Origin of the sequence: Bradyrhizobium erythrophlei (genome assembly GCF_900129505.1) — a bacterium.
Classification (GTDB): domain Bacteria; phylum Pseudomonadota; class Alphaproteobacteria; order Rhizobiales; family Xanthobacteraceae; genus Bradyrhizobium; species Bradyrhizobium erythrophlei_D.
The window spans coordinates 2169252-2224711 of the sequence record NZ_LT670818.1; the positions used below are offsets into that span (position 1 = coordinate 2169252).

Annotated in this window: 56 protein-coding genes, 2 tRNA genes and 1 pseudogene (2 of these 59 cut by a window edge); 32 read left to right on the plus strand and 27 right to left on the minus strand. The window is 64.1% G+C overall.

Annotation, left to right across the window (positions count from 1 at the left end; all coding sequences use genetic code 11):
- Nucleotides 1–233: the final stretch of a DNA topoisomerase IB gene (locus B5525_RS10200; RefSeq protein WP_079565894.1), read on the plus strand. Its footprint begins 919 nt before the window's first position; the window shows 233 of its 1152 coding nt (coding positions 920–1152); its start codon lies off the left edge, out of view; its stop codon occupies nt 231–233.
- Nucleotides 234–324: 91 nt separating this feature from the next.
- Here the strand turns inward: B5525_RS10200 and B5525_RS10205 are convergent, their stop codons facing one another.
- The 3 genes from B5525_RS10205 to tsaD all read right to left on the minus strand — a co-directional run bounded on the left by B5525_RS10205 (nt 325) and on the right by tsaD (nt 3031).
- A complete protein-coding gene (locus B5525_RS10205; protein ID WP_079565895.1) occupies nt 325–738 on the minus strand; it encodes an EVE domain-containing protein in 414 nt (137 codons plus the stop codon).
- Between the two features lie 2 nt (nt 739–740).
- Complete coding sequence (locus B5525_RS10210) at nt 741–1721, minus strand: NAD(P)H-dependent glycerol-3-phosphate dehydrogenase (RefSeq protein WP_079565896.1); 981 nt, start codon at nt 1719–1721, stop codon at nt 741–743.
- Between the two features lie 236 nt (nt 1722–1957).
- Nucleotides 1958–3031 carry a tRNA (adenosine(37)-N6)-threonylcarbamoyltransferase complex transferase subunit TsaD gene (gene tsaD / locus B5525_RS10215; RefSeq protein WP_079565897.1) on the minus strand — a complete coding sequence of 358 codons (1074 nt, stop codon included), beginning with the start codon at nt 3029–3031 and terminating at the stop codon, nt 1958–1960.
- Nucleotides 3032–3330: 299 nt separating this feature from the next.
- Here tsaD and B5525_RS10220 point away from each other — a divergent pair, with 299 nt between their 5' ends.
- From B5525_RS10220 to B5525_RS10240, 5 genes are all read left to right on the plus strand, one after another.
- Complete coding sequence (locus tag B5525_RS10220; protein ID WP_079565898.1) at nt 3331–4077, plus strand: uroporphyrinogen-III synthase; 747 nt, start codon at nt 3331–3333, stop codon at nt 4075–4077.
- A gap of 41 nt (nt 4078–4118) precedes the next feature.
- Nucleotides 4119–5279, plus strand: a complete 1161-nt coding sequence (locus B5525_RS10225; RefSeq protein WP_079565899.1) for a COG4223 family protein — start codon at nt 4119–4121, stop codon at nt 5277–5279.
- Nucleotides 5280–5286: 7 nt separating this feature from the next.
- On the plus strand, nt 5287–7044 hold the full coding sequence (locus B5525_RS10230) for a heme biosynthesis protein HemY (protein ID WP_079565900.1): 1758 nt from the start codon (nt 5287–5289) through the stop codon (nt 7042–7044).
- Nucleotides 7045–7185: 141 nt separating this feature from the next.
- Nucleotides 7186–7261, plus strand: a tRNA-Thr gene (locus B5525_RS10235).
- Between the two features lie 127 nt (nt 7262–7388).
- Entirely contained in the window at nt 7389–8087 is a 699-nt protein-coding gene (locus tag B5525_RS10240; RefSeq protein ID WP_154073144.1) for a hypothetical protein, read from the plus strand.
- 948 nt (nt 8088–9035) lie between these two features.
- On the opposite strand, the gene B5525_RS10245 is transcribed toward B5525_RS10240, so the two are convergent.
- Complete coding sequence (locus B5525_RS10245) at nt 9036–9326, minus strand: hypothetical protein (protein WP_079565902.1); 291 nt, start codon at nt 9324–9326, stop codon at nt 9036–9038.
- A gap of 333 nt (nt 9327–9659) precedes the next feature.
- Nucleotides 9660–10910 carry a tyrosine-type recombinase/integrase gene (locus B5525_RS10250; protein WP_079565903.1) on the minus strand — a complete coding sequence of 417 codons (1251 nt, stop codon included), beginning with the start codon at nt 10908–10910 and terminating at the stop codon, nt 9660–9662.
- Between the two features lie 369 nt (nt 10911–11279).
- Here B5525_RS10250 and B5525_RS10260 point away from each other — a divergent pair, with 369 nt between their 5' ends.
- Nucleotides 11280–11729 (plus strand): hypothetical protein, encoded by a 450-nt coding sequence (locus B5525_RS10260; protein ID WP_154073145.1) that lies wholly within the window; start codon nt 11280–11282, stop codon nt 11727–11729.
- Between the two features lie 794 nt (nt 11730–12523).
- Here the strand turns inward: B5525_RS10260 and B5525_RS10265 are convergent.
- Genes B5525_RS10265 through B5525_RS10275 form a run of 3 tightly spaced genes read right to left on the minus strand, consistent with a single transcriptional unit; the run spans nt 12524 to nt 14303 of the window.
- Nucleotides 12524–13270, minus strand: a complete 747-nt coding sequence (locus B5525_RS10265) for a di-trans,poly-cis-decaprenylcistransferase (protein ID WP_079565905.1) — start codon at nt 13268–13270, stop codon at nt 12524–12526.
- 33 nt (nt 13271–13303) lie between these two features.
- A complete protein-coding gene (locus B5525_RS10270; RefSeq protein WP_079565906.1) occupies nt 13304–13684 on the minus strand; it encodes a transcriptional regulator in 381 nt (126 codons plus the stop codon).
- Nucleotide 13685: 1 nt separating this feature from the next.
- Nucleotides 13686–14303, minus strand: a complete 618-nt coding sequence (locus tag B5525_RS10275) for a hypothetical protein (protein ID WP_079573168.1) — start codon at nt 14301–14303, stop codon at nt 13686–13688.
- 160 nt (nt 14304–14463) lie between these two features.
- Here B5525_RS10275 and B5525_RS10280 point away from each other — a divergent pair, with 160 nt between their 5' ends.
- On the plus strand, nt 14464–14835 hold the full coding sequence (locus B5525_RS10280) for a hypothetical protein (RefSeq protein ID WP_079565907.1): 372 nt from the start codon (nt 14464–14466) through the stop codon (nt 14833–14835).
- A gap of 146 nt (nt 14836–14981) precedes the next feature.
- Nucleotides 14982–15230 (plus strand): hypothetical protein, encoded by a 249-nt coding sequence (locus tag B5525_RS10285; RefSeq protein ID WP_079565908.1) that lies wholly within the window; start codon nt 14982–14984, stop codon nt 15228–15230.
- Nucleotides 15231–15249: 19 nt separating this feature from the next.
- Here B5525_RS10285 and B5525_RS10290 read toward each other — a convergent pair whose 3' ends face one another.
- On the minus strand, nt 15250–16281 hold the full coding sequence (locus B5525_RS10290; protein ID WP_079565909.1) for a polysaccharide deacetylase family protein: 1032 nt from the start codon (nt 16279–16281) through the stop codon (nt 15250–15252).
- A 213-nt stretch (nt 16282–16494) separates the two neighbouring features.
- On the opposite strand from B5525_RS10290, the gene B5525_RS10295 reads away from it, so the two are divergent.
- The gene (locus B5525_RS10295) at nt 16495–16773 is read left to right on the plus strand and encodes a hypothetical protein (protein WP_079573170.1); all 279 of its coding nucleotides are present in this window, start codon (nt 16495–16497) and stop codon (nt 16771–16773) included.
- 138 nt (nt 16774–16911) lie between these two features.
- On the plus strand, nt 16912–17124 hold the full coding sequence (locus B5525_RS10300; RefSeq protein WP_079565910.1) for a cysteine rich repeat-containing protein: 213 nt from the start codon (nt 16912–16914) through the stop codon (nt 17122–17124).
- A gap of 6 nt (nt 17125–17130) precedes the next feature.
- Here B5525_RS10300 and B5525_RS10305 read toward each other — a convergent pair whose 3' ends face one another.
- Nucleotides 17131–18816, minus strand: a complete 1686-nt coding sequence (locus B5525_RS10305; RefSeq protein ID WP_079565911.1) for an MFS transporter — start codon at nt 18814–18816, stop codon at nt 17131–17133.
- 153 nt (nt 18817–18969) lie between these two features.
- Between B5525_RS10305 and B5525_RS10310 the strand changes: the two genes are divergently transcribed.
- The 7 genes from B5525_RS10310 (at nt 18970) to B5525_RS10340 (ending at nt 26958) form a co-directional block, all read left to right on the plus strand.
- The gene (locus B5525_RS10310) at nt 18970–20343 is read left to right on the plus strand and encodes a hydrolase (RefSeq protein WP_079565912.1); all 1374 of its coding nucleotides are present in this window, start codon (nt 18970–18972) and stop codon (nt 20341–20343) included.
- 122 nt (nt 20344–20465) lie between these two features.
- Complete coding sequence (locus tag B5525_RS10315) at nt 20466–21884, plus strand: cytochrome P450 (RefSeq protein WP_079565913.1); 1419 nt, start codon at nt 20466–20468, stop codon at nt 21882–21884.
- Complete coding sequence (locus B5525_RS10320) at nt 21877–23289, plus strand: adenylate/guanylate cyclase domain-containing protein (RefSeq protein ID WP_079565914.1); 1413 nt, start codon at nt 21877–21879, stop codon at nt 23287–23289. Before B5525_RS10315 ends, B5525_RS10320 begins: the two co-directional genes overlap by 8 nt.
- 179 nt (nt 23290–23468) lie before the next feature.
- Nucleotides 23469–23948, plus strand: a complete 480-nt coding sequence (locus B5525_RS10325; RefSeq protein WP_079573172.1) for a TerB family tellurite resistance protein — start codon at nt 23469–23471, stop codon at nt 23946–23948.
- Nucleotides 23949–24207: 259 nt separating this feature from the next.
- Nucleotides 24208–24990: an SDR family NAD(P)-dependent oxidoreductase gene (locus B5525_RS10330; protein WP_079565915.1), complete on the plus strand. Its 783-nt coding sequence runs from the start codon at nt 24208–24210 to the stop codon at nt 24988–24990.
- A 131-nt stretch (nt 24991–25121) separates the two neighbouring features.
- Nucleotides 25122–25934 (plus strand): glutamine amidotransferase, encoded by an 813-nt coding sequence (locus tag B5525_RS10335; RefSeq protein ID WP_079565916.1) that lies wholly within the window; start codon nt 25122–25124, stop codon nt 25932–25934.
- A gap of 211 nt (nt 25935–26145) precedes the next feature.
- A complete protein-coding gene (locus tag B5525_RS10340) occupies nt 26146–26958 on the plus strand; it encodes an enoyl-CoA hydratase (RefSeq protein ID WP_079573174.1) in 813 nt (270 codons plus the stop codon).
- Nucleotides 26959–27200: 242 nt separating this feature from the next.
- Here the strand turns inward: B5525_RS10340 and B5525_RS10345 are convergent.
- Nucleotides 27201–27276: transfer RNA gene (locus B5525_RS10345), tRNA-Ala, on the minus strand.
- A gap of 200 nt (nt 27277–27476) precedes the next feature.
- Between B5525_RS10345 and B5525_RS10350 the strand changes: the two genes are divergently transcribed.
- From B5525_RS10350 to folD, 3 genes are read left to right on the plus strand one after another with little or no spacing between them, the layout of a single operon-like run.
- The gene (locus tag B5525_RS10350; RefSeq protein ID WP_079565917.1) at nt 27477–27767 is read left to right on the plus strand and encodes a YggT family protein; all 291 of its coding nucleotides are present in this window, start codon (nt 27477–27479) and stop codon (nt 27765–27767) included.
- Nucleotides 27768–27776: 9 nt separating this feature from the next.
- Nucleotides 27777–28121 (plus strand): DUF167 domain-containing protein, encoded by a 345-nt coding sequence (locus tag B5525_RS10355; protein ID WP_079565918.1) that lies wholly within the window; start codon nt 27777–27779, stop codon nt 28119–28121.
- Complete coding sequence (gene folD, locus B5525_RS10360) at nt 28118–29002, plus strand: bifunctional methylenetetrahydrofolate dehydrogenase/methenyltetrahydrofolate cyclohydrolase FolD (RefSeq protein WP_079565919.1); 885 nt, start codon at nt 28118–28120, stop codon at nt 29000–29002. Before B5525_RS10355 ends, folD begins: the two co-directional genes overlap by 4 nt.
- A 15-nt stretch (nt 29003–29017) precedes the next feature.
- Here folD and ppa read toward each other — a convergent pair whose 3' ends face one another.
- Nucleotides 29018–29551: an inorganic diphosphatase gene (gene ppa, locus B5525_RS10365; protein WP_079565920.1), complete on the minus strand. Its 534-nt coding sequence runs from the start codon at nt 29549–29551 to the stop codon at nt 29018–29020.
- Between the two features lie 90 nt (nt 29552–29641).
- Entirely contained in the window at nt 29642–30151 is a 510-nt protein-coding gene (locus tag B5525_RS10370; RefSeq protein WP_079565921.1) for a GNAT family N-acetyltransferase, read from the minus strand.
- 279 nt (nt 30152–30430) lie between these two features.
- Here B5525_RS10370 and B5525_RS10375 point away from each other — a divergent pair, with 279 nt between their 5' ends.
- Both B5525_RS10375 and B5525_RS10380 read left to right on the plus strand, forming a co-directional pair.
- Nucleotides 30431–31330 (plus strand): dienelactone hydrolase family protein, encoded by a 900-nt coding sequence (locus B5525_RS10375; protein ID WP_079573176.1) that lies wholly within the window; start codon nt 30431–30433, stop codon nt 31328–31330.
- Nucleotides 31327–31749 (plus strand): thiol-disulfide oxidoreductase DCC family protein, encoded by a 423-nt coding sequence (locus B5525_RS10380; RefSeq protein WP_079565922.1) that lies wholly within the window; start codon nt 31327–31329, stop codon nt 31747–31749. Before B5525_RS10375 ends, B5525_RS10380 begins: the two co-directional genes overlap by 4 nt.
- A gap of 118 nt (nt 31750–31867) precedes the next feature.
- Here B5525_RS10380 and B5525_RS10385 read toward each other — a convergent pair whose 3' ends face one another.
- The 4 genes from B5525_RS10385 to B5525_RS10400 form a co-directional block, all read right to left on the minus strand.
- On the minus strand, nt 31868–33112 hold the full coding sequence (locus tag B5525_RS10385; protein ID WP_079573178.1) for a flavin monoamine oxidase family protein: 1245 nt from the start codon (nt 33110–33112) through the stop codon (nt 31868–31870).
- Nucleotides 33113–33162: 50 nt separating this feature from the next.
- A protein-coding gene (locus B5525_RS10390) for an IS630 family transposase (RefSeq protein WP_197687849.1) occupies nt 33163–34229 on the minus strand; the annotation gives its coding sequence in 2 pieces (ribosomal slippage) (nt 33163–33740 and nt 33740–34229; 1068 coding nt in all).
- A 152-nt stretch (nt 34230–34381) separates the two neighbouring features.
- Entirely contained in the window at nt 34382–36208 is a 1827-nt protein-coding gene (gene typA / locus B5525_RS10395; protein WP_079565923.1) for a translational GTPase TypA, read from the minus strand.
- A gap of 308 nt (nt 36209–36516) precedes the next feature.
- Nucleotides 36517–37284 carry a Crp/Fnr family transcriptional regulator gene (locus tag B5525_RS10400; RefSeq protein WP_079565924.1) on the minus strand — a complete coding sequence of 256 codons (768 nt, stop codon included), beginning with the start codon at nt 37282–37284 and terminating at the stop codon, nt 36517–36519.
- A 192-nt stretch (nt 37285–37476) separates the two neighbouring features.
- Between B5525_RS10400 and B5525_RS10405 the strand changes: the two genes are divergently transcribed.
- Nucleotides 37477–37854 (plus strand): response regulator, encoded by a 378-nt coding sequence (locus B5525_RS10405; protein ID WP_079565925.1) that lies wholly within the window; start codon nt 37477–37479, stop codon nt 37852–37854.
- A 34-nt stretch (nt 37855–37888) separates the two neighbouring features.
- Here B5525_RS10405 and B5525_RS10410 read toward each other — a convergent pair whose 3' ends face one another.
- Both B5525_RS10410 and B5525_RS10415 read right to left on the minus strand, forming a co-directional pair.
- Nucleotides 37889–39472: an alkaline phosphatase D family protein gene (locus B5525_RS10410; RefSeq protein ID WP_079565926.1), complete on the minus strand. Its 1584-nt coding sequence runs from the start codon at nt 39470–39472 to the stop codon at nt 37889–37891.
- An 88-nt stretch (nt 39473–39560) separates the two neighbouring features.
- The gene (locus B5525_RS10415; protein ID WP_425305299.1) at nt 39561–40910 is read right to left on the minus strand and encodes a TAXI family TRAP transporter solute-binding subunit; all 1350 of its coding nucleotides are present in this window, start codon (nt 40908–40910) and stop codon (nt 39561–39563) included.
- A gap of 278 nt (nt 40911–41188) precedes the next feature.
- On the opposite strand from B5525_RS10415, the gene B5525_RS10420 reads away from it, so the two are divergent.
- The gene (locus tag B5525_RS10420) at nt 41189–41494 is read left to right on the plus strand and encodes a 4a-hydroxytetrahydrobiopterin dehydratase (protein WP_079565928.1); all 306 of its coding nucleotides are present in this window, start codon (nt 41189–41191) and stop codon (nt 41492–41494) included.
- A 96-nt stretch (nt 41495–41590) separates the two neighbouring features.
- Nucleotides 41591–41980 (plus strand): YkvA family protein, encoded by a 390-nt coding sequence (locus tag B5525_RS10425; protein WP_079565929.1) that lies wholly within the window; start codon nt 41591–41593, stop codon nt 41978–41980.
- A gap of 3 nt (nt 41981–41983) precedes the next feature.
- Here B5525_RS10425 and B5525_RS10430 read toward each other — a convergent pair whose 3' ends face one another.
- The 3 genes from B5525_RS10430 to B5525_RS10440 all read right to left on the minus strand — a co-directional run bounded on the left by B5525_RS10430 (nt 41984) and on the right by B5525_RS10440 (nt 45462).
- Nucleotides 41984–43171, minus strand: a complete 1188-nt coding sequence (locus B5525_RS10430; protein ID WP_079565930.1) for a TAXI family TRAP transporter solute-binding subunit — start codon at nt 43169–43171, stop codon at nt 41984–41986.
- A gap of 25 nt (nt 43172–43196) precedes the next feature.
- Complete coding sequence (locus B5525_RS10435) at nt 43197–44087, minus strand: hypothetical protein (protein ID WP_079565931.1); 891 nt, start codon at nt 44085–44087, stop codon at nt 43197–43199.
- A gap of 400 nt (nt 44088–44487) precedes the next feature.
- Nucleotides 44488–45462 carry an NADPH:quinone oxidoreductase family protein gene (locus B5525_RS10440; protein WP_079573180.1) on the minus strand — a complete coding sequence of 325 codons (975 nt, stop codon included), beginning with the start codon at nt 45460–45462 and terminating at the stop codon, nt 44488–44490.
- A gap of 253 nt (nt 45463–45715) precedes the next feature.
- Here B5525_RS10440 and B5525_RS10445 point away from each other — a divergent pair, with 253 nt between their 5' ends.
- The 6 genes from B5525_RS10445 (at nt 45716) to argG (ending at nt 51495) form a co-directional block, all read left to right on the plus strand.
- Entirely contained in the window at nt 45716–46555 is an 840-nt protein-coding gene (locus tag B5525_RS10445; protein ID WP_079573182.1) for an SDR family oxidoreductase, read from the plus strand.
- A gap of 176 nt (nt 46556–46731) precedes the next feature.
- Nucleotides 46732–47346, plus strand: coding sequence for an invasion associated locus B family protein (locus B5525_RS10450; protein ID WP_244568021.1), 615 nt, complete (start codon nt 46732–46734; stop codon nt 47344–47346).
- Nucleotides 47347–47430: 84 nt separating this feature from the next.
- The gene (rlmN, locus tag B5525_RS10455; RefSeq protein WP_079573184.1) at nt 47431–48645 is read left to right on the plus strand and encodes a 23S rRNA (adenine(2503)-C(2))-methyltransferase RlmN; all 1215 of its coding nucleotides are present in this window, start codon (nt 47431–47433) and stop codon (nt 48643–48645) included.
- A 67-nt stretch (nt 48646–48712) separates the two neighbouring features.
- Nucleotides 48713–49210 carry a hypothetical protein gene (locus B5525_RS10460; protein WP_079565933.1) on the plus strand — a complete coding sequence of 166 codons (498 nt, stop codon included), beginning with the start codon at nt 48713–48715 and terminating at the stop codon, nt 49208–49210.
- Nucleotides 49211–49264: 54 nt separating this feature from the next.
- The gene (locus B5525_RS10465) at nt 49265–50074 is read left to right on the plus strand and encodes a phosphatase PAP2 family protein (protein ID WP_079565934.1); all 810 of its coding nucleotides are present in this window, start codon (nt 49265–49267) and stop codon (nt 50072–50074) included.
- A gap of 83 nt (nt 50075–50157) precedes the next feature.
- Nucleotides 50158–51495: an argininosuccinate synthase gene (argG, locus tag B5525_RS10470; protein WP_079565935.1), complete on the plus strand. Its 1338-nt coding sequence runs from the start codon at nt 50158–50160 to the stop codon at nt 51493–51495.
- An 86-nt stretch (nt 51496–51581) separates the two neighbouring features.
- On the opposite strand, the gene B5525_RS10475 is transcribed toward argG, so the two are convergent.
- From B5525_RS10475 to B5525_RS10495, 5 genes and pseudogenes are all read right to left on the minus strand, one after another.
- Entirely contained in the window at nt 51582–53546 is a 1965-nt protein-coding gene (locus B5525_RS10475) for an OmpA family protein (RefSeq protein ID WP_079565936.1), read from the minus strand.
- A gap of 187 nt (nt 53547–53733) precedes the next feature.
- On the minus strand, nt 53734–54024 hold the full coding sequence (locus tag B5525_RS10480) for a hypothetical protein (protein ID WP_079565937.1): 291 nt from the start codon (nt 54022–54024) through the stop codon (nt 53734–53736).
- Between the two features lie 3 nt (nt 54025–54027).
- A pseudogene (locus tag B5525_RS10485) lies at nt 54028–54279 on the minus strand (pyridoxamine 5'-phosphate oxidase family protein); the annotation flags it as partial.
- Between the two features lie 71 nt (nt 54280–54350).
- A complete protein-coding gene (locus tag B5525_RS10490; protein WP_079565938.1) occupies nt 54351–54734 on the minus strand; it encodes a VOC family protein in 384 nt (127 codons plus the stop codon).
- Nucleotides 54735–54808: 74 nt separating this feature from the next.
- Nucleotides 54809–55460 carry the 3' portion of an FkbM family methyltransferase gene (locus B5525_RS10495; protein WP_079573186.1) on the minus strand. The gene runs 176 nt beyond the window's last position, so only the last 652 of its 828 coding nucleotides appear in the window; the start codon falls outside the window, past its right edge; its stop codon occupies nt 54809–54811.

Consider the following 55460-nt stretch of genomic DNA (forward strand, 5'->3'; position numbering starts at 1 on the left):
CGGCGGCCAGCGCCCGCGGCCGCAAGAAGCAGGTGCTGGCTGCCGTCCGCGCCGCGGCGGACGAACTTTCCAACACGCCGGCGATCTGCCGCAAGAGCTATGTGCACGACACCATCGTCACCGCCTTCGAGGACGGTATCCTCGAGCGTTTCGCGGCGACCATGAAGGGCTATCGCTCGCAGTCCAAGCGCGAGGCGCTGCTGGCGCAGGTGGTGGCGGCCGTCGCGGCGTAGCCCCTCAATCGTCATTGCGAGGAGCGCAGGCGACGAAGCAATCCAGTTTGCTGCTTGATGGATTGCTTCGCTTCGCTCGCAATGACGGGCTTCACAATCCGCCCATCTTGCAGACCATCTTCCATTCCTCCGCCGTCACTGGCTGCACCGACAGCCGCGAATATTTCACCAGCGCCATCTCGGCGAGCCGCTTGTCGGCCTTGATCGCCGCCATCGTGACCGGAATCTTCAGCGGCTCGTCCGCCTTGATGTCGACGCAGACGAATTTTCCGGTTTTGTCGGTCGGATCCGGATAGGCTTCCTTGATCACTTCGGCGATGCCGACAATCTCCTTGCCCTCGTTGGAGTGATAGAAGAAGGCGCGGTCGCCCATCTTCATCTTCACGAGGTTTTGGCGCGCGGTGAAATTGCGCACGCCAGTCCAGGCCTCGCCCTTGGCGCCCTTTGCCACCTGCTGGTCCCACGACCAGGCCGAAGGTTCGGATTTCACCAGCCAGTACGCCATTTTCATCCCTCCGCCTTGAACGGGCGCGTCAGCAGGCCTTCGATCGCGTCGTCGATGGTCACCGCGCCACGCAGGATCGCCGCCACCGCATTTGATACCGGCATATCGACATTTTGCGAAGCCGCCAGTTCGATCAGCACGGGTGCGGTGAATTCGCCCTCGGCCAGTTTGTCGCGGGCGGGTGTTTCGCCGCGCCCGAGCGCGATGCCGAGCGCGAGATTGCGCGATTGCGGGCTGGAACAGGTCAGGATCAGATCGCCCAGCCCCGACAGCCCCGCCATGGTCTCGCCGCGCGCGCCGCAGGCGCGGCCGAGCCGCACCAGTTCAGCGAAGCCGCGCGTGGTCAGCGCCGCCTGCGCCGAGGCGCCGAGGTTTCTGCCCATCACGATGCCGGCGGCGATCGCCAGCACGTTTTTCGCTGCCCCGCCGATCTCGACGCCGCGGACATCTGCCGTGTGGTAGGGCCGGAAGGTCGAGGATCCCAGCGCCTGCACCAGCGCGCGCGCGAGCGCTTCGTCCTTTGCCGCCAGCGTCACCGCGGTGGGCAGGCCGCGCGCCACGTCCTCGGCGAAACTCGGCCCGGACAAAATGGCCGGGCTGGCATCGGGGGCGGTCTCCGCGATCACCTCGGTCATGAATTTGTGGCTGCCGCGCTCGATGCCCTTTGCGGTCGCGATCACTGGCGTCGCCCTGGCGAGATGCGGCGCGAGCGCGGCAACAGCCTCGCGCAGATGCTGCGCCGGCGTCGCGATCAGGATGATGTCGGCGGTCGCGGCCCGCGCGATCTCGCAGGTGACGGCAACGCTGGCGTCCAGCCGGACTTGCGGCAATCTCGGATTTATTCGCGTGGTGGCGATTTCTGCCGCGCCGGCCGCGTCGCGCGCGTAAAGCGTGACCTTGCGCCCGGCCCGCGCGGCGACGCCGGCCAGCGCCGTCCCCCACGCGCCGGCACCGATCACGGAGACAGAGTTGAATGACGGCATCGGCGAGACTCAGTGCACTCCCTCGCCCTGCGCTTGCGGGGAGAGGGTTGGGGTGAGGGGCTGCTTCAGCAAATTCCGATGGTGAGGAGTGCGTTGAGAGTCCCCCTCACCCGCCGCGCGAAGTGCGCGGCGACCTCTCCCCGCATCCGCCTTCGCCCGAAGGCGGGCTTCGGCGGACAAGAGCGGGGCGAGGTTAAGATGGCGCGCGTGGCTCGATCTGTTGCCCATCGCAAATCTCAAAATCCCGCCCGGGTATTGGGATATCCCGCCGGCGCGGTGGCGTTGGCGTCAAGCAGCCAGCGGGCGCGGGGCGCGGCGTCCATGGTGTCGACCAGTCCCAGCGCCAGCCGTTCCGCGCCGGCCCAGGCGATCATCGCGCCGTTGTCGGTGCACAGCGCCGGCGGCGGGATGATCAGTGTGGTCTGCGCTTTCGCCGCCACATCCTGCAACGCGCCGCGGATCGCCTGGTTGGCGGCGACGCCGCCGGCGGCGACCAGCGCGCGCGGTGGTCCGAACTGCTCGTGAAACAATTTTAGGCCCACGCTCAATCGGTCCGCCGTCGATTCCAGCACCGCCGCCTGAAAGCTGGCGCAGAGATCGCTGACGTCCTGCGGCTCCATCGGATCGAGCCGCGCGGCTTCGTTGCGCACGGCCGTCTTCAATCCCGACAATGAAAAATTCGCATCCGGGCGTCCCATCATCGGCCGCGGAAACGCAAAGCGTTTTGCGTTGCCGCCGGAGGCCGCGCGCTCGACCTCGGGGCCGCCCGGGTAAGGCAGCCCCAGCATCTTGGCGACCTTGTCGAACGCCTCGCCCATGGCGTCGTCGACGGTGGTGCCGAGCCGAACATAGTTGCCGACGCCGACCACGGCGACGATCTGGGTATGACCGCCGGAGGCGAGAAACAGGCAATAGGGAAACGCCAGCGCGCAGGTCAGCCGCGGCGTCAGCGCGTGCGCCTCCAGATGATTCACCGCGATCAGCGGCGTGTCGTGCACCATCGCGATCGCCTTGGCCGTGGTCAGCCCGACGATCACGCCGCCGATCAGGCCCGGCCCGGCAGCGGCCGCGACCGCCGAAAGCTGCGCATAGCCGACGCCCGCTTCCTTCATGGCGCGGTCGACGATGCCGTCGAGCATTTCGACATGGGCGCGCGCCGCGATCTCCGGCACCACGCCGCCATACCCGGCATGCTCCTCGGTCTGCGAGCGCACGATGTTGGACAGGATCCGCCCCGAACCGTCGCCCTGGCGCTCGACCACGGCGGCCGCGGTTTCATCGCAGGTGGTCTCGATCCCCAGCACCAGCATTGACGTTGTGGTATCCAATTTCAGGCCTTGCATTAGTGCCCCGCTTCCGAAGTTCGTAAAAGCTAGCAGCGTCTTCTGATACGAACTTCGGAAGCATAAGGGGCACTAAAAGCTATATTTTTTCCAGTGCCGCTTTTCGATTTGAAGTTCCTAACCGAACTTGCGACAAGCGCCGCAGGAACTTCAAATCGGCGGCACTGGGCGTCTAAAGCGGCGTTCCGGTATCCCCGGTTACATGGCGAGGTCGCAAAGTGCAATCAACCGTTACCACCGAATTGCCTCGGGCGCAGGCCTGACGCATGGCTGTTCTCGTCACCCGCCCGCATCCGGACGATGAGGCCACGGCGCTAAGCCTGCGTGCGCGGGGTTTCGAGGTGCTGAAGGCGCCGATGCTGCGGTTCGAGCCGCTGCCCCTGCATGACGAGGGCGAAGCGGCCTACGGCGCCGTCATCGTCACCAGCGCCAACGCGCTGCGCGGCATCGCGCCGCAGCTTGCCGGCAGCCCGTTGCTCAAGCTGCCGCTGTTCGCGGTCGGCGAACACACCGCATCCGCCGCGCGCGACGCCGGATTCGAAAACGTGATTTCGGCGAGCGGCGACGCCGGCGCCTTGCGCGATCGCGTGCTCGCCAGCGTGAAGGCAAAGGAGCTGAAGAAGGCAAGCCCCCTGCTTTATCTTGCCGGCGCCGATCTGGCGCGCGATCTCGCCGGTGAACTCGGCGAGCGCGGCTTTACCGTAGTGACGCAAACGACCTACCGGATGACGGCGGTATCGGGCCTGCCGTATGAGGCCAGCGACGCCTTTGCGGCCAACCGCATCGAGGCGGTGCTGCATTACTCGCGGCGCAGCGCGCGGGCCTTCCTGGAGGCCGCGCGCGCCTCCGGCGTCGAAATCTCGGCGCTTTCGATCCCGCAATGCTGCATTTCGGAAGGCGTCGCCTCGGTGGTCCGCGACGCCGGGGCAACGCAGGTCATGGTGGCGGTGTCGCCGGACGAAAATGCCCTGTTCGGGGCGCTGGACCGTGCGTTGCGCCCGGTAACGCGCTAGAACCTTCTCGAATCCTCCCGTAGCAACCAGGGAACCCCTAGATGGCTGAGGACAGGCCCGAAGAGACCGACCCGTCGCCGGATACCGTTCGCGCCAAGCGGGCGCCGCCGACGATCGACCTCGAAGCCACGGAAATATCGAGCGAAACCCGGATCCCCGGCGCCGACACCAGCGCCGCGGCCGATCCCGAGGCGAGCGCCGGCGCTGAACTGGGGCCATCGGTCCAGCGGCGGCCGATGATGTCGTCCGTGGTCACGTCGGCGGTGTCGGGCGCCTGCGCCGCCGCGCTGGTAATCGCGGTCGCCTGGCTGATGGGATGGCCGGGCCAAGAGGCCCCGCCCCCCGCGCCCCCGGTCAATTCCACGGCCATCGATGATCTCGCTGCCCGTATCGCCAGCGTCGAGTCCAAGGCCGATAAGCCCACGGTTCCCGCGCCCGATCCGGCGACGGCCGCGCGCGTCGACGCGCTGGAAAAATCGGTCGCCGCGTTGCGCTCCGACCTCGCTGGCCTGCGCGCGCAGTCGGAAAAACTCGCCTCCACCGTCAATGACGCCAAATCGGCGCCGCAAAATGCCGCCGCGGCGCCGGATTTGTCCGGGATCAACGATCGCATTGCGGGGCTGGAGCGCGCCGCGCGTGCGCAAAGCACCGAGATCGCGCGGGAGAGCGCAAAACCGGCCGATGATCCGGCGCTGCGCCGCATCGTGGCGGCATCCCTGCTCGACGTGCTGGTCCGGATCGGCGATCCCTATCCGGCGGCGCTGACGGCGGCGAAATCGCTGGCGCCGAACCCCGACACGCTGAAGCCGCTCGACGGCTTTGCCGCCTCGGGCGTGCCCAGCCCGGCGGTGCTCAGCCGCGAATTGCTGGCGCTGGTGCCGAAGCTGTCGCCGCCCCCGGCGGAATCGACGAGCGGTTCCGGCCTGGTCGACCGGCTGCGCGCCAACGCCTCCAAACTAGTTCGCATCGAGCGCACCGACGCGATCGGCAACGATCCCGGCAATGTGGTCGCGCGCGTCACCGCGGCGGCCTTGCGCAACGACTACAAGGAAGCACGGCGCGAGCTGTTGACGCTGCCCGCGGCCGACCGCGCCGCCGCGCAAGGCTGGCTCGAAAAAGCCGACGCGCGCGATGCCGCGCTCGCGGTGTCCCGTCAATTCGCGGACGAGGCCATGACGGCGCTCGCCAAGCCGGCGCTGTAGGGTTCCGATGCTCCGGATCATTCTGTTCCTGCTGTTGATTACGCTCGCGGCCGCGGGCGCGGCCTGGGTGGCCGACCAGAGCGGCGATGTGGTGTTGACGTGGGACGGCTGGCGCGCTCACCCCTCGCTGCCGGTATTCGCGCTGCTGCTCGGCATCGTCATCGTCGCGGCGATCGTCGTATGGAGCATCCTGCACGCGCTGTGGCGCACGCCGGAAAGGATCCGTCGCCGCAGGCGTGAAGGGCGCGAGAAGCGCGGCCGCCACGCCATCACCCGCGGACTGCTTGCGATCGGCCACGGCGATGCGGCAGCCGCGCGCGTGCATGCCGATATCGCACGCAAGCACGCCGCGAACGATCCGCTGGCCCTGCTGCTGCACGCGCAATCGGCCCAGCTCAGCGGCGACCGCGCAGGCGCGAGGGCCGCCTTCCACGCCATGGCCGAGCGCGAGGACACGCGCCTATTGGGCCTGCGCGGCCTGTTCATCGAGGCGCAACGATCGGACGATCCGGTCTCCGCGGTGATGATCGCGGAGGAAGCGCTGAAGCTCGCGCCCGCCTCGACGTGGGCCTCGCATGCGGTGCTCGGTTTCCGCTGCGCCAAGGGCGACTGGAGCGGCGCGATGGCGATCCTCGACACCAATTTCAACTCCCATTTGATCGACAAGGCGACGTACCGCCGCCAGCGCGGCGTGCTCTTGACGGCGCGCGCGCTGGAACTGGAAAGGGTCGACCGCGATCTGTCGCGCGACAGCGTGATGGAAGCGGTGAAACTGGCGCCGACCTTGGTGCCGGCCGCCGTGCTCGCCGCCAAATACGAGAGCGAGGCGCATCAGGTGCGCCGCGCAATGCGGATCGTGGAGACGGCGTGGCTCGCGCATCCGCATCCCGATCTCGCCGACGCCTATGCGCATGTGAAGCTCGGGGATTCCGCGCGCCAGCGGCTGGTGCGGGTGGAGACGCTGGCGGCGAAGGCGCCCGGCCATCTCGAAAGCGCGCTGGCGCTGGCGCGCGCCGCGATCGACGGATCCGAATTTGCGCGCGCGCGCGAAGCGCTGGCGCCTTTCATCGCCGCGCCGACGCAGCGGGTAGCGATGCTGATGGCGGAGATCGAGCGCACCGAACACGGCGACAGCGGCCGGGCGCGGGCCTGGACCCTGCGCGCGGTGCGCGCGCTGCACGATCCCGTGTGGACCGCGGACGGCTATGTCTCCGACAAATGGCGGCCGGTGTCACCGGTGTCGGGCCGGCTCGACGCGTTCCAGTGGCAGACCCCGCTAGCGGCATTGCCGTCGGACAAATCCGCCGAGATCGAGGCAAAAGAATTCAACGACGCCATCCTGTCGGCGCCGCGCCGCGTCGAGCCGCCGCGCGAAGCGGCCGTCGAGGTGACACCGTCGACGGCGGCGCAAGATAACGTGCCAGCCAACTCGCCAGCCAGTTCTCCGCTCAAGCCGGTCGTCATCGAAGCGGAGCCGGCGCCCCCGCCCGCCCCGTCCCCGCCGCCGGCCGCATCCGCTACGATGACTGCCGCGCCGCCGGCCGAACCTCCGACCCTGACCGCCGCGCCGCTGTTCCGCGCCCGCACCGATCTCGGCAAATCAAGCCCGTCACCGGTTCCGCCTATCATTCCGATCGTTCGGGCTCCCGACGATCCCGGGACCGATGACGAGCCGGTGCTGAGGGATGAATTCGCGGAACAACTCAGCCCCTCGCAGGGCCAGGCCGGCGGCTGGCGCGGGTTTTTGTCCCGCTGGGGCGGCTGAACACGGCGTTTTCGTCCCATACCCGCTCCGGGTTCGATTCCGGCGCGGCCGGCGGACAAGCGTTTTTCTTGCCAAATCGGGCGCTGCCCGATATCAGGTGCGGGCGTTTTCGGCCCCTCCGCCGACCGCGCCGCATGGTTCGCCGCAATAGCTCAGTTGGTAGAGCACGTCATTCGTAATGACGGGGTCACAGGTTCGAGTCCTGTTTGCGGCACCAAACATTTCAATAGCTTAGTCTGACTAGGCCCGAGATCAACTTCCTCTTAGGTACGCTGTAGGTACTCAGACAAGTACCAATTCGTCCAAGAGCCGCAGCCTGTCATTTACGCAATTGGAGGGAGCCCGTGGAAGCGGCGCGTCCTTGCCAATCAGTTGTGCATCACTTGTGGAATCTGATGAAGGCTGCGCAACCAATGGTAATATGGTCCAGCGCACAGCAACACGCTCGGGTCGAACGCGATATGAGTCTCGAAGATCTGAAGCGCCATGTGCGAGTGCTCGGTTCAAAATATACTGATCGCGAGCAGCGAGCTCGCCGTCTATTCATTGAAGAGCGCGCCGCTTCTCTTCAACAAGAGCGAGACCGCGAGTTCGCGATCAGAACCGAGATTTCAGACTTCTTCAGCATTGCCTATTCCGCCGTCAGCTTCTGCGGATCAGGGCAACTTGGTTTTAGCATCCATAAGGATAAGTTATTTGAGCCGTGCGTCTCCGACCTTGACGTCGCTAGTATTGACGTTGAGCTATTTCAGAGAGCCTGGATAGATGTGGTTTCTACGACGCGCGCGTTTACCGATCTGACCCCGTTTGGAAGACGAAACGCAGAGAACATCAAGTACTTTCAGCAGCGAATCCTGAAGCGAGGTATGATTAGCGTTGGCGAGATGCCGCAGTCAGCCCTCAGCCGGTCGTGGTCTCAATTTCAAGGTCAACTAAGCCGGAAGCATACGTCAATCTTCAGAAACATCAATTTTGCGATCTATATGAACGAGTACGCTTTTTGCTGGAAGCAGGACAGCGCGTTATCTAATCTCACAGGCTGAGCATGCAAAACGATCTAAAATATACCGTGCGATCAAGGGAGATAATTGACCTTGTCGCGGCAATGCATAAACGCCGCCCCATAAATCGATAAACAAGTATAGCACGGGGTTTCCTTGGGGCTGCAATCCCCGCAATGCTGCGCTCAACGGTGGGTCGATTAGCAATCCGCAATCGGCTGATGGTTGGGCCATGTAATCGGTCTGCAGTGGGGGCTTTTTATTCATGTCGGGTTCATTACGGGTTCGTAATGTGAGGCGTCGAAACCGAAGGAGTTTTGATATGGATAATAAAATCACATCGGAAGTGATCTCTCGTCGAAGGGCTCTTTCCCTTTTGGGCATCGCCACATTGGGCCTCACAGTGCCTATCACCGTGCTAACGGTGTCAGATGCTGAGGCCCAGGTGACCGCCCCAGCGACCGCTCCCTCGACGACCCCGCAGACCGGCACAGAGCCGCCTCGGGAGCGGCGCACACGCCGCGGGAGACGACGTCAGCGCCGTGAAGCTCGCAGGAGAGCTCGCGAGGAGCGACGTGAGCGGCGCAAAGGCAGCGAGGAGAAAGGCAGCGAGGAGAAAAAGTAGCTCCGCTGCTCCATGGCATAAGGCAACGCTTTGAGGGGTCACCGACGGGTGACCCCTCAACGTTTTGTGCAGCGAGGCCAAGGCCGCACAGCGCTTGGGGCGGCTTCGCCGGAATTTTGCAAAATTGATAATTTTTACTGAGAGGTCCTATGCTGGGGGTGGCAAGCCAAGTTTTTGGCCCCGCCCCCATCAACACGTGACCATGGCAACAGTTCGATGCAAGCCCAAGCATCGCCATGCCAAGCCCAATGGCCCGACCTTGGCGCGGCGCGAGGCTGGCGAAGCATTGACGGATATCGCCCGAACGTTCGGGGTGAGCCATACAACAATCGGACGGCTTCGCTAGGCGCTGGAAATAAGGCCGTCTAAGTTGGTGGCCTCTTCCGACGACTAACGGCCTTCTTTTTCAACGCTCGCCGCTTTTTGGTTGCGGTCTTGAGTGACCTAAGCGGTTGCAGTTCCGTGTTGAAGGCGATTTTCAGCAATCTCTCGATCCGGTCCTGATCCTCGCGCTCGCTAATCCGATCTTTCTTTTTCATCGCGCACCCCTCCGCAATAAGGGCCTGTTGCGCACTACGCAGCACGAGTAGGAGGATCGCTGCGTAGGCAATGAAGCGCCGCTGGTAATCAAAATTAGCGATCGGTTCAAAATGCAACGCAAGGTTTCATGGTGTGCGGAACACCGGAAATGCACGAGTTGCGACAACGTCGCTGTCTGACTAATACCGCCGGAACCTTGCGGATTTACTCACCGCCCGGAGCCTCCGAGGGCTGTGGGCTAAATTCGCCGGTTGGCTGCCTTAACCACCAGGGCAACGATATCAATCGTCGCTGGGGCCGAATGCGGAATGTATGGCTCCCAGCTTGGCGACCATTGTTCACTCACAATTTCGGGTGCGGTCCAATCCGCACTGCGTGAGCTGAGCGCCCCGCTATCGGTTAGGGTACACTAGAGGACTCACCGAAACGTGATCGATCCCGCCCGGTGATTATGCGGTCGACTCGGCCTCTCGATTGACCCGTCGCAGCGTCACCGAAATGACCCGCCGATGGACGATGAAATCGACCAGCCGCGCGAGCTGCGTAAGTGCCTCGCGCTTCTCATCCAAGTATTCGTAACGGTCGTAGGTTTCGCTGACGCCGCCAATGACGTGACCCAACACCCGCTCAGCATGATCGGTCGGCACCTTGGCCCGGCTCATCAAGCTCCGCGCGGTGCGCCGAAGATCGTGCAGGGTCCAGCGGGGCATTGGCTCACGGCTTTCGGCTTCCCGGCGTTTGGCGATCTCCTTGTCGAGTTCGCGCTTGGCCTTGGAGAAGCCGGAGAAGCCCTTTATGCCGTGGGTCGTCGAGAACACGAACCACGAATTGCCGTTAACACCGTAGGGCTTCTCGCCGATCAACGCGAGGGCCTGCGGCGTCAGCGGGATGACGTGATCCAGCTTCGTCTTGTACCGCTCGCCTGGAATTGTCCAAAGGTCGCCCTCAAGCTCTGACGTGTGCATGTTGGCCCCTTCGTTGCGCCGTGTCGCGGTCAGCAGGAGCATTTTCACAAAAGCCGGGTAGCAGGTCGGCACCTCGGCTGCCGCAAGGCCGGCCCATACGTCCCTGATTTCATCGTCGGCAAGAATGCGTTTGCGAGCGCGTGCCTTCGGCTTGGTTCGGGCCATCCCCCGGACGATCGGGGAGCGGAAGTCGTCGCTTCGGTTGGCGTGCCAATTGAACACGCGCCGCATGAAGGCGAGGGTCTGGTCCGCCATTACGGCTCCGCTTTCATCTTCGATCCGATCAAGGAGCCGGATGATATCCCTGCGCCCAACTTCGTTGATCGACCGATCGCCAAGGGTGGGGTAGGCCAGCCGTTCCAGCGTTGCCTTGCGATCCTCGCCAGTGCGGAGCGCTTTGCCTTCGCGCTCGTACCATTCCTCACATATGGCCTTGAACGTTTCAGGCTTCGCCAGTGCCGTTCGCGGGTCTTTGCCCTTCTCCAGCGCGGCCCGGGCTTGATCGGCAAGGGTGCGGGCTCGGGCGAGCGAGGTTGCGGGATAGGTCCCTAGACCTTGGGTCATTCGGACCCGCTTGCCGCCCCAGGTGAAGTAATAGGTCCAGGACTTCGTGCCAGCCTTGGTCACCCGCAGCGCCAGTCCGGGCCGCTCCTCATCGAAGTAATCCGTTTGCGCCTCGCCGTCGCGGGCTTTGGCATGGGCGCAGAATCGATCGGTGAGGGCTCGTCGCGGCATGCCGGGCTCCGTACCTGGCCGTACCTATCTAGGTACTCGCGCACGCGCTTGGGCGCAATGGGTGGCCCTCGGTCACGGGGGCATGCGTGCCAGAAAGACAAGAAAGTTCAGTATCATATGCAATCCATTGCTACTTGGTGCGCCCGGCTGCATCGCCCCGCAAGCAAGATTAAATTTCATTCGTAATGACGGGGTCACAGGTTCGAGTCCTGTTTGCGGCACCAGCCCTTGGCGCGTCGCCTCCCAGTCTCCAAATGAAATGCGCGGTCCAGTTTCCTGCCTGTCGAAATCCGATGGAGCGGTCGGGACCAGAATCAGACAAACAACGGTGCAATTCCGCTTGGCGTCGTGTCGGAGCAGGGAGATATCGTGGGCTTTTCGATCAACCTGTTCGGGAAACAACAGCCGTCAGTTCTGTGGTGTTTCCCTATCCTGCTTCTGTTGAGCGGCTGTGGCGATGTGGGACCTGACTGCGGCTCTCCGGACGCGCGCAATTCCGTCGTCAAGAGCGTGGCGGACAACAAGAATAATCCGCTCATCAATTTCGCGGTCGAGAATTCCGATTCGGTTGTGGAATTGTTGAGCAAGGCAAAAGCCGACGCGGAGAAATCAGCCATCAGGGAAAAGGCAAAACAGGACGCGGTTTATTCCCTGGATGACACCATCGTCTCGAACTCAAGAACCGCGCGGGCGGCGAGCTGTACCGGGTTGTTGTATGTCAGGATCGGGGATACGACCGCGCAGAAAGAAGTGGAATACAGGGTGGAGCAGACGGCGGATGGCAAGACCTCGGTTTCGGTGAAGCCGTTTCAGTTTTGAGGTTTGAAGTCCGACGAGGCCTTCCGCGCGGCGGCGCCACATTCTCGGTTGTCGTCACCCGCGAAAGCGGGTGATCCAGTACTCCGAGACATCTGCAATTGAATCGAAGGGCCGCGGCGTACTGGATACCCCGCATGCGCGGGGTATGACGATTTTATCGTGGAGCACCGCCGCGCTACGAACTTGCGCGTAAAATCTAATTTCCTTAAGCCGATCAAGCTGATTCTACCTGTCCAGTCCTTTTCGAAAAAATATTCTGATTTTCCGAAGATGCAAATCACCCTATGACTCCCGCTGTCCTGTCCTTCAGAGAGGGGCGTTGGCCATCGTCACGAACGTTGGGACGGGATGCGGTGGACGCAGGGAGTGCTCAAGACTAAAGCGCTTTCTTGCGGACGGAGAAGTCGTGTGGTCCTGACGCCTCGACGCCGGCGTCAAGTTCGTGAGAAGCAAGCTTCTCAGGGATGACGGTGACAAAAAAGCCCGATCACCGGGGAGAGTACGAAGGAAACCGTTAAAACCATTGCGTGCGGGAATGCCGGGTGATCTCGGCGCGACCGTGGTGACTAACGCGCGTGCTATCTACACTACACGCGCGGCTGCGGGTGCGCTGGCACCCGGCATTCCCCACGCCCTCTTGGGGCGGAAACTAAATGCAAACCTCGGGTGCACGGCGCCGCGGGAGTTATAGTCATGTCTGGAAGCCGTCATTGCGAGCGCAGCGAAGCAATCCATTCTTTCTTTGTTGTTGCGCGATGGATTGCTTCGCTGCGCTCGCAATGACGACATTATCCCTACGCACTCAGCGCCGGCTCTTCCCTCGGCTCCATCGCCTCCGGCTGCAGCCCGCCGAACCGCCGCTCGCGGCCGTGGAACGAGATCAGCGCCTCGGCAAGATCATCTTCCCGGAAATCCGGCCACATCTTTTCCGTGAAATGCAGCTCGGCATAGGCGCTTTCCCACAGCATGAAGTCGGACAATCGCTTCTCGCCGCTGGTGCGGATGACGAGGTCGACGTCGCGCAGGCCCGCTTCGCCGGTGACGAGGTCGGAAAAAGCTTCGCGCGTGAGCTGGCCTGCGCTCGCCGCCTTGAGCGCGGCGTTGAGGATCGCGTCGCGCGCGGAATAGTCGACCGCGATGCGCAGGTGCAGAACGTCGCCGCCCGCAGTCGCTGCTTCCGCGCGTCCGATCGCGTCCGCGATGCCGGCGGGCAGACGATCGCGGCGGCCGATCACGGTGAGACGGACGCCGTTGCGCACCAGGCTCTCGACTTCGCTGGCGAGATAAAACCGCAGCAGCGACATCAGCGCGGAGACTTCCGCCTTCGGCCGGCGCCAATTGTCGCTGGAGAACGCGTACAGCGTCAGCGTGCCCAGGCCTTGCTTCGGGGCGGCTTCCACCACACGACGGATCGCCTCGACGCCGGCCTCGTGGCCGCGCAGCCGCGACATCCGCCGCCGTGTTGCCCAGCGTCCGTTGCCGTCCATGATGATGCCGACGTGCAATTTCGTCTGCGGTTTGGAAGAGAGACCACTTTGCATTACAAAGTTTCCTTGCAAAAAAAGGGAGAAGCGTCAAACGGGCAGAATGCGAAATTTGGCCGTGGGGGCGGCCTCTTTGCCCGCCGCCCTGGCGGCGTCGCGCACCAGCCCTTCCAGCACCGCGAGATAATCCAGAAATCGGCGGCGGCCGGTTTTGGTCAGGCGGCAGGAGGTGTGGGGACGGTTGCCCTCATAACCCTTCGTCACCTCGACGAGGCCCGCTTCCTGCAGCACGCCGAGATGGCGGCTGAGATTGCCGTCGGTCAGGCCGCAGAGCTGCTTGAGATCGGCGAACGCCAGTCCCTTGGGATGCGCCATCAGCGAGGTCAACAGACCCAGCCGCGCCTTCTCGTGAATCACGCGGTCGAGGCCGTCATAGGAAAACGGCGCGGTGTTGATTTCAGTCTTCGACAACTCACTCTTCGACATCACTCTCTCCGGACGCAAAATGCAGGATCGCGGCCATCAGCAACTGGCCGAAAACGAACGGCAGGCCCATGGTCCACGGCGACAGCGCATGGCTCTGGCTTGCCAGCAGCAGGCAGCCGAAGCCCGCGAAAAAATACCAGGCGCCGGCGAAGGCGACGGTGCGCGGCAGCGAGCGGACCGAGGCGAATATTCCGAGGCTCACCAGCACCTGCCACAGGCCCGGCAGCAGCCACAGCGTTTCCGGCGCGAATTTCAGCAGCATCGTCGCCAGCAGCACACCGGCAAGGCCTGCGGGGAGAAACTGCTCGATGGCCTGGTGGATCATCACGTCGGCCAAACCCGAATGATGGCGGTGCGAGCGCGCCTGCATCTCGGTCCAGATCATGCCGCCGGACACCAGTGCGGCCGCCGCCCAGCCGGCGAAGAACGCGAGCGGATGCGCGGTGGGATCGTCGAGCCAGAGGAACTGCAGAATCGCGGTGGCCAGCGCCAGACCGCCGGTGGCGGCGACCGCCGCCGGGCCGTAGCCGCGAAACGCGGTGCCGGCCGCGATCTGGCTGCGAATGGTGAAAATGTCGGCCAAGGCCTTGTCGAGATCGCTCATCATGTGCCCCGAACTTTGCACTACAAAGTGTACTCGATTGCAAAATCCGGGCAAGCCCGGGCGCTGGAGAATTGCGTGACCTTGCTCACATAAAGGCTGCCGCGACCGGCCTATGGTCCGCCCAATTTCAGCCCAACAAGCCAACCACAGGAGATTTCACATGCGCAAATTGATTCTAGTCGCGGCGCTGGTTCTGGCATCGGCCTCGGCCCAGGCCCAGCCCGAGGCCAAAGGCTCCCGCAGCCTCACGCTGGCGTCGAGCGACGATCAGACCACGGCGACCACCGAACAGGGAAAGCCGGCCGACGCCGCCAAACCTGCCGAGGCGCCCAAAGCCGTCGAACAGGCAACACCCGCCGACGCGCCGAAATATGTCGATCGGCCCGCTGCGGTGAATACGGCCACGGCCGCACCGGCCGCCGATGCGGTCAAGCCGGCTCCCGTCCAGAAGGCCGAACGCCGCAAACCCCGGCGCGACTGGACCGAAGCGCGCATCATCGGCGAATTGCATCGCCACGGCATCTATTGGTAAGGCGTGCCCGCCTCGAAATGGCGCATCGGCCGATCCGCACTGGGTCAGTGCCGATGCTTCACGTTCGCGTTAAATGTGAAATCATTCACATCGAATTCTGATAATCGGCCTATTGCACAGTGCGAGCCTGCTGACAGGAGCCGCCCGTGCATCCATCTGGCAACCAGACCCCGGAAACCCGCCGCATCGACTGGCTCGGAATCTCCCGCATCCTGCTCGTGCAGGTGCTGGTCCTGCTGGCGTTATCGGTGGCGTTCATCCGCTATCTGGACTGGTCTTCCGAGCAGGCGCTGGAGGAATTTTCCCGCGCCATCAAATCATCGGACCCGGTCACGACGCAGCCGGCAACGCCGGTGCGGGCCGTCAAAGACAAGAAGCCCTGCGCGAAGGCCTGAGAGCCGGACGAAAGCGACACTATTCGGTGACGGTCTGCACCACGCTGCCAATCGGGCGCGCGCTCGAGACCGGCACCTTCATGTCCTTGAGCAAGGCTTCGTCATATTCCGGCAAGGTCTGCAGCGGCGTCTTGGCTTTCATCTGCACCACCTTGTAGCCGCCGGCCTTGAGGCGGCGCAGCAAGGTCGGCAGCGCCTCGGCGGTGTGCTTCTGGAAATCGTGCATCAGGATGATGCCCTTGCCCTGCTTGTCGAGCTTGGTCATGACGGTGTTGACGATCTGGTCGGCATTCTTGGCCCGGAAATCAAACGAGTCGAGGTCGCAGGAGAAGATCGCGACATTACGCGAGGCGAGATAGGTCATCGCGGCGGGACTGTGCTGCAGTTCCGGAAAACGGAAGAACGGCGAGGGTGCCGCGCCCAGCGCCATCTTGACGGCGCTGTAGCCTTTTTCGATCTCGTCCTTGGCGAGCTGCTCCGTCATCTTCTTGGAATTCAAATTGGCGTGCGACCAGGTGTGGGCGCCGACGGTGTGGCCGGCGGCCGCGACCTGCTTGAGGATTTGCGGATGGTACGTGGCGTGCTTGCCGATCGGGAAGAACACTCCCTTGGTGCATTCGTCCGCGAGCGCCTTGAGCACCGCCGGCGTATTGCCCGGCCAGGGACCGTCATCGAAGGTCAGCACGACCTCCTTGTCGGTAAGAAAATCGAGCTGCTTGAAATGCTCGAAGCCGAAGCCCGGTCCGCCGGTGGCGTCGATGACGACCACGCGGGCGACGCCGAGGGCGTCCGGATTGGCGCATGTGCTTTTTTGCAGCGCCGGCGCCGCGGGTGTTTCGGGAATGGCCGCGGTGACCTCGACATCCTCGCGTACCGGAGCCGGCCTGGCCGCGGGATCGGCGGCGGCCATCCGCTCGGCAGGCGCGGCGGCGACGGTGTTCGGAGCGGTAAGCGCCACGCGCGGCGAAGAAGACGGCCAGAACAACCAAACCGCCGAGATGACGAGGGCCGTCACAACACTCGCGAGCATCAGACCTAACGCGTTACGCATGGCTACACTCTCCAAGAACCCGGCATTTTCGCTAAGTCATTAATGAGAAATAGTCGTTAACGCCCTGCCAACGCGCGCCGGTTCCCCCGACAAATCTCAGCCGGCAGAGCTCCAATTCAGAGAGTGATGGACGTCACAGTCGGCGGCAGGCGGTTGGGGCACCGTCGATCCCATCAGCAACGGCCCGCCGCGCCGGGCCAAAGGGAGCCGATCATGACCGCTTTTCTCAACCGGACCATTCGCCAGGCCGCTTTGGCGGCGGCTTTCGCGGTCGCTTTCTCCGCGCTGTCGTCGAGCGCAAGCTTCGCCTTGAGTGCCGAGGCCCAGCAAATGTGCACCGGCGACGCATTCCGCCTGTGCAGCTCTGACATCCCCAACATTCCGGCCATCACCGCCTGCATGTACAAGCACCGGGCCGACCTGAGCGCGGGTTGCCGGACCGTCATGGACCGCGATCTGGCCGCGCAGCAGCCGAAGGTCGCGGCGAAGTAACCTGCTTCCCGTCATTCCGGGTTCACCGCTCCGCAATGCCCCGGAGTGACGGGCATTTTCAACGGCGCAAAATCCATTGCCGCGCCGGTTCGCCGGCACTAGAACCCAGCGGAATCATGGACCGGCAGGGCGTACATCATGGCCAGAATTTTTTTCGTTGTTCCGTTTGTTCTGTTGGCTTCGGCGGCGTCGGCGCAGCAGCAGGGGCATGACGCCTGCGCGCGGGATGTCTCGCGGTTTTGCCGCGCCCACATGAGTGAAGGTGATCAGGTCGTGCTGGCCTGCCTGAAGGAACATCGCGCCAGGCTCAGCAAGGCCTGCGAGAAGGTTCTGACCGAGCACGGGCAGTAACTGAGGTCACGTACTGCCGCCCGCTGCCGTCGCCACCGGAAGCACCTCGTTGACGGCGCGGTCCGGCGTGTCTTCCTTCCAGCGCACCGATCCGAACGGCCGCTCCAGCATGCGGCGGACGCGCACCGGATCAGGCCCGAGATGGAAAGCGATCGCCTGCTGATGCAGCGCGCGCTCGGATTGCGTCGAGCGGTTGCGCTGGCGCAGATAGTCGAGCCAGGTCGGGCAGTGATAGCGCTCGGTCCACAATTCGGGATCGGCGATGTCGCGGGCGATCGACCAACCATAGGCGCCGTTGCGCTGCCGGCTGAGCTGCACTTCCTGCATCACATTGTGGAAGGCGCGAGCGCTTTCCTGATCGACGCGGTATTCGATCTCCACCACCAGCGGCCCGCTGCGCCCGGTGAGCGCGAGCCGCACCTCGGGATCGGCCAGCACTTCGGCGTCCTCGTTGCGCGCGCCGACCCGCGGCATGCCGAGCCACAGGCCCAGCAAGGGCGAAGCCAGCATCAGGCCTGCGGAAACCAGCAGCGCCGTTTCCACGCCGGCGGCGTCGGTGAGGCGCCCCCAGCCCCAGCTTCCGATCGCAATGCCGCCGGCAATCGAGGCCTGAAACGCCGCCAGCGAGCGGCCGGCGACCCAGCGAGGCGCCGAGAGCTGCACGCCAATGTTGAACAGGGCAACCGCCAGCATCCATACCGCGCCGGCCACCACCAGCGCCGCCGCGGTCAGCACCGGCTCCCGGCTCAGCGCCACCGCGGCGATGGCGCCGCCCATCGAGAGCGCGCAGGCGCGGACCGCCGCCTCGCCGCTCATGCGCTTGCGCACCTCGGCGATGTTGAGGGCCCCGATCACCGCACCCATGCCGAACGCGCCCAGCATGATGCCGTAGGTTTGAGCTCCGCCGTGCAGCAGGTCGCGCGCGACCAGCGGCATCAGCGCCGATACCGAGCCGCCGATGATGCCGGTCACCAGCGTGCGCGCGAGCACGATGCGGATTGCGGGAGAGTTGGCGATGTAGCGCACGCCCGACACCATGGCGCGGTTGAGCTTCTCGCGCGGCAGCCGCGACGGCTCGCTGGTGCGGCGCCAGAGAAACAGCACGACCAGCAGCGGCAGATACAGCGCCGCGTTGGCAGCGAAGGCCGCCACGGCGCCGGCGGTCGCGACGATCACGCCGCCGATGGCCGGACCGAAACTTCGTGCGATATTGTAGCTGATGCCGTTCAGCGCGACCGCCGACGGCAATGTTTCCGCCGGCACCTGCTCGCTGACCGAGGACTGCCACGCCGGTCCGAACAGTGCGTTGCCGCTGCCGACGATGAAGCAGAATGCCAGCAGGATCTCCGGGGTGACGAGGTTGAGCGACGCCATCACCGCCAGAGCCGTCGCGCCACTAAGTGCTATTCCCAGCGAGACCAGTGCCACGATACGCCGGTCATACATGTCGGCGATGGCCCCGGCCGGCATCGAGATCAGCATGATCGGGAGCATAAGAGCGGTCTGGACCAGCGCCACCTTGTCGGCGGACGAGGTCATCTGCGTCATCGCCCAGGCGGCGCCGACCCCTTGGATCAAGAGGCCCAAATTGGACAAAAGGCTCGCCAGCCAGATACGCCGGAACACCGGATAACGTAAGGGCGCGGTGACGCCATCGGCGGCAACCATCGAGCGTTTCGGCTGTTCGGTCATATCCCCATTCCGTTGGCGCCGTCGCGGCGGGCCTTGATTCCTTCTCGATTTCCAGTGATGCCTGCGAAAGTCGTTCTCTGTCCAGTGGTTAGGGCCGCTATCGGCGGGTCACACAGGGTGGCTAGGGTGCAAAATCATCATGGGAGGTACAATATGAGGATATCGCGGCGGACGGTCCTGAAGGGCGCTGCAGCCTTGCCTTTAGCGGCCGGAAATCCCGGCTTTGCCGCGCTGGCGCAGCTGGCCCCCGCCGTCCCTGCCGCGAGCGAACTCCCGCCCATTCTGTTCGTGCATGGCAATGGCGACCACGCGGCGCTGTGGCTCACCACCTTGTGGCGGATGGAATCGAATGGGGTTTCCCGCGACCGCATGTTCGCGATCAATTTCACCGATCCGCTGGCGCGCGCCGACGATACCAAGGCCGAGCCGAACAAATCCTCGATTGAAGACCAGCGCCGCGAACTCGGCGAAGCCGTCCAGGAATTGAAGCGCCGCACCGGCGCGTCGCGTGTGGCACTGGTTGGAAATTCGCGCGGCGGATATTCGATTCGCGGGCTGATCAAGAACGGCGGCGGCGCGGATGTCAGCCACGCCGTATTGTGCGGCGTGCCAAATCACGGCGTCTATGCCTGGGACGCCGGTCTTGACAACGAGTTCAATGGCCGCGGCCCGTTCCTGCGCGGCCTGAACGAGGGTGACTGCGAAGTCACGCCGGGCACCGCGTTCCTGACCCTGCGCAGCGACGGCATGGACAAATACGCGCAGGAAGACGGCCGCTTCGTCGGCAAGCCGGGCACGCCGACCGGCGTGACCGAGGAAGGCCCGGCGCTCAAGGGCGCCACCAATCTGGTGCTCGGCGCGATCGATCATCGCGAGACCGCGTATTCCCCACGCGCGTTCCGCGAGATCTACAAGTTCATTGCCGGCCGCGAACCAGACAGAATAGCGATTACGCCTGAAGCGGAAGTCAGGCTAAGCGGGCTGGTGACCGGCACACCGGGCGGCGTTCCGACCAATCGCCCCGTGGCGGGCGCGTCAGTGGAGATTTTTCGCGTATCCGCCGATAGCGGCGAACGTTTGGGAAGCGCCATCCACACTTCGCAGACCGGTGCGAACGGGCGCTGGGGGCCGGCCAAGGTCGATCCCACCTGGCACCTCGAAATGGTGCTCACCTCGGCCGGCTCGCCCACCACGCATTTCTATCGCTCGCCGTTTCCGCGCTCCTCCGACATCGTGCATCTGCGCGCCGCGCGTCCGCTGGGGCCGGCGGATGCCGGCGCCGGCTGCGTCGTCCTGATGTCGCGGACGCGCGGATTTTTGGGCCTGCCGCGCGATATCGTGCTGTTCAACGGCAAGGAGCCTTCGGACGTGAAGCCGGGCGTGCCCGGCGACTCGCTTAGCACGCTGCGGCTTTCGGCGGCGGAAACCGGACGTCCGGTCGGCGCCCTCTTCAATGAGGAACGGATCGTCACGCGGGCCTGGCCGGCGTCGGAAAACAGGATTGCGGTCGCCGAGCTGACTTACTAGCTACCGGTCTAGCTACCGGTATCGTCATCCTTTTCGCGAGGCTGCCCATGAGCATAGCCAAGGCCTTGGGAACAGAAGCCGCTTTGGGGGTAGAAGCCGTCTTGGGCGTAGAAGCCTTGGACATGCCGGTCGCGCGCCGCCCGCTGGTGCCGCCCAGCCCGCCGCGGGCGCCGGATAACATGACCGCCATCGGACGGATGTCGGCGATGCGCGCGAGCGCGATCGGCACCTGGGGCCAGCGCGCCTATGAAGAGGATATTATCAGGGGGCGCTTCTTCGGCCGTTCCAGCTTCATTCTCAACACGCCGGATGCGATCCGGCACGTGCTGGTAGAGAATTACGAGAACTATACACGCACGCCGGCGGCTATCCGGGTGCTGCGTCCCGTGCTCGGCGAAGGCCCGTTGATCGCCGAGGGCCGCGCCTGGAAACATCAGCGCCGAACATTGGCGCCCGCGTTTACGCCACGCGCGGTGATGCCGCTGGTGCCGCACATGGTCGCGGTCATCGACGAGACGATTGCAAGACTTGCCGCGAAGTGCGCTGAGCCGGTCGATCTACGCGAAACCATGCAGCGGATGACGCTCGAGATCGCCGGGCGCACCATGTTCTCGTTCGGCATGGAGCGTCATGGGCCAACCTTGCGCGACTTCGTGATGGAATACGGCGCCCGGCTGGCGCGGCCGCATTTTCTCGATCTGCTGCTGCCGCTGAGCTGGCCGACCCCGCAGGACCTCTCCCGCGCCCGCTTCCGAAAGCGCTGGACGCGGTTCATCGGCCAGCTGATGGCGGAGCGCCGCGCCGCCGGCAAGAACCAAGGCGCGTTGCCGCGCGACCTGTTCGATCTGATGGGTGCTGCGCGCGATCCCGAGACCGGGGAAGCCTTCACCGACGAACAGCTCGGCGACCAGATCGCGACTATGATTCTCGCAGGCCACGAGACCACCGCTATCGCGCTGTTCTGGTCGCTGTATCTGCTGGCGCTCGATCCTGCCAGCCAGGACCAATTGGCGGCCGAGGTCGAGGGCGCGGACGTGAACGGTGGGCTTGATATCGAGCGGCTGAAATTCACCCGCGCCGTGGTCGATGAGACGATGCGGCTCTATCCGCCGGCCTTCCTGATCGCGCGCGCCGCCGTTGCGCCCGATACGATCGCCGGCATGCCGGTCAGGAGGAACGATGTCGTCCTGATCGCGCCGTGGCTGCTGCACCGGCATGAAAAGCTCTGGCGCGAGCCGAACGCGTTCATGCCGGAGCGCTTCATGTCGTCCGCGCCGCCACCCGACCGTTTTGCCTATTTGCCCTTCGGCGTCGGAGCACGAGTCTGCATCGGCGCGCATTTCGCGCTGGTGGAGGCCACGCTGGCGCTGGCGAAGATCATCAAAGCGTTTCGCGTCGAACTGCTCGACAAGGCGCCGGTGATGCCGATCGGCGTGGTGACGACGCAGCCGGATCGCTCGCCGATGTTCCGTATTGCGCGCCGGCGAGGAAGCATCGTTTGGACACTGCGACAATCTGCTCTAAAGGTGCGACATGAGTGAAATCCAGGCGCAGTTTTCGGTACTGAAACAGACCGCCGACCCGGCGGTGGCCGATGCCATTCGTGAGCTGATCGAGAACGGCGCGGACCACGAGCTCAACCGTATCAATCTGCTGGATTTTTCGAAGCGGACCGGGCTCGACGAAGAACGGGTGATTTCTGGATTCCTGCATGCGTCGCGGCTCGGGCTGTTCGATCTCACCTGGAACGTGCTGTGCCCCGGCTGCGGCGGCGTGCTCGACGCCCACTCCACGTTAAAGTCGTTGCGTCCCGAAGACTACCACTGCGGCCTCTGCGCCTGCGGCTACGAGGCGTCGGTCGACGAGCAGGTCGAGGTCGCCTTCACCGTCAGTCCGCGGATCCGCCGCATCGCGGCGCATGATCCCAACACGCTGCCGCTCTGGGAGTATTTCAAGCAGGTGTTCTGGAGTTCGGGCGTCGACTTCAACGAAGAGTCGTTCGCGGCACTCTCCAATGACGTCGTACTGGACGCGCTTGAACTGCCGGCCGGCGAAAAAGCGACCATGTCGCTGCAACTGCCTGCGGAATTCATCATCGTGTTCGAGCCGGTGACGCATGCCGCGCAGTTCATCGACGTTCAGGGCGAGCCGACCAAGGAGCGTCAGCAGCTGTCGCTGATGTACAACAAGACGCCGTCGCCGACCGGCGGCACCATCACCATGCGTCCCGGACCGCTGCGGCTGTCGCTCGACAATCAGGCCGGCGTGCGGGTGCTGCCGTCGGTGTTCATCGCGGCCGAGGCACTTCATCATTTGATCGGCAAGCGCAAGCCGTTCCTCACCGCCAAGCGGATGCTGACCAACCAGACCTTCCGCGACGTCTTCAAGGCTGACAACCTCAACATCGATCAGCGGCTCAAGATCACATCGCTGACGTTCCTGTTCACCGATCTCAAGGGCTCCACCGCGCTGTACGAGCGGGTCGGCGATCTCGCCGCCTTCGATCTGGTGCGTGCGCATTTCCATGCGCTGCTCGAGATCATCTCCTCGGAAAAAGGCGCCGTGGTGAAGACGATCGGCGACGCCGTGATGGCGACTTTCGTCCGGCCGGAACATGCGATTGTCGCGGGGCTGCGGATGCGCGCCGCGATGACCGCCCTCAATGCCGAGCGGGGCACCGGCGATCTGGTGGTCAAGATCGGCATCCACGAAGGCCCGTGCCTTGCGGTCATGCTCAACGAGCGGCAGGATTATTTTGGCCAGACCGTCAATATCGCGGCGCGCGTGCAGAACCTGTCGACCTCGCAGGAGATCCATATCACCGGATCAGTGCTGGACGCGCCCGCCGTCGCGACCATCCTGGAGAAGCAAGCGATCAAGCCAATTCAGAAACAGGCGGCGCTGCGCGGCATTGCCGACAGGATGGTCGTCTACGAAATCCCCTGAGCGGAATATCGAGGTTCCGGATTCGCGCTAACGCCCTGGAACGACGGTGAGATTGCCGAAACGTAATGCGGCGGCCGCAACGCTATGGATTGCGCGGTTTGATCTTCCAGCCCATATATCGCGTCGGATGCCGCCAGACTTGGCGGCCAACGGGTTTCGTGCAATTGCGGAAGGAAGTGATGCTCGACGGACTTCGCCAATTCATTGCAGATGTTGTTTCGCCAACCGCGCATGGGCAGCAATCGTTTGACGATACCGGTTATCGTCTGGCGGCGACCGCGCTGTTGATCCATGTGATCTCGATCGACGGCGAACCCTCGGCCGCGGAGAAGCGCAAACTTCACAGCCTGATCGAAAGCCGCTTCGGACTTGATCCCGGCATGGCGGACCAGCTGATCGCGTCCGCGACCCTGGTCGAGGGCGAGGCGGTCGATCTCTATCATTTCACCAGTGTCATCATGCGCACGGTTGACGAAGCCGGCAGGCTCAGAATCGTCGAGATGATGTGGGAGCTGGTCTATGCCGACGGTCAGGTCAGCGAGTTCGAGGACAATGTGGTGTGGCGCGCGGCCGATCTCCTGGGGGTGTCTTCGCGCGACCGGATCGATCTCAAGCATCAGGTGGCCGCCAAGCAGCCCACGGCAACCGCGGGCGGTTAAGGATATCGCGGACGCGGCAATGTGCCACGGGCCCGTTGAGCAGCCGCTTTGCGCGCTAGCGGACATGACGAAATTTTAATGTCCACGGCAATTGCTCGCCGGCAGGCGAAATTAGCCCAGAAATATCGCGGTTTACTGCCGCAGCATTGTGCGTTTGAGCACGCCGCCATGCTTGCGGGTGGCTTGCATCCCGCTTAAGCCGTATGCTCTCTCGAAGGCCTTAGAAGCATACCTGCAATAATTTTAAGAGCATTGAATCGTGACCGAGCGTGTGACGCTGATTACCGGTGCCTCGGCGGGGATAGGCACCGAGCTGGCGCGCGTCTTCGCATCAAAAGGCCATCGTGTGGCTCTGGTGGCGCGGCGCGCGGACCGTCTTGCAGCGCTGGCGGACGAGATCGTCGCCGGCGGCGCCGGCGCGCCGATTGTGATCGCGTGCGATCTCGAACACCCCGATGCCGGCGATCGGATTGCCGCAGCATTGACCGCTGAAGGGGTGGAGATCGAATACGTCGTCAACAACGCGGGCTTCGGCCTGTTCGGGTGCGCGATCGAGCTGGATCGCGAGGCGCAGCTGGGCATGATTGCCGTCAATATCCGCGCCATGACCGATCTGTCGCTGCGGTTTTCTGATCAGTTGATCCGGCACCGCGGCGGTATTCTCAACGTCGCTTCGATCGCCAGCTTTCTGCCCGGACCGGGAATGGCGGTGTATTACGCCTCCAAGGCCTATGTGCTGTCGTTCTCCGAGGCGATACGCCGCGAACTCGCCCCGTGCGGCGTGCGGGTGACCGCGCTGTGTCCGGGGCCGGTGCCGTCGGAATTTCAGGAGCGGGCCGGTTTCGAACCCGGATTTGACTCCGCGATCCTGAACGTTTCCGCAGCCAATGTCGCGAAGGCAGGGTATCAGGGATTGATGGCCGATAAGCGGGTGGTGCTGCCCGGCCTCGGCATCAAGGTCCTGCCGTTTCTGCTCCGGCTTTTTCCGCGCGGGTTCATTCTGGCGGCGGTCGGCGGTTTCCAGCTTAGAAAGCGCCGGTAAGGCGTCGCCCTGCCTGGTTGGCCCACAATTTGCTTTGAACCTGCAGATGAATTTCCGCGACTGTTCTACGAAATTTAAGGATGCCTTAAGGACGATTCTGGCTTGATGGGCCGGAAAGCAAAGATCAATCGATGTCGTTCCATTCGATCAAAGCTGACGCCGGAAACGTGCTGCATCTTACTGAGGGAGCACAAAGCGGTTCCGTTGCGCCGTCATCCGCCAGGCCGTTGCTGCCGGTTCTGATCATCCTGCACCAGGAAGCTTCGACGCCAGGCCGCGTCGGCAACGCGCTGAGGTCGCTGGGGTATCCCCTCGATATCAGGCGTCCGCGGTTCGGCGATCCGCTGCCGGAAACGCTGGACGGTCATGCCGGTGCGGTCATTTTCGGCGGCCCGATGAGCGCCAACGATCCGGATGAGTATGTGCGCCGGGAGATCGACTGGATTGAGGTGCCGCTCCGGGAGCAGCGGCCGTTTCTGGGCATCTGCCTGGGCGCGCAAATGCTTGCGAGGCAACTCGGCGCCGGGGTGGCGCCGCACCCGGAGGGCCGCGCGCAGATCGGGTATTACCCGATCCGCCCGACGCCGGCGGGGCTCAAGCTCTGCCCGGACTGGCCGGATCATGTCTATCACTGGCATCGCGAGGGATTTGAGCTTCCCCATGGCGCGGAGCTGCTAGCGGAAGGCAGCGATTTCCCGGTCGAGGCGTTCCAGCTCGACCATGCGTTCGGCTTCCAGTTCCACCCCGATGTGACCTACGCGATGATGCACCGCTGGACCACGCGCGGCCATGCCCGCCTCGAATTGCCCGGCGCACGGCCGCGCCACCATCACTTCTCCGATCGCGCCGTGCATGACGTGACCGAGCGCGCGTGGCTCAAGCAATTCATCGATGACTGGCTCGCCAGGGTGCCGTTCTCGGCGATGTCGGAAGCCGCGGAATGAGGCACGCCTCGGCCGGCATTCCGCAAGGCCTTTCCAACTCTGCAGATATGATAATGACGGCCCGGCAAGCTTGCGGTTCATCAGCAGGCAAAATGGGAGGCGACATGACCGGCAACGAATCAACAGAGTCGTAACGCGACGGGTCGTGATTGAAGCCAGCAATCAACAACGAGCGTTGTCCAAAGAAGACGACGCGCTCGGGAGATCGCAGATGACCTATCAGCATATTCTGTATGAAGTGAGCGAGAAGATCGCGACCATCACGCTCAACCGGCCCGACCGCATGAATGCGTGGACGCCGATCATGGAGCGCGATGTGCGCCACGCCATGGAGACCGCCAGCGCCGACGACAATGTGCGGGTCATCGTGCTGACCGGCGAAGGACGCGCGTTCTGCGCCGGTGCCGACATGGATGCGCTGAAGGGGCTCGATCCCGACGACATCAGCCGCGCCGCGAGCCTGCCGCCGTTTGACATGAACGCTAGGCCGGACTGGCAGGCTCGCTACGCTTATTATCCGTCGATCCCCAAGCCGGTCATCGGCATGTTGAACGGGGCCACCGCCGGGATCGGGCTCGTGCACGCACTCTATTGCGATCTTCGCTTCGCCGCCGACAATACCGTTTTCACCACCGCCTTCTCACGGCGCGGGCTGATCGCCGAGCATGGCATCAGCTGGATGCTGCCGCGCATCGTCGGTCATGCCAATGCGCTGGATCTTTTGATGTCTGCGCGCCGGGTTTCCAGCGAAGAGGCCTTGCGCATCGGTCTGGTCAACCGGTTGTATCCGCCGGGAGAGCTCCGCGAGCAGACCTACGCCTACGCGCGCGATCTCGCCGATTTCGTCTCGCCGAGCGCGATCGCGGTGATCAAGCGGCAGCTCTACGACGTGCCGTTCCAGACTCTGGCCGAGGCGACCATCGACGCCAACCGCGAAATGGTGGTGGCGCTGCGCGGCAGCGATTTCCGCGAAGGGGTGGCGAGTTTCATGGAAAAGCGGCCGCCGAGGTTTACGGGGAAGTGAGTTTTCAGCCGCAGCCCGTCTTCGCCCAAGTGGGCTACGCCGGGCACCCTGCTTCGCCTACGGCTCTTGCGTGGCTGCGCAGGCAAAGGGGTGGCGAGTTTTATGGAAAAGCGGCCGCCGAGGGTTTACGGGGAAGTGAGTTTTCGGCCGCAGCCCGTCTTCGCCCAAGTGGGCTACGCCGGGCACCACGCTTCGCCTACGGCTCTTGCGTGGCTGCGCCACGCGTAGCCGCAGGCGAAGCGTGGTGGAGCCAGGCGGGATCGAACCGCCGACCTCGTCATTGCGAACGACGCGCTCTCCCAGCTGAGCTATGGCCCCATCGCGACCGCTTCGAACAAAGACTGAGGAGCGGTCGGTAATCGGCGCCATTTACAATCCGCACCAAGGTCAAGTCAAGAACGGCGAAATCGCCGTTTTCGGCTTTATTTGCCCGGAACTTCCCTTGTTTGCGGGGGGTGGAACCGATATCTAGCAGGTAGTCGAATCCGCGGCTCCCGCCTGAGACGAGTTCTCCCTCTATGCGCCCAATCGTATTCATCCTGATTCAGATCATAAATCTTTATATGTACCTGCTGATCGCGTCCGCGATCCTGTCGTGGTTGATTGCCTTCAATGTCGTGAATACGCGCAACCAGTTCGTGTCGGCGATCGCGGAGTTCCTCTACAGGATCACTGAGCCCGTGCTGGGGCCGATCCGGCGCAGGCTACCCAGTTTTGGCGGGCTGGACATCTCTCCGATCATCGCATTTTTCATACTTTGGCTGATCCAGCTCTATCTGGCTGAATACGTTTATCCGTTCGTCCCGTAGAGACAGCGCGTGGACCCGTGGCGCTACTCCACCGGCGGCGTCAGCGTGGCGCTGCGGGTGACGCCGCGTGGCGGCCGGGACGATATTGACGGACTCGAAACGCTTGCGGACGGCCGGGTGGTGGTCAAGGTGAGGGTTCGCGCCATCGCCGACGGCGGCGAGGCCAATCGCGCGGTCACGGAGTTGATGGCGAAGGCGCTCGGGGTACCCAAGGCGAGGGTGCGGATTCTCTCCGGCACCACCTCGCGCCTCAAGCAGATTGCCGTTGACGGCGATCCGGCAAAGCTCGGTGACGCCCTGCGAAAGCTCACCGCGGCGAAGCCGGATCAACCACAAGACAAGGGAAAAGAATGACGGCCCGGATCATCGATGGAAAGATCATTGCAGCGGAGCTTCGCGTCCGCGTCGCCGAGGAGGTCGCGCGGGTAAAGCGCGACAATGGGCTGACGCCCGGGCTCGCAGTGGTCCTGGTCGGCAGCGATCCCGCCAGCCAGGTCTATGTCCGCAGCAAGCACAAGCAGACCCAGGCGGCCGGCATGGCGTCGTTCGAGCATGTGCTGCCGGCCGACGTCGCGCAGGGAGACCTCCTGGCGCTGATCGCAAAGCTCAATCGCGATCCCGCCGTGCACGGTATCCTCGTGCAATTGCCGCTGCCGAAATCGTTGAATACCGAAGCCGTCGTCAACGCCATCGATCCCGCCAAGGATGTCGACGGGCTGCACCCGAACAACGCGGGACGGCTGGCCGGCGGCCTGGCGGCCTTGTCGCCCTGCACGCCGCTCGGCTGCATCATCCTGACCAAGAGCGTGCATGCCTCGCTCGAGGGCATGGAAGCCATCGTGATCGGCCGCTCCAATCTGGTCGGCCGTCCCCTGGTGCAATTGCTGCTCAACGAAAACGCCACGGTGACGATCGCGCATTCGCGCTCACGCGACCTCAAGCAGCTCTGCGCCCGCGCCGATCTGGTCTATGCTGCCGTGGGCCGACCGGAAATGGTGCGCGGCGACTGGATCAAGCCGGGCGCCACCGTGATCGATGTCGGCATCAACCGGATGCCCGGGGCCGGCGGCAAGGACCGGCTGGTCGGCGACGTCGCTTTTGCCGAGGCGCAAAACGTCGCCGGCGCGATCACGCCGGTGCCCGGCGGCGTTGGCCAGATGACGGTGGCGTGCCTCCTGGTCAACACGCTGCGCGCGGCCTGCGCGATTCATGGATTGCCGAAGCCGGCGGTGTGAGCTGCCGCAGCGAAGCTACTTCTTCGCCTTGGCCCGCGCCATGCCTTCCGCGATCAGCCGGTGTGCATCGTCCGCGCCGCCCCATCGCAGCACCTTCACCCATTTGCCGGGCTCGAGGTCCTTGTAGTGCTCGAAGAAATGCTGGATCTGCGCCAGCGTGATGTCGGGCAGGTCGCTGTAGGTCTTCACCTTGTCATAGCGCTGGGTCAGTTTCGACGACGGCACGGCGATGATCTTCTCGTCGCCGCCCGCCTCGTCTTCCATCAAGAGCACCCCGACCGGCCGCACGCTCATCACCGCGCCCGGCACGATCGCGCGGGTATTGGCGACCAGCACGTCGCAGGGATCGCCATCGTTCGAGAGGGTGTGCGGGATGAAACCGTAATTGCCGGGATAGCGCATGGCGGTATAGAGAAACCGGTCGACCACCAGCGTGCCGGCCTCCTTGTCCATTTCGTATTTGATCGGTTCGCCGCCAACCGGCACTTCGACGACGACGTTGACCTCACGCGGCGGATCGATCCCGATCGAGATGGCGTCAATACGCATGGATGGCTCCGCGGGGCTTTGAAGTTAAATCCTGGAAAAGGACGGGCGGCCCGGGCCGGCCGGGGCTTCGGCGCGCACCAGGAACCGGTCTCAGCTTGCCCAGGCGAAAGCGACCTTGTCGAGCGACTTCGGCCCGAACTTCTCCGAGGAGCGTGCCACCATGCGGCCGCCGAGAGCGCGATAGAACTCGGTGGCGGGATCGTTGTCGGAAAGCGCCCAGATCACCATGCTCTTGAGGCCGCTCTGCAACAGGTCGCGGCGCGCGGCAGTGAACAGCCGGCGGCCGAAGCCGAGGCCCTGAAACTCCGGTCGCAGATAGAGCTCGTAGATCTCGCCTTCGAAGTGCAGACTGCGGGCGCGGTTGCGGCCGTAATTGGCGTAGCCTGCGACCTTGTCGCCGAACACCAGCACGCTGACGCGGCTGCCCTTGCGGATCGCGCTGTCCCACCATTGCGGGCCGCGGCGGTTGATGAGCTTCTCCAGCTCGGCGCCGGGGATGATGCCCTGATAGGCCGAGCGCCAGGCTTCATCATGCGTGGACGCTACCGCCGCCGCATCCGCAGCTTTGGCCGGTCGAACCTCGATCAGGGTTGTGCTCATGACCCCAATCAAAGCAAGTCAGAGGCTCCGCTTCAAGGTCTATCGTTAATTAAGCCTTAACGTGTGGATTTTCTGCATCAGTTTTTGCCGTCCGCTGTCCCGAAAGAGGACAGAGGGCCGTCTGAAGCGGCCGTTGATCGGAAGATTGGCAGGATCAGGCCGACCCAGACCGTCCAAAGCCTGCCCGGCCGTGGCCGCCCTCACGGAAAAATGCGCTGGATTTGATTCGCCGTGCGTATTCTCTTGGCCAGCAGCGAACCCGTCGGCGTCAGGCTATTCATGCAATCGATCAATGCGCTTTCCGCTCTGGTTGTGCTCGCAATGGTGTGTACGCAGAGCGCGATCGCGCAAACCCGGTTCGGCGCGCAAGGCGCCGAAGGCGAGCCGAACCGGATGCAGCAATGGCTGCTGCCGTCGCCGGATCCGGCCACCCCGGCACACGCCGTGCTGTTTCGTCCTCCTGGCGACGGACCCTTCCGGCTGGCGGTGATTGCGCACGCCTCCACTCAAAACGTCCTGCGTCGCGCGCAAATGCCGCAGCCCGAATACCGCGCGCTGGCTTCCTGGCTGGTGGTGCGCGGCTTTGCGGTGCTGGTGCCGGAGCGGCCGGGACATGGTGCGACGGGAGGAAAATATCTCGAAGACCAGGGCGGCTGCGACGAGGCTGATTATTCGCATTCGGGCCGCGCGACGGCCGACGAGATCGCGGCCGCGGCGGGTTACGTGCGCACGCAGCCCTTTGTCCGGCAGGACGGCATGCTGATTGTCGGGCATTCAGCCGGCGCCTGGGGCGCGCTGGCGCTGGCGCGCGAGAGCCCGCAAGATGTCTCGACCATCGTCGCGTTCGCAGCCGGCCGCGGCGGCCATGCCAACGACCTTCCCGATCAGGTCTGCGCGCCGCATACGCTGATGGCGGCGGCGGGCGAATTCGGCAAGGCCGCGCGCGTGCCGGTGATTTGGCTGGTGGCAGCCAACGACAGCTATTTTTCACCCGAGCTGTCGAAGCAGCTCGCCAACGCCTTCCGCGCCGGCGGCGGCAAGGTGGACTTCTACGTATTGCCGGCATCCGGCAGCGAGGGTCATTGGCTGGCGGAGAGCGAGAGCGGCGTGAAGATCGCCGGGCCGACACTGGATCGCGCGCTAAAGCTGCTCGCGTCGACAGCGGCCAAAAAACGATGACAGCCCGCGCAGTCGAGCCGTGGCCGGACGATGATGTCATTCTCTACGACGGCGTCTGCGTGTTCTGCTCGCGCTGGGTCCGTTTTGTCGCGACGCGCGACAAGGCGCGGCGGTTTCGCTTCACCGCCATTCAGTCAGGCTACGGCACGCGGCTGGCGCAGGCCTTCGGCATCGACCCCGATGATCCCGACACCAACGCCGTGGTCCACGGCGGCATGGCGCATTTCAAATCCGATGGCGCACTGACGGTATTAAGTGCGCTGCCCGGATGGGGCTGGGTGCGCGTGCTTCGCGCGGTCCCAAAACCGCTCCGCGACGCTGTCTACAGCCTCGTCGCGCGCAACCGGTACCGGATTTTCGGGAAGTATGAGGAATGCTTCGTGCCGGATGCGGAGATGAGGGCGAGAGTTATCGAATGAGGTGTCATTCCGGGGCGATGCGAAGCATCGAACTACGATGTGCAATTGCACATCGTAGAATCTCGAGATTCCGGGTCTGGTCCTTCGGACCATCCCGGAATGACGAGATCGACAATCATCACTCCTTCAGCGCTACAATCACCTCGCCCGCCGCCCGCTCGCCACTGTCCCTCGCTCCGTGCGCCGTCGAGAAAAACTTCGGCGAGGTGGCTTCTCCCGCGAAGAATAGCCGGCCGTCGACGGGTGCTGCCAGCACGGCGCGCTGGCCGGCATGGCCGGGCAGCGCGTGCGAGTAGGAGCCGCGGGCGAACGGGTCGTGCGCCCAGCGGGATTCCGCCAGCGGCTTTAGTTTGCGGCGAAAATCATTCCCGAGATAGTCCGCGATCTCGTCGATCGCCTGCGCCGCCTGCGCGCCGTCACCGGCCTCCTCCAGCGCCCGCGCCAGCCGTCCGCCGAAAAAACCTTCGATGCAGGGCTGGCCGAACGGGCGCAGATGATAGGTGCCCATGGCGGTGCGCATGGTGGCGCCGCGCAAATTGCCGTCCTTCGGCAGCGCCTTTGGCTCGCTCACCGCCAGCATTACCTTGTTGTCGACGCCGAGCGGCAGGCCGCACGCCGCTTCCACTTTCTCAGGCAAAGCGGGGTGAAAACGAATCGTCTCGCCGGCGATCAGGCTGGTCGGCACGGTGACGATCACCTTGCGAGCGGAAAGCGTGCCCTGCGACGTCTCGATCCGCACGCCTCTTCCGGAGTGATCGATCAGCTTCACTTCCGTGTTCAGCGCCAAAGGACACCCCGCGCGATAGGCCGCTATCAGCGCGCCATAGCCTCGCCGCACCCGCCAGTTGATCCCGGTATCTTCATAGGCATGGGTATCGATGACCGAAACGGAATCGAGTTCAGCACCGTTGACGTAAGTCGAGATCGCATCGATCATCGGGTTCCAGCGATTGCCGGGTTCGAGATAGAGACTGGCGGCGCTGTCGCGGCCGGTTTTCGCGGCAGTCTCGGCGCGATCGAAGAAGGCATCCAGTGCTTCGATGAATTCGGCGCGCTCTTTCGGCGGGAAGACATCGCCAAAGGCCTGCTCGCGCCATGGCGGGTGCCTCTTGTCGATCTTGAAATTCAATTGCCCGGCGATTTTGACGAACGAGTTCTTGTCGGCCGAGTGCAGCCAGCCGCAGCCGACGTCGAAGGTGATGTCGGGCGCGGCCATGACGGTGTAGCCGCGTCCGCCGACGCGGTCGCGCGCTTCCAGCACGATCACCGTGAGGCCGGAATTTTCCAGCGCCCGCGCCGCACCAAGGCCTGCGGCGCCCGCCCCGATGATGGCGACATCGACTTCGGAAGGGAGGGACATGATCAGCGAGCGAATAGCGAGTGGCGAATAGCGAATACATAATACCAACGGCCCTAATTATTGACTGTTGCCCATGTTCGTGTGGTGATTGAGGCGATGCGCTTTGGATCGTGTTCAAAGAAGTTCCATGCGTCGCAGGTTTTATCAACGATGTCGTCGTAGTCGTCGAAGACGGTGATCGCGAGTTTGTTGCCGCGCAGATATTCCCAGACGTTTTCGATCGGATTGAGTTCAGGCGCGTAGGGTGGCAGACGCACCAGGGTGACGTTTTCGGGGATCGTGAGCGCGGCAGCAATGTGATAGCCGGCGCCATCGAGGACAAGAGCGGCGTGGCTACCTGCCGCCACCTTGCGGCCGATCGCTGTGAGATGCAGCGACATGGCCTCGGCGTTCGCCGCCGGCATGACCAGACCTGCTGCGACGCGACGCTGCGGACAGGCCGCGCCGAACAGGTAGGCCCAGTCGTAGCGCTGGTCGTGCGGTGCGCGGGGCCTCGTTCCACGCTTGGCCCAGACGCGGGTCAGCGTGCCCTGCTGGCCGATCCGGGCCTCATCTTGGAACCAGATTTCGATCGGCTTGTCTTTGGCGTGCTCGGGAATTTGCGCCCTGACGGTCGCGGCGAAGTTTTTTTAAACGTCTGCTGGGCTTCTTCGTCAGCCTGCGGGTGGCGGGGCCTTACCGACAGTTTGCGGTAGCCGAGCTTGGCTAGAACCTTCCCGACCGAACGCTCGTGGAGCGTGACACCGAAGCGCCGCTGCAATTCGTCGCGCAGATCGACCCGCCGCCAACGCACTACCCCGTGCACCGCGGGGTCGGGGCCGGCCTCGACAAGCTCGGCCAATTCGGCCTGCTGCCGCACCGTGAGTTTTGATCCGGGACCTGGCGATTTGAGATTGCGAAGCCCGGCCAGTCCCGCGGCGTTGTAACGGTGCACCCAGTCCCGCAAGGTCTGACGGTCCATGCCGCAGGTTTCGGCCGCCGTTTTGCGGTCCGAGCCATCGAGCACCAGCGCAAGCGCGAGTATCCGACGCGCCGCGGCGCTATCCTTCTCTCCGCTCGCCGCCTTGCGAAGCGCCGAAGCCGTCAGATCAAGTCGGGTGATCGATACCGCCGCTCCCATCGATGCCGCTCCTCTCAAAGGCTAGCATCGAGTCAGAGTTTCCCTGATTTGGGAATCCCTAATGAGTCACAGTTTCGGGCCGTTGGTATAAGACGCCTTCATCTATTCGCTACTCCCCATTCGCTATTCGCCCGCTTACGCTACTCGCCCGCTTACGCCACCGCTTCCTTGGCCTTGACCGCGCGCTTGCGGTCGTTGGCGTCGAGGAACTTCTTGCGCAGGCGGATCGACTTCGGGGTGACTTCGACCAGCTCGTCGTCCTCGATATAGGCCAGTGCCTTTTCCAGCGTCATCTTGATCGGCGGGGTCAGGCGCACCGCTTCGTCCTTCGAGGTGGTGCGGATGTTGGTGAGCTGCTTGCCCTTGAGCACGTTGATCTCAAGATCGTTCTCGCGGGTGTGCTCGCCGACGATCATGCCCTTGTAGACCTTCCAGCCCGGCTCGATCATCATCGGGCCGCGGTCTTCCAGCTTGAACATCGCGTAGGCCACGGCCTCGCCCTGGTCGTTGGAGATCAGCACGCCGTTGCGGCGGCCCTGGATGTCGCCCTTGTAGGAGGCGTAGCCATGGAACAGCCGGTTCATGATCGCGGTGCCGCGGGTGTCGGTGAGCAATTCGCCCTGATAGCCGATCAGGCCGCGGGTGGGCGCGTAGAACACCAGCCGCAGCCGGTGGCCGCCGGACGGGCGCATCTCGATCATCTCGGCCTTGCGCTCGCTCATCTTCTGCACGACGACGCCGGAATGCTCCTCGTCGACGTCGATCACGACTTCCTCGATCGGCTCCTGCCACTGGCCGGTGGCTTCGTCCTTCTTCAGCACGACGCGCGGGCGCGACACCGACAGTTCAAAACCTTCGCGGCGCATGGTCTCGATCAGGATCGCGAGCTGCAATTCGCCGCGGCCCGACACTTCCATCGAGTCCTTGTCGTCGGCTTCGGTGACGCGCAGCGCGACGTTGCCTTCTGCCTCACGCAGCAGGCGGTCGCGGATCATGCGGCTGGTCACCTTGTCGCCTTCAGTGCCGGCGAGCGGCGAGTTGTTGACGATGAACGACATCGACACCGTCGGCGGATCGATCGGCTGCGCCTTCAAGGGCGTATCGACGGATGGATCGCAGAAGGTATCGGCCACGGTGCCCTTGGTGAGGCCGGCAATGGCGACGATGTCGCCGGCTTCGGCTTCATCGAGCGGCGTGCGCTCGATGCCGCGGAAGGCGATGATCTTGGTGATGCGCCCGGTCTCGATCAGCTTGCCGTCGCCGCCCAGCACCTTGACGGCCTGGTTCGGCTTGATGGTGCCCGAGGTGATGCGCCCGGTGATGATGCGGCCGAGATAGGGGTTGGCTTCCAGAATGGTGCCGATCATGCGGAACGGCCCTTCCTCGACCGTCGGCGGCGCGACGTGGCGCAGGATCAGGTCGAACAGCGGCTGCATGCCGGCGTCGTGCGAACCGTCCGGGCTATCGGCCATCCAGCCCTGCTTGGCCGACCCGTAAAGGATCGGGAAATCGAGCTGCTCCTCGCTGGCGTCCAGGGCCGCGAACAGGTCGAACACCTCGTTGATGACTTCGGTCGGCCGCGCGTCGGGACGGTCGACCTTGTTGATGACCACGATCGGCTTCAGGCCGACCTTGAGTGCCTTGGAGACCACGAACTTGGTTTGCGGCAGCGGGCCCTCGGCGGCGTCCACCAGCACCAGCGCACCGTCCACCATGTTCAGGATGCGCTCGACCTCGCCGCCGAAATCGGCATGGCCTGGGGTGTCGACGATGTTGATGCGGGTGTCCTTCCACTGCACCGAGGCGGCCTTGGCGAGAATGGTGATGCCGCGCTCGCGCTCCAGATCGTTGGAGTCCATGGCACGCTCGACCACCCGCTGGTTGTCGCGATAGGTGCCGGATTGCTGCAGCAGGCGATCGACCAGGGTGGTTTTGCCGTGGTCGACGTGGGCGATGATGGCGACGTTGCGGAGATTCATTGCGCTTCTTCTTCGGACAATGGCTGGAGCGCGATCTCACCGGAAAACCGGGACCCACTTTTCCGGATCACGCTCAAAAACCTGGAATTCGGCAAGCGCGCATGGCGCCTAAAAAGGAAGCCCGGCCAAAAGGACCGGGCACACCTTGCTCGTTGCGGCGCAATATAGTCAGAAAACGCTAAAAAACAATGGCTTGTTGGCGGGTCGGTTGACCGATTTTCCGTCATACCGGCGTCATTTTGGCCCCCGCGGAGCCCATTCGATCGCAACTCAGGGGGTAGAGGCCGAAGGCAGCCCGAATTCCAGCGTTATCCCGCGGCGGCGCTGGACTCTTCGGTCGGATAAACCCCGCGCAGCACCTCCTCGAAATGGGCTTTCACGGATTCGTTGCAAAGGCAGGCCCGTATCCGCAGCGCCTCGCGGTTGTGCACCAGGATCGAGCCGCGCCGGGTCTCCAGAATCCCCTCTGCCTTGAATGTCTGAATCACCCGGCTGGTATAGCTGCGGCCGACACCGAGCAGGGTCGAAAGCTGCTCATGGGTCAAGGGCACCACATCCGAGCCGTCGGTGCGCTCCATCGCCGACAGAATCCATTTCGCGCTGCGCTGCTCGATCGAATGGATCGCATTGCAGGCGGTCGACTGGAAGATCTGGGCGAGCATGCAATCGGCGTAACGCGCAAACACGTTGCTCAGCGTGGCCGACTTCGCTTTTGCCGCATCCAGTTTGCCGATAGGCAGGCGTGCGAAGGGACCGCCGAACTTGACCATGATGCGGGTATAGGCCGGCAGATATCCCTGGCTGACAATTCCGCCGACGGCGCCTTCGCGGCCGACCAGGATGGTCTCGACGTCGCGGCCGTCCTCGTTGGCGACGAGGTACGACGCCAGCGAGGGTCCGCAGGGAAAGTGGACGATTTCGACGTCGTCGCCGGGATTATAGAGCAGGTCGTTGGGCTGGGCCTCGTCCAGCGAGAGATGCGGCGCGACCAACGTGAAATCGCTCGGGCTCAACCGCCGCAACAGGTTGTTGTAGGGGCGTTCGCCGTCGTTGGGCGGCTTATTTCGCGTAAGCATTCCAAGTTCCCTGGCCGTCCATCACCATCGCTGCTCACCTGTTCCGTGCACAAGTGCACAGACAAACGAACCAACGATGTGATGGTTTCATGCCGGGAACCGGTTGATGCGCATTCTTGCGGTCGGCGCGGCGAGGCGAGGGGCGCTAAAGCCCGCTCGGATTACGATTTCAGGGCGTTTGTCAGTGAGACCATGCAAGCTGTTTCTTTCGACCACGTCCCCGAAGACGTTCTGATCGTCGAGGACGACCCGATCATCGCACTCGACTTCGAGGATACGATTCTCGGCTTCGGGGTGAAGACGGTACGGACCGCCGGCAGCGTGGCCAGGGCGCTCGACCTGATCGCGGATCGCGCCCCGGATTTCGCGCTGCTCGATGTCGCCCTGGTCCGCGAGAAGAGCTTTGCGATTGCCGAGCGCCTGGATGCGCTGGGAATTCGCTTCGCCTTCGTCACCGGCTATAGCGCCGACGTGCGGTTACCCGAGGCTTTTGCCGACCGGCCGAGATTGCCCAAACCGTTCTCGACCGACGCGCTGCACGCCTTGCTGAAGCGCCCGGCCGGCGCTTGACCGCCGGCGTCCTCGGGCTATCGGACGCCGCTTGCTAGCCGAGTTTGGGATCCAGCGTCGTCGACCAGAGCGCGACGTCGGCGCGATCGCGCAAGGTCACCGTCATCTGTCCGCTGGCGCCGTCGATCTTGACGTGACCGAAGAACTGCATCCCGGCTGACGGCGGCAGGTTCTGCTTGTCCAGGCCCGGCGCCTTGATGAACTTCACTTCCGGTCCGAACGTGTTGTCGAGTTCGTTGGGTCCGAAGGTGCCGGCGTGCAGGGGGCCGGAGACGAATTCCCAGAACGGCTCGAAATCCTGGAACTGGGCCTTGTCGGGATTGTAATAGTGCGCGGCGGCGTAATGCACGTCCGCGGTCAGCCACACGGTATTGGTAACGCCGGAGGTCTTGATGAAGCGCAGGATATCGGCGATTTCCAGTTCGCGGCCGCGCGCCGGCCCGTCGCCTTGCGCGAACGCCTCCGAGCCCTTTTTGTTGGCGGCATCGTCGTAGACGATAAGGCTGAGCGGCATGTCGGAGGCGATCACCTTCCAGGTGGCGCGCGAGTTCAGCAGGCCGCGCTTCAGCCACGCAAGCTGGTCGGGCCCGATGAAATAGCTGTCGGGGCCGTAAGTGGTCTGCAGGTTCGGACCGTTGGGGCCGCGATAGCTGCGCTCGTCCAGCATGAAGACGTCCAGATGCGGCCCGTAGCTCAGCGTGCGATAGACCCGGCCCGGCTCGACGATGCTTTCGCGCATCGGATACATCTCGTGGAACGCACGGGACGCGCGCGCGGCGAGCAGGGAGATGTCGCGCACCTTGTAGGCGGCGGGAATGTCCTTCGACGCCGACCAGTTGTTCATGACCTCGTGATCGTCCCACTGCACGAAGACCGGGGCCTCGGCGTTGAAGGCGCGCACATTCGCGTCGAGGAAATTGTACTTGTGCGCGGCGCGGAACTCGTCGAGCGTCTCGGCGACTTTTGCCTTTTCGGGGATGGTGAGGTTCTTCCAGATCTTGCCGTCCGGCAATTTCACCTCTGCTGGAATGACGCCGTCGGCATAGATGGTGTCGCCGGAATGCAGCAGGAAATCCGGCCGGTGCTTGGCCATGGTGGCGAAGGTGACCATGCCGCCATCGTCGGGATTGATGCCCCAGCCCTGGCCCGCGACATCGCCGCCCCAGACGAAGCTGACGTCGCGCCGGTCGGCCGGGGCGGTGCGGAAGCGGCCGACCATTGGCTCGCTGGAGACGTCGGGATGCGAGAGGTCGCGGAACCGGACCCGATAAAAGATGTCCTGCCCGCCGGGAAGATTTTCCACCAGCATCTTCGCGGTGAAGTCGCTCTCGGGGAGCGCTGCGATCGGCGGCAGCAGCCTCGCATTGTTGAAGGACTCGGTGGTGGCGACCTCAACCATCATCTGCGATGGCCGGTCGGCGCGCGCCCACACCACGCCGCCATCGGCGCCGACGTCGCCGGATTGCACGCCATGGGTGATTTGCGGCCGGTCGGCGGCCCGGCTGAGATACGGCATCGCAAGCGCGCCGAGCGTACCCGCGCCGGTCGCCGCGGCGGTGGAAAGGAAACGCCGGCGCGAAAGCCCGCGGGCTGAGTTGCGGGAAATCCTGATCGTCATGCAAGCCTCCTGGATCGGCCAACAGTGCTCTGAGGGCATTGACAGACCTAGAAAGATTCTGTGACGGCCGAATTACAGGGAGTGCCGCTTACAGCGTGCCGGCTGCGCGGAACTGCGCTCCCGCCCTTTGCGGATTTTGCGGCATGTTGTCCAGCAGGGTCTTGCGGTCGGCGACCGCTCGGTGGAATTGCTCGAGGACGATGCTGAAAGCGGTCAGCGCTCCCTCCTGGATGGCGCCATCATCGAAGCAATGCAGCGTGTCGCGCAGAATATCGTCCGCCTCGGCCTGCATCCGGTCGAGTTCTTCGGTGGAATCGCTGCGGCGCGCGGCCGCGATCAAGTCCAGCAGGCGTTCGCGCAGCGAACTGTTGTTGCTGCGCTCGTCTTTTTTCAGGTAGCCCGCGAACCACGCGCCAGCGGAACCCATCGCCGACAAGGCCATCAGGCCCCACCAGATGTAATCGCTGTAACGATCGAGGAAGGTCTTCTCCTCGCCATCGACGAACGCGGCGGCGCCCGGGTGCGCGGGAATCACGGCGTCCTTGTCGGTATCGGGGGTCTCGATCTTCGCCGCCAGCGGGAATTCCGTCATCAGCTGCTGCCTGATCGCAAACAGCTGGCGGGTGAAGGCGGCCACCGTCGATTCCGACAGGCCTTTGCGCGCGACGATGTGATGGGAGAAGCTGATCGTCTTGATCTCGTCGTCGGGCCGGGCGGGCGAGCCGCCGAAGGCGCCGGCCGGAATCTCGGAGGCCTCGTACATCGGATGGTTTTGCGCGATCGCCTCGGCCGAATCGATGGCGAGGAATGTCGGCGTTCCGCCGTCGCGGGTCGACGCATTGATCGCATCCGCGGTGATCTTGCTGTTGACGGGACCGGCGGCGAGATAGGCGTCCGCCTTCTGGTTGCGGATGGCGTCGGCGGCCTCACCGGCGGGAAACTGAACGATCTCCACCTTGGCGGGGTCGACGCCATATTGCTGCAGGATCACTTTCAGCAAATTGACATTGGCCGGGGTGCGGCCGACCACGCCGATGCGGCGCCCGGCAAGCTGCGGAATTTTGGTGATCTTCGGGCCGGATTTCTTGCCCTTGCCCTTCGCGGACGGCGGCACCCACAGCACCGCGACGTTCTTGCGCAGCGTCGCCACGGCCTGCGCGTTCTTCGGCACGTCGAGGTCGCCGCGGATGATGGCAAGATCGGCCCCGCCGTCCTCAAGCGCCTTGGCGCTGGCGGCGGCGCCGTCCGTCTGTACCGGGCGCAGACGCACATAGCCCCGCGCCTGGTTGAAGGCCTGGGTCAGCGCCTGCACCACCTTGAGGTCGTCACTGTTGGCCGGGCCGACCGCAACCCGAAGAGTCACCGGCCGCACCGCAAAGTAGTAGGCGCCCGCGAGTGCGCCGATCACGGCGAGGATCCCGGCGAGCATGACGAACATGGTCTTGGACTGGGCCGAGCGCGGCGACGACGGCGCCGGCGGGGCGGCCGGTTCAAGGTCCCCCGTCATCGACCTGGCAAATAATCGTTTGAGGTCCAATTTCATATTGCCAATACGGTTAGATGAGGATTCTACCAAATTTCCTTCCAGCGCGGGGTTACATCTGCGTCATGGTTACCGGAAGCGCTCCGGACCGGCGCTGACGCCGTATCGTGGCGGGGGATCCCGACGGTCCCGTCAGGTGTTAGGGTAAAATTGGCCTGAAGTGGGAGGTTGTCATGGCAGAACGGCTGTCGGCGGAAGCGCGGAAATCGGCCCTCAAGGGGTTGCCGGGGTGGAGCGAGGTGACCGGCCGCGAGGCGATCGCCAGGACTTTCACGTTCAAGGATTTCAACGAAGCCTTCGGATTCATGACGCGCGCGGCGCTGGTGGCCGAAAAGCACGACCATCACCCGGAATGGCGCAACGTTTACAAGACGGTGGAGGTGGTGCTGGCGACCCACGACGCCGGCGGGGTGACCGCCCTCGATATCGAGCTGGCAACCGCGATGAACGCCATCGCCGGCCAGCTCGGCGTTGCCTGATTGCCTCGCAATCTTGCGGGTGTGACGCGACATCCCCATTTTTGAGGGGTGCCTGCTGCGGCGATCTGCCGCGCAGGTTGTCAGGGGAGCCGGAATATGGCGTCAGAACATACCGTGGGTTTCGAGCCGGCCGACAGGCTGGCGGAAGACCGCGAAAGCGTGCGCCGGCGCTTCTGGGTCAAGTTCAAGCGGGTGGTGGCGCAGCTTCCCTTCGCCGAGGATCTGCTCGCGGCCTATTACTGCGCCTTCGACCGGCAGACGCCGCGCCACGTGCAGGCGGCGCTGCTCGGCGCGATCGCCTATTTCATCCTGCCGTTCGATTTCATTCCGGACATGCTGCCGGTGCTCGGCTTCACCGACGATGCCGCCATTCTCGCCACCGCGATGCGGTTGGTCGCGACCCACATCACGCCGGAACATCGCGACGCTGCCCGCGCCGCCTTGAAGCGGATGGGCAGCGCCGGCCGGGCTCAGCCCGCGGCTTGAACGCTAGCGCGCCGGCTTTTGCGGATTGCGGACCTGGGCCCTTGCCCCCGCATTTTGTTCGGCCTCCCACGCCTGAAATTGCTTGAACAAGGCTTCCTTCTCGGTGTCGGAAGGCGCCTTGCCGCTCGCCGCCGTGCTCTGCTTGAGGAAATCGTCAAACCTCGTGCGCGCAACCGGCTCGATGCCGTGATTGTCGAGCCATTGCTTGGCGGCGGGGAAGCGTTGCCAATCCTGCAGCGGGGCGGATAGCGATACTTCTTTCCATTTCGGATGGAACGGTGGATTCTGGAAGGTAGGAAACTTGGTGAAGAAATTATCCACGAACAGCGCGACCTTCCGATAGCGGTCGGTGTTGGGTGCCCAATTATAGGCCGCGAGCACCGCGGGCACCGCGATGGTGTCGACCTGCTCTCCCTCCGAAATCAGGTTGGGATAGTCCTTCGCCGACAGCGTCGCCGGCAAATAATCGCCCTGCAGCGGCTTGTCGTAGTCGACCGTCACCAGATGAAACCGGTCGTCCTTGAAGCTGCTCACCGACTTGTACGGTTTGCCGCCACAGACGATCACGGCGTCGATTTCGCCGCGTTTCATTTTCTCCATCGCGATGCGTTGCTCGACATAGACGACCTTCGGCTTCATTCCGAGGCGCTCGAACACCGTCAGCGCGGTGACGAAGGTGCCGCCATTGGGAAGGTCGACGCTGATGGTCTTGCCGTCGAGTTCCCTGAGATTGTGGACCGACTTCGGCGCGATCACATGCACTTCTTCATTGTAGAGCTTGGTCACGTAGGTGAACTGCTTCTTGATGTCCTTGGCGAAGCCCTTGCGCTCCAGATAGTCGAGCGTGTCGGCCCGCACGATCCCGAGATCGACGCCTTGCAGGAACAGGATGTCGGCGACGCTTTGCACCGAGCCGCGGCCGACGATCGGAAGCACGCGCAGCTTGTTGCCGTCATCGAGGACCGAAGCGAGGTCGGCGCCGAACTGGACATAGGTGCCGCCGATGGTGCCGGAGATCAGCGTCACGGTGTTGGCGTTGAGAGCCTGCTTGGTGGAGGAGGATCCGAACTGGAATATCGCCTTGAGGCTCTCGCTGACCTTGGCCGGATCAAACTCGGTTTCCTCGGCCCTGGCCACCAGGCCAGAGACCATCATCACGGCGATGATCGCCATTCCAAGTAGTCGTCGCATCGATATCCCCCTGCTGGACTGAAAGCTAATTCTGCATTTGCGCCAGGCGCTGCCGCGCATCCATCGAACCGAGCCGGGCCGCCTTCTGGTACCAGTCGCGCGCCATTGCCGGATCCGGCGTGATGCTTCGCATATCCTGGGTTCCAAGCACGGCCGGGTCGTAGGTCTGTGCCAGCAGCAGCGCCGCACTGGCCTCCTGCGCGTTCGCCGCCCGTTCGAGCAACAGCCGCGCCGGCGCGATGTCGCCGACCGCGATCAGGCCTTTCGCCCGCTTGAGCAAATTCGCGAGCTCGTCGGCATCGAGTCGTCGTGCCGGCGTTGCCGGTGCAGCCGCGGCGGGCAGCGGCGACGGTTCGGGTTGCACCTGGTTCGGCTGCGCGGACCGGAGCGCGAGAGCGATATCGTCGCGCGTGACCCTCGGAGCCGGCGGCGCGGACCGGACACCGGCATTCGACGGCAGGACCGGCGTCGGGCCGGCATTGGCCAGTTGCGTTGGGGCCGCGGGTGGCGGAATGAGGGTTTGCGTGGCGCCCGACTGATCGGCTGTCGCGGCGGGCAGCGAAGCCTTGGCATCGGCAAACAACGCGAGCGGATTGCCGACCGTTAGAATCGCAAAGGCGATCGCCGCCGCCGATGCCGCAGCAATGGCCCCCTTGATAACCCTCGGTCCGATCGGCGCTCTGTCGAGAAACCGTTCCCCGCCAGTTCCGAAGCCCCGTTGCCTCGGTTCTTCTTCACCACCGGAAAGAAAGAGCGGCATGGGCTCTTCGGGATAGTCCTCGGGTTCTTCGGGATAGTCCTCATCCGCCATCGAAGGCGAAGATCCGTAGGCCATGAATTCGGGATCGCTGGGCTCTTCGTCATACGACCCGGCCATCTCTTCGTCGTATGAATTGAACCTCGTATTTCGCGCCATAGTGATGCCTCCACGCTACTACGCAACATAGGGGCGCCTCGGCATCCGTTTCTTGTTGTTCTTGTCGGCCAAGCGCCCCCGCTACCGAACCCCTAACTCGCATTTTGAATCCGACCAAAAAGCGACCATCGCCGGGGGGATATAGGAGATAGTTTGATTTCATTGCGGCGCACTCGTGGCCGCCCACCGTCATTTTTTCGTCACAAGAAAGAGTCCACGTCAGATTGACGGGAAATTCACGTGCAATTTTAGCTAATCGGGCTGGCATGGTCAACACGCCCGTGGCGTCGCGCCAATCGTGCGACGCAGGCGGAGGAGGCTCCGGCAACCCATCTGCCGCGAACCGATTTCGTGACGATCGATGGATGCGCGGGTCAAGCCCGCGCACGACGAATACCCATCAGGGATGCAGGATCACCTTGCCCATCGCCTGGCGGCCGGCCAGCACCTTCAGGGCATCGGCGGTTTGCGCCAGCGGGAAGGTGCGATCGACATGCGACGAGATCTTGCCCTCTGCGGTCCACTTCACGAGCTTTTCCAGATTGGCGCGGTTCTTTTCCGGATTGAGCCGCGTCCACGCGCCCCAGAACACGCCGCGGATATCGCAGCCCTTCAATAGCGCCAGGTTGAGCGGCATCTTCGGAATGTCGCCGGCGGCGAATCCGATCACCAGGAAACGGCCTTCCCAGGCGATCGAACGCAATGCGGCCTCGGCGTAGCTGCCGCCCACGGGATCGAAGATGATGTCGGCGCCCTTGCCGCCCGTGAGCCGGCGCAAGCCTTCCTTCAAATCTTCCTTGGCGTAGTTCAGCCCGAGTTCGGCGCCATGGGCCTTGGCAAATTCGAGCTTCTCCTCCGACGACGCGCAGGCGATCACCTTCAATCCCATCAGCTTGCCGAGTTCACAGGCGGCGAGCCCGGTGCCGCCGGCAGCCCCCAGCACCGCGAGAGTTTCGCCCGGCTTGGGGCTGGCGCGGTCTTCCAGCGCGTGCAGCGCGGTGCCGTAGATGATGATGATTCCGGCGGCGCGATCGAAATCCAGATTGTCGGGAATCTTGACGATCGCATTGGCCGGCAGCGCGATCTTTTCGCGCGCGCCGTTGTGGCCGCAGGAGGCCACCACGCGGTCGCCGATCTTCAGGCCGGTGACGCCTTCGCCGATGCTCTCGATGACGCCCGCGACTTCGGCCGCCGGCGAAAACGGAAACGGCGGCTTGATTTGGTATTTGCCCTGGATCATCAGGAGGTCGAAGAAATTCAGCGCCGCGGATTTGATCGCGATGACGGCCTCGTTGGGTCCGGCGACGGGATCGGGCAGGTCGGCCAGCACAAGATCGTCGGGACCGCAATATTGCGAGCAGAGAATGGCTTTCATGGACACACCCGGTTTTCGGACCCACAGTCTTAAGGCTGAATGCTTCATGCCGGATTTGAAGCCGGGCTACAATCTGATTCGGACGTCTTTGGACGCTGGGACGGTGTTCCATCCCCGTCATTGCGAGCCAACGGGTCGGCGCGAACGCGCCACCCTATGACAGCCTCCGCGAAGCAATCCATAGCAGCGAGCCGAGATGTGGATTGCTTCGTCGCTTCGCTCCTCGCAACGACGGCTAAAGGAGTATAAAACGATGTTTGAAAACGGCCTGCTCAAGGGAAAGCGCATATTGGTGACCGGCGGCGGCTCCGGGCTCGGGGCCGCGATGGGACGCCGGTTTGCCGGGCTTGGTGCCGAGCTGATCATCTGCGGCCGCCGGCTCGAATTGCTGGAGGCGACGGCGGCTGGCATACGCGGCGATCTCGGCGGCAAGGTTGCCGCGATCCGGTGCGATATTCGCGACGGCGCCAGCGTCGACGCCATGCTGGACGCGGTCTGGCGCGACGGCCCGATCGACGTGCTGGTTAACAACGCGGCCGCCACCTTCATCGCGCAGACCGAGCATCTGTCGTTTCGCGCGGCCGACGCGATCCTTGCGCCGACGCTGCACGGCGCGATGTATTGCACGCTTGGCGCCGGCAAACGCTGGATCGAAGGACGACACAGGGGAGTGGTGCTGAGCATCCTCTCGACCTCGACCATCACCGGCCGCGCCTTCACCGTACCTTCCGCGATGGCGAAGTCGGCCATTCTCGCGATGACGCGGAGCCTCGCGGTCGAATGGGGACCGAAGGGCATCCGTACGGTGGCGATCGCGCCCGGCGCGTTTCCGACACCGGGTGCGTCAGGCCAGCTTCGCCCTGAAGGCCGTGATGATGATTGGGCCTCGCGAAATCCGCTCGGCCGCGTCGGCGACCATCGCGAGCTCGCCGATCTCGCGAGCTTTCTGATTTCGGATTCCGCCGGTTACATCAACGGCGAGATGGTGGTGCAGGATGGCGGCGCCCACCTGCGCAGTTCCGGCCCGGAAGACCTGCTGCAATGGACCGAGGCGCAGTGGGAGAAGCAGCGCCAAGCGCGGACAAAAACTTGAGCGCGCTTGGCGGAGTTCGCGCGGCAACGCGTCGCAAGCGTTTGCAGCTGCCTTCCCAAAAAGGCATTTCCCGGCTATCCATCGCCCGCGTGACGACAAGGTGTCCGAGCCATCTTCCAGTCACAATATTGAGGGAACCAGATTTGGTGATGTCCGTGCGGCGAATCCTGACAGCCATGGTGGCAAGTTGCGTGGTGTGCGGGGCGGCAAGCCTTGCGCAGGCGCAGAGCGCGTCGCCGAAAGCCGCCAAGGACGCGCCCAAGCCGGCCGCACCTGCAAAGCCCGCCACTGCGGCGAAGCCTGCCGCCAGGACGGAACCAGCTGCTGCCGTCGCCGGCGGTGCGGAACCGACGCTGATCGGTCAGTACGGCACCTGGGGCGCTTATACCGCAACACCGAACGGCAAGAAGGTATGCTTTGCGCTGGCAAAGCCCTCATCGTCGAAAACCAACCCGCCGAACCGGCCGCGCGATCCGGCCTATGCGTTCGTCTCCACGCGTCCCGCAGAGAAAGTCACCAACGAGGTTTCGGTCATGATCGGCTATGCGCTGAAGCCGGGATCGGAATCGACGCTGGAGGTCGGCGGCGCGAGCTTTGCGATGTACACCCAGGGCGATGGGCTCTGGATCAAGAATGCCGCCGAGGAAGAGCGGATGGTCGAGGCGATGCGCAAGTCCGCCGACGCCGTCATCAAGGGCGTCTCCGCCAAGGGCACCGAGACCACGGATACGTTCTCGCTGAAGGGCCTTGCCCAGGCGCTCGACCGGCTGGCCCAGGATTGCAGGCGTTAAGCCGCTTTTCTCGTCAATATCCATGCATTTGGTGCCTTTCCAGCCGGACCTGGAAAGCTTATTTGATGTTCCATGAGCGAAACCATGACGATTGCAATCGAACCGGGTTCCGGTGCCAACGCGCCCTTGGAAAAGATCGCGCTTGAAACCTACGTGCCGCCGGCCAGGCCCTCGCTGGTCGGCCTGTCGCGCGCGGAGATCGCGGAGCGGCTGGGCGAAATCGGCGTGGCGCCGGCGCAGCGCAAGATGCGCGTGCAGCAGCTCTGGCACTGGATCTATGTCAGGGGGGCCGCGCATTTCGGCGAGATGACCAGCATCTCCAAGGAAATGCGTAGCCAGCTCGAGGCGCATTTCACGGTCGCGCGTCCCGAGGTGGTCGCCGAGCAGACCTCCAGCGACGGCACCCGCAAATGGCTGTTGCGCCTGCCGAGCGGCGATGCGGTCGAGAAGGCGCATGAAGTCGAGTGCGTTTATATTCCGGAAACCGACCGGGGAACGCTGTGCGTGTCCTCGCAGGTCGGCTGCACGCTGAATTGCTCGTTCTGCCACACCGGCACCCAGCGGCTGGTGCGCAACCTCACCGCGGGTGAAATCGTGGGCCAGGTCATGGTGGCGCGCGATCGCCTCAACGACTGGGCCGACCGCGATACGCCGACCGGCAGCCGCCTTGTCACCAATGTGGTGATGATGGGGATGGGCGAACCCCTGTATAATTTCGAGGCGGTGCGCGATGCGCTCCTGATCGTTTCCGACAATGAGGGCATCGGCATTTCCCGCCGCCGCATCACGCTGTCAACCTCGGGCGTGGTGCCCAACATTATCCGCACCGGCGAGGAAATCGGCGTCATGCTGGCGATCTCGCTGCATGCGGTGCGCGACGAGTTGCGCGACGAGCTGGTGCCGCTGAACCGGAAATATCCGATTCAACAATTGCTGCAGGCCTGCCGCGATTATCCGGGCGCTTCCAATGCGCGGCGCATCACCTTCGAATATGTGATGCTGAAGGGCGTCAACGATTCGCTCGACGACGCCAAGCTCCTGGTAAAGCTGCTCAAGGGCATTCCGGCCAAGATCAACCTCATTCCGTTCAATCCGTGGCCGGGTACCCGCTACGAGTGTTCGGACTGGGAGCAGATCGAGAAATTTTCCGAATACATCTTCAACGCCGGCTACTCCTCGCCGGTGCGTACCCCGCGCGGCCGCGACATTCTCGCCGCCTGCGGCCAGCTGAAATCGGAGACTGAGAAATTGTCCGCGCGCGAGCGCCAGGCGCTGCGCGCGATGGCGATGACGGATTGATCGTGATTCGACCTGCGACAAACGCGGCCCGTTGGCTCGCAACGACAGCAACCTCGGGTTTAATTGCATGGCGCTGATCGGCCGGCTGTTCGTGATCCTGTTTGCCTTCCTCGCCGCCTGCCTGGTGGCGGGGATGATCGTGGTCGGCGCGGTGCTGTTTCCGGAATTCAGCGATCTCGGGGCCGGGCCCGTCGATCAGGGCGCGCTGAATATCCTGGTCGGTTTCGGCTTCGTCTTCATCAGCGGCTTTGCCCTGCTGCCGGCGATGCTCGTGGTCCTGATCACCGAAGCCTTTTATGTCAGGGGCGCGCTGACCTATGCGCTCGGCGGCGGACTCGTCGGCCTCGCCTGCTATCTCGGCCTGGTCCCGTTCGACACCGCGACGCTTCAATTCGAAGGCATCGTCCGCCGCCACCTCGAAATCATGACCGGTGCGGGCATCGTCGCCGGCGTGGTCTACTGGATGATCGCGGGCCGCAATGCCGGCGCCTGGCGCGAACCGCCGCGCCCGGTGAAGCCGCCGCCCCCGTTGCCGTCGCATTCACCTTCGCCGCCGGCGCCGTGACCAAGCGTGTTCCGAAGCCTTTTCATCATCAACCTCCTCGGCTAAACCCCGCGCATGAACCGGACCGGACTATTCATCGCGCTGGGACTGGCGCTCGCTGTCGGGTTGCTGTTCGGGATTTATCCCGAGCTCGATCTGAAGATTGCCTCGTTGTTCTACGATACAGCGACCAAATCGTTTCCGCTGAAGCTCAATGCGCTCGCCGCGTTCGCGCGCGACGCCGCGATGTGGATCGCGTGGGGGCTTGCGCTGCCGGCGATCGTCGCGCTGGTGGTGAAGCTGGTGCGGCCGGACCGGCCGCTATTGATGTCGGGCCGCGCGATCGTGTTTCTGCTGGTCACGCTCACGCTTGCCGCGGGCATCCTCACCAATCTCACCTTCAAGAGCTATTGGGGCCGGCCGCGTCCGGTGGCGGTGACGCAATTCAACGGGCCGGATCAATTCGTGCCGTGGTGGGATCCGCGCGGCGCCTGCGCGCGGAACTGTTCGTTCTTCTCCGGCGAAGGCGCCACCGCGTTCTGGACCTACGCGCCCGCGGCGCTGACGCCGCCGGCATGGCGGCCGCTGGCCTATGTTGCCGCGACCGTGTTCGGGGTTGCGACCAGCGCGCTCAGAATGGCATTCGGCGGGCATTTCTTCACCGATGTCGCGATTGCCGGACTGGTGACGTATCTGGTGGTCTGGCTGGCCTACGGCTATATCTACCGCTGGTCGCGGACCCGCCTCTCCGACAAGGAGATCGACGCCGCGCTGACGCTGTTTGCCTGGCCTGCTTATGCTTGGCGGCGGCGACTTGTGTCGCGCCGCAAGGCGCCCCCGCGGTCGCTGGCGAGCCGTATCGTCGAGGTCCATCCGGACGATTAATCGCGTGCCCATCGGCGTGAAATTTGATATTCGCGCACTCAATTCGCTGGAAACATCAGCCATTACCACCGATTGGAAGCTTTATGAGTACGATCTTGAAGGGGCTGCCCAGAGGGGAAAAAGTCGGCATTGCCTTCTCGGGCGGCCTCGACACCTGCGCGGCGCTGCTGTGGATGAAACAGAAAGGCGCCCGTGTCTTCGCCTATACCGCCAATCTTGGCCAACCCGACGAGGCTGATTACGACGAAATTCCGCGCAAGGCGCTGGGCTTAGGCTCCGAAAAAGCCCGACTGGTGGATTGCCGCAAGCAATTGGTCCACGAAGGTATTGCCGCGATCCAATCCGGTGCTTTCCACATCTCAACCGGCGGTGCGACGTACTTCAACACCACGCCCCTTGGTCGCGCGGTGACCGGCACCATGCTGGTCGCGGCCATGAAGGAAGACGGCGTCAACGTCTGGGGCGACGGCTCCACGTTCAAGGGCAACGATATCGAGCGGTTCTACCGCTACGGCCTGCTGACCAATCCGAGCCTCAAGATCTACAAGCCCTGGCTCGACCAGCAGTTCATCGACGAGCTCGGCGGCCGTTCGGAAATGTCGGCGTTCCTGACCGCCAATGGCTTCGACTACAAGATGAGCGCCGAGAAGGCGTATTCGACCGACAGCAATATCCTCGGCGCGACCCACGAGGCCAAGGATCTTGAAAGCCTGGGTACCGGCATCAAGATTGTCAATCCCATCATGGGCGTGCCGTTCTGGCGCGACGACTGTGTGGTCAAGGCCGAAACGGTGGCCGTGCGTTTTGTGGAGGGGCAGCCCGTCGCATTGAACGGCCAGGCGTTCGCCGATCCGGTCGCGCTGTTTCTCGAGGCCAACGCCATCGGCGGTCGACATGGCCTTGGCATGAGCGACCAGATCGAGAACCGGATCATCGAGGCAAAGAGCCGCGGCATTTACGAAGCGCCCGGCATGGCGCTGCTGCACATTGCCTACGAGCGCCTGATCACAGGCATCCACAACGAAGACACCATCGAGCAATACCGGATCAGCGGCATGCGCCTTGGCCGGTTGCTCTATCAGGGCCGGTGGTTCGATTCTCAGGCCCTCATGCTGCGCGAAACCGCCCAGCGTTGGGTGGCCCGTGCAGTCACCGGTGAGGTCACGCTCGAGCTGCGACGCGGCAACGACTACTCCATCCAGAACACCGAGAGCCCCAATTTGACCTATCAGCCGGAGCGGCTGAGCATGGAGAAGGTGGAGGATGCGGCGTTCACGCCGGCGGACCGTATCGGCCAGCTGACCATGCGCAACCTCGACATTACCGATACCCGCGCCAAGCTGGATCTCTACGCGAAGACAGGCTTGCTATCGATCGGGGACAGCTCCCAGATATTCAAGTTGGATACCGACAAGGGCTGACTCATCTGGACTACTGGCTGTCGCCGCACAACAAAAATGGCCGGGAGATTGCTCCCGGCCATTTTCATTTCACGAATGCCTCGCCGTCAGCGCGGCGGCGCGATGCCCGGAGGCGGCGGCGGCAACGAGGCGGTGCCGCCGTTGAGCAGCGGCGTGATGCGGCGGACGGTGACGCGCCGGTTGATGCGGCTCGGGCCTGAGGTCTGCTCTTTCAGGTATTGCGAACCGTAGCCCTGCGAGGTCAGGTTTTCCGCAGGGACCCCGAATTGCTGGGTCAGCAATTCGGCCGCAGACTGGGCGCGCCGGTCCGACAGCGACAGATTGTCGACGTCGTTGCCGACCGCGTCGGTGTGGCCCTCGATCAGGAACACCTCGCGCGGGTTGCGCGCGATCGCCTGATTGAGGCCGTCCGCGATCGACTGCAGCTTCGCCGCCTGATCGGGCGGAATCTCCCACGATCCGGTTTCGAAGTTGATGCTGTTGAGATCGATGCTCGGCATCAACGCGCGCACCGACGGGCTGTAGCGGATTTCGTCGAGCGAATAACGCCGCTCGATCCGCTGCACCGGCGGCGCCTCCATGGTCTCGTAAATCACGTCCGGCGGTGCCTCGTCGGCCTCGACGATGTACCGGTCGTAGGGAATGCCGATCACCGGGGGCGGCAATTCGACATAGAAACCGCCGACCGCGAGCGGATCGCGATAGGTGTTGTCGATGATGATGATCTCGCGACCCTCCCGATCCCGCCTGATCCGGCGCATCAACTGGCCGTCGCGGCCGACGACGGTGATGATCTGCGAGCCATCGGGACGAATCACGATGGTACGGGTGTCGTTGCCGACCTGCTGGGTCTGGATGTCGCGCGCGCCGTAACGGAACCGATCCTCTTCGTTGTGGCGAATGAAGGATTGGCCGGACGGATCGACGACGATGACGCGGCCGGGTTCGGTAAAGACCTTGCGGCCGCCCTGATCGCTTTCCTGCCGTGCGCCACGGAAATCTTCCATGCGGCGCGGCCCGGGTGCCGGGGCACCCGGTGCAATCGGCGCGAGGGCCTGCGCCGGCGGTGGCGCGGCCGGAAGCGGAGCCGTGCTCGTTGGCGGGGGATGATGCGCCAACGGACCGCCGCCGGGCGGCAGCGCGGTCTGTCCGCCACCCGGAGCGGGTGTGGTATTCGGCGCGAGCGGCGTGCCGGGAGGCGGCCCTCCGCGTCCTGGAGGCGGCGGCGCGCCCGTGGGAGACGGCGACGGCGTAGCCGTGCCGGCACCGGCGGGCGGAGGTGGTGTAACGGCGCCGGTGGGTGGCGGGCCACCGCGTCCTGACGGTGGCGGCGCGCCCGTGGGAGACGGCGACGGCGTAGCCGTGCCGGCACCGGCGGGCGGAGGTGGTGTAACGGCACCGGCGGGTGGCGGGCCACCGCGTCCTGACGCTGGCGGCGCGCCCGTGGGGGATGGCGTCGGCGTTGGCTGCGGAGTGGCCGAAGGGGCCGGTCCCAAAGGCTGTTTTGCGCCCGTAGGGGGCGGCGGCGGGGGCGGGGGTGTCGGGGATGGGGTGGCCCGAGGTTGTTGCTGTCGTATCTCTGGCGCGCCGCTCGGCGGGGCCGGCGGTTTCGGCGGGGCAGGCGGCGGCGCTGCCGCCGGCGGAGGCGGAGGCGCGGGACGTGCCGGAGGCGGAGGTGGCGGCGCCGCATGGGGAGGCGGCGGCGGAGGCGGAGGCGCCGCGTGCGGAGGGGGTGGTGGGGGCGGCGGCGCCACATGGGGAGGCGGTGGCGGCGGTGGGGGCGCCACGTGAGGAGGGGGAGGCGGAGGAGGAGGCGGCGCATGTGGAGGCGGCGGCGGTGGGGGCGCGGGCCGGGGTGGCGCAGCCGCGGGCGGCGCCGGCTTCGGCGGCGGTGCCCCCTTCGGCGGTTGCTTCGGCTTTCCGTCGGGGCCGAGTTCTTCCTTGGCTTGCGCCATGACCATCGGCGCACCTTGTGCATGCGACGGCGAGGCCAACAATTGCATCGCCGTAAGCGCGGTCGTGGCGAGCAGCAGGAGACGAAGGTTTGTCATGATGGTCTGGATTCCCCGGAAAAAGCTTGGCAGCGGGTTTGGCGATTAAGGTCTGGCGATCAACAAATAGACGTTGGGCCGCATTGTGGCGGGCCTCGAAGGCGGACTTCTATTTATTTCTGCGCGTCTAAAGCCTGAATACGCAATTGTTCATTACGCATTCAGAGGATGGTTTCAAATCGTCAATTCATATTGTCCCCCGCGGCATCTCCGGCTCGCCCGGATTCATATCGGACTCTGAGCGCGCCAATGGGCTGTCGGAATCGGTTGCAGGCGAAGGCGTGCGTGGTCCGTCCGGTCCTCGCATCGGAAGTTCATCGGGCATCCGGCCCGGCAACTCTTCCGGCTGCGGCAGTTCGCCGGGCTCCTGGATCGGCGGCGGTATCTCCGGCTGTGGGTTGCCCGGAGGATTCTCCGGCGGCGGCTCGGACGGATTGCCCGGCGTCGCCGGCGGAATCTCGGGCGGTTCGATGGGCATCTACAGCGCCACGTATTTCTGACTGCCCGGATCCGCGAACGCCAGATTGACATGAGGGTCGCGGGCGATTTCCTCGTCCTTGTGGCGCCGCGCGTCGGTGAGGAAATAAATCGTGTCCTCGTCGCGTTCGAGATAAGCGCTCATCGGATGTGCGCGCAGCTTGTCGCCGTCGCGGGTGACCAGCATCGCCAAGCCGATCTTCGTCATGAGGTCACAGGCGCGCTGGATGTCGCTTGCGGTGCTATCGTTGGCCATGCTTGCTCCATTGCTGGAGTCATAACGGCCCCGATCGGGCGATGTTCCGCATCGGACGGGCCCGGAACCGGTCATTCCGGCACGTGGCACACCGCCTCGATATTGTGGCCATCGGGATCGAACACGAAGGCGCCGTAATAATCGGGGTGATAATGCGCGCGAATGCCGGGCGCCCCGTTATCGCGTCCACCGGCTGCGATCGCCGCCTTGTAGAAGGCCTCGACCGTGGCGCGGTCCTTCGCCTGGATCGCGACATGCAGCGGCTTGTTCATCCCGCCTTCGTCGCCGATCCAGAAATCCGGTTTGCCGTTGGCGCCGAAGCCGGCCGCGGGAGCGCCGGTCTGCTGCTGCGTCACCTCCATGACGAGGCCGTAGCCGAGCGGCGCCAGCGCTTTTGTATAGAAGCTTTTCGCGCGCTCGTAATCGGAAACGGGAAAGCCGATATGGTCGATCATCAAAATCTCCCTGGGCTGGAGGATTGGGCTGGAGGACACATCCTCTCGCTATGCCGCCCAATGCTGGCGAAAGTTCAGCCGCGCAGCAGCAGCGTGTTGCTGCGGTTCCGCCCGGTCTCGGTGTAGCCACGCGCAACCATGTCGGCGATGCAGTCGCTCTCCCATTCGTCGCGCGACAGATGTTCGATCACCACCGCGCCGGGCCACAGGCTCGGCGACGCCTGCTGGAAGAAACCGGTCAGGACGCGATCCTCAAAACCCTCGACATCGATCTTCAGCGCATCGACGCGGGTGACGCCGGCATCGCCGAGAATGCGCTCCAGCCGCAACGACGGCACCCGGATGGCGTGCCCCGCGGGTTTGCCCGACACGATGTGGCTGGCGCCGAGGTTTTCGCCGTCGGTTTCGATCATCAACTCGCCGTCGGAGGGGCCGGCGGCGGCGGCCACCAGCTCGACCTGGGAGAAGCCCGAGGCGGCGCGGTTGAACGCCAGCCGTGCGTGGGTGACCGGATGCGGTTCGACCGCGATCACCTTTCCGGCCGCGCCGACCTGGTGCGCCAGCACCATGGCGTAGGTGCCGACATTGGCGCCGACATCGACGAACACCCCGCCTGCGGGCGTGTGCGCGCGCAGGAAATCCAGCTCTTCGAGATTATAGTCGGGATTGAACAGTGCGCCGCGCTCGGTGGCGCTGCTCTGGTGATAGAAGCGGAACGACGCGCCC

Excerpts from the sequence above, each read along its gene's own strand:
- B5525_RS10205 (WP_079565895.1), bottom strand. The coding sequence starts at position 738 with ATGGCGTACTGGCTGGTGAAATCCGAACCTTCGGCCTGGTCGTGGGAC.
- B5525_RS10210 (WP_079565896.1), bottom strand. The coding sequence starts at position 1,721 with ATGCCGTCATTCAACTCTGTCTCCGTGATCGGTGCCGGCGCGTGGGGG.
- tsaD (WP_079565897.1), bottom strand. The coding sequence starts at position 3,031 with ATGCTGGTGCTGGGGATCGAGACCACCTGCGATGAAACCGCGGCCGCC.
- B5525_RS10220 (WP_079565898.1), top strand. The coding sequence starts at position 3,331 with ATGGCTGTTCTCGTCACCCGCCCGCATCCGGACGATGAGGCCACGGCG.
- B5525_RS10225 (WP_079565899.1), top strand. The coding sequence starts at position 4,119 with ATGGCTGAGGACAGGCCCGAAGAGACCGACCCGTCGCCGGATACCGTT.
- B5525_RS10230 (WP_079565900.1), top strand. The coding sequence starts at position 5,287 with ATGCTCCGGATCATTCTGTTCCTGCTGTTGATTACGCTCGCGGCCGCG.
- B5525_RS10250 (WP_079565903.1), bottom strand. The coding sequence starts at position 10,910 with ATGCCGCGACGAGCCCTCACCGATCGATTCTGCGCCCATGCCAAAGCC.
- B5525_RS10265 (WP_079565905.1), bottom strand. The coding sequence starts at position 13,270 with ATGCAAAGTGGTCTCTCTTCCAAACCGCAGACGAAATTGCACGTCGGC.
- B5525_RS10275 (WP_079573168.1), bottom strand. The coding sequence starts at position 14,303 with ATGAGCGATCTCGACAAGGCCTTGGCCGACATTTTCACCATTCGCAGC.
- B5525_RS10280 (WP_079565907.1), top strand. The coding sequence starts at position 14,464 with ATGCGCAAATTGATTCTAGTCGCGGCGCTGGTTCTGGCATCGGCCTCG.
- B5525_RS10290 (WP_079565909.1), bottom strand. The coding sequence starts at position 16,281 with ATGCGTAACGCGTTAGGTCTGATGCTCGCGAGTGTTGTGACGGCCCTC.
- B5525_RS10295 (WP_079573170.1), top strand. The coding sequence starts at position 16,495 with ATGACCGCTTTTCTCAACCGGACCATTCGCCAGGCCGCTTTGGCGGCG.
- B5525_RS10300 (WP_079565910.1), top strand. The coding sequence starts at position 16,912 with ATGGCCAGAATTTTTTTCGTTGTTCCGTTTGTTCTGTTGGCTTCGGCG.
- B5525_RS10305 (WP_079565911.1), bottom strand. The coding sequence starts at position 18,816 with ATGACCGAACAGCCGAAACGCTCGATGGTTGCCGCCGATGGCGTCACC.
- B5525_RS10310 (WP_079565912.1), top strand. The coding sequence starts at position 18,970 with ATGAGGATATCGCGGCGGACGGTCCTGAAGGGCGCTGCAGCCTTGCCT.
- B5525_RS10315 (WP_079565913.1), top strand. The coding sequence starts at position 20,466 with ATGCCGGTCGCGCGCCGCCCGCTGGTGCCGCCCAGCCCGCCGCGGGCG.
- B5525_RS10320 (WP_079565914.1), top strand. The coding sequence starts at position 21,877 with ATGAGTGAAATCCAGGCGCAGTTTTCGGTACTGAAACAGACCGCCGAC.
- B5525_RS10325 (WP_079573172.1), top strand. The coding sequence starts at position 23,469 with ATGCTCGACGGACTTCGCCAATTCATTGCAGATGTTGTTTCGCCAACC.
- B5525_RS10335 (WP_079565916.1), top strand. The coding sequence starts at position 25,122 with ATGTCGTTCCATTCGATCAAAGCTGACGCCGGAAACGTGCTGCATCTT.
- B5525_RS10340 (WP_079573174.1), top strand. The coding sequence starts at position 26,146 with ATGACCTATCAGCATATTCTGTATGAAGTGAGCGAGAAGATCGCGACC.
- B5525_RS10350 (WP_079565917.1), top strand. The coding sequence starts at position 27,477 with ATGCGCCCAATCGTATTCATCCTGATTCAGATCATAAATCTTTATATG.
- folD (WP_079565919.1), top strand. The coding sequence starts at position 28,118 with ATGACGGCCCGGATCATCGATGGAAAGATCATTGCAGCGGAGCTTCGC.
- ppa (WP_079565920.1), bottom strand. The coding sequence starts at position 29,551 with ATGCGTATTGACGCCATCTCGATCGGGATCGATCCGCCGCGTGAGGTC.
- B5525_RS10370 (WP_079565921.1), bottom strand. The coding sequence starts at position 30,151 with ATGAGCACAACCCTGATCGAGGTTCGACCGGCCAAAGCTGCGGATGCG.
- B5525_RS10375 (WP_079573176.1), top strand. The coding sequence starts at position 30,431 with ATGCAATCGATCAATGCGCTTTCCGCTCTGGTTGTGCTCGCAATGGTG.
- B5525_RS10380 (WP_079565922.1), top strand. The coding sequence starts at position 31,327 with ATGACAGCCCGCGCAGTCGAGCCGTGGCCGGACGATGATGTCATTCTC.
- typA (WP_079565923.1), bottom strand. The coding sequence starts at position 36,208 with ATGAATCTCCGCAACGTCGCCATCATCGCCCACGTCGACCACGGCAAA.
- B5525_RS10400 (WP_079565924.1), bottom strand. The coding sequence starts at position 37,284 with ATGCTTACGCGAAATAAGCCGCCCAACGACGGCGAACGCCCCTACAAC.
- B5525_RS10405 (WP_079565925.1), top strand. The coding sequence starts at position 37,477 with ATGCAAGCTGTTTCTTTCGACCACGTCCCCGAAGACGTTCTGATCGTC.
- B5525_RS10410 (WP_079565926.1), bottom strand. The coding sequence starts at position 39,472 with ATGACGATCAGGATTTCCCGCAACTCAGCCCGCGGGCTTTCGCGCCGG.
- B5525_RS10415 (WP_425305299.1), bottom strand. The coding sequence starts at position 40,910 with ATGTTCGTCATGCTCGCCGGGATCCTCGCCGTGATCGGCGCACTCGCG.
- B5525_RS10420 (WP_079565928.1), top strand. The coding sequence starts at position 41,189 with ATGGCAGAACGGCTGTCGGCGGAAGCGCGGAAATCGGCCCTCAAGGGG.
- B5525_RS10425 (WP_079565929.1), top strand. The coding sequence starts at position 41,591 with ATGGCGTCAGAACATACCGTGGGTTTCGAGCCGGCCGACAGGCTGGCG.
- B5525_RS10430 (WP_079565930.1), bottom strand. The coding sequence starts at position 43,171 with ATGCGACGACTACTTGGAATGGCGATCATCGCCGTGATGATGGTCTCT.
- B5525_RS10435 (WP_079565931.1), bottom strand. The coding sequence starts at position 44,087 with ATGGCGCGAAATACGAGGTTCAATTCATACGACGAAGAGATGGCCGGG.
- B5525_RS10440 (WP_079573180.1), bottom strand. The coding sequence starts at position 45,462 with ATGAAAGCCATTCTCTGCTCGCAATATTGCGGTCCCGACGATCTTGTG.
- B5525_RS10445 (WP_079573182.1), top strand. The coding sequence starts at position 45,716 with ATGTTTGAAAACGGCCTGCTCAAGGGAAAGCGCATATTGGTGACCGGC.
- B5525_RS10450 (WP_244568021.1), top strand. The coding sequence starts at position 46,732 with ATGGTGGCAAGTTGCGTGGTGTGCGGGGCGGCAAGCCTTGCGCAGGCG.
- rlmN (WP_079573184.1), top strand. The coding sequence starts at position 47,431 with ATGACGATTGCAATCGAACCGGGTTCCGGTGCCAACGCGCCCTTGGAA.
- B5525_RS10460 (WP_079565933.1), top strand. The coding sequence starts at position 48,713 with ATGGCGCTGATCGGCCGGCTGTTCGTGATCCTGTTTGCCTTCCTCGCC.
- B5525_RS10465 (WP_079565934.1), top strand. The coding sequence starts at position 49,265 with ATGAACCGGACCGGACTATTCATCGCGCTGGGACTGGCGCTCGCTGTC.
- argG (WP_079565935.1), top strand. The coding sequence starts at position 50,158 with ATGAGTACGATCTTGAAGGGGCTGCCCAGAGGGGAAAAAGTCGGCATT.
- B5525_RS10475 (WP_079565936.1), bottom strand. The coding sequence starts at position 53,546 with ATGACAAACCTTCGTCTCCTGCTGCTCGCCACGACCGCGCTTACGGCG.
- B5525_RS10480 (WP_079565937.1), bottom strand. The coding sequence starts at position 54,024 with ATGCCCATCGAACCGCCCGAGATTCCGCCGGCGACGCCGGGCAATCCG.
- B5525_RS10490 (WP_079565938.1), bottom strand. The coding sequence starts at position 54,734 with ATGATCGACCATATCGGCTTTCCCGTTTCCGATTACGAGCGCGCGAAA.